We start from the raw sequence: 56,608 nt of genomic DNA on the forward strand, positions 1-56,608 counted from the left end.
CGAGTCAAAAAAGAGCAATATTAGCGTGTTAAAATCATTATTTTATAAAAGACAAGAAGTCTTTAAAATAGCTGCGTAATTTTAAAATTTAATGTAAATTAGAATCTTAATAGGTAGTTTTGAGACAGACTGCCGTTGTAGCCAATTAGAGAAACGAGATACTTATGAACAGAAAGAATAGCATTTTGACATTGATAAGTATTTTATGCTTACTATTTTCTATTCAATCTTGTAAAAAATTATCGAATGAAAATATCAGTATAATTTCTATTCCGAATGATAGTATCAAAGGTCATGCTTTTATTGGAGAAAGTAATAGTTCTGTCAAGTATTCACCAAAAGGGAACTTTATTCAAGTGATAAAACCTGATTCTGGAATGTGGAAAAATTTGATAATTGAGAAATCAAAACAAGAGATTAATTCCAAATTATTTTTTCACGACGACGATATAAACGTTAGTATTATTTATGACAGTTTGAGTTTTGGAGAATATAATTTAAAATTCGTTTCTGACTTAAAAGATACTATTTCGGAAAAACTCAATTTTGAAAAAAATGTTGAATTAAAATTTCCGAATAAACTCAAAGAATTTTATAAGGAAAAAGAAATTGAGGATTTGAACATTGAGAAACTGACAAAAATTGACACTTTACAAGTTCTTTATAAAAATTTCGGATGCTTTGGAGGCTCAGGAAAACTAATCGAATTCATTACTAACGAAAACAACGAAATTACTTTAAGAAAAAAAATCGACGGATTAAGATACGAAGACGAACCAGAAGACGAATGGATTTACTCAAAAAAGGAAAACGTAAAAGAAGAACTAAAGGAATTTGTATCTAACGTTAAGAAGTTGGACAAAAACGATAAAAATTACTGTTCTTTTCAAATTGAATATATATTTAGAATAAAAGGAAAGAATACAATTTATTGGGTAAAAGACAAACCCTGCAAGTATATGGACGAGCTTTCAGAATTGATAAAAACAAAATAACTGGCTACAACAACGTGTATAATTCATTACTAGTACAAGCTTACTTACGAAAATCCTCGCGGATTTTCTATTCGGTTTGTATTTGCTAAATTAGTTGCTGAAACACGCAACGAAATCATACACAAAACCGTTCTGCTTTATTATGATAAACTACTAACCACTAAATATATGAGCAAAAATATGGAATCGAGCAATATGAAGAACTCTGTACTAAAATATTTCGGACGAGTATTCCTAATTGTTTTTAGTGTCGTTTTAGGTTTGTATCTCAGCGAAAGAATTGAAGATAAGAAAAATGAAAGAAATGCTCGAGAGTTATTTTTAAAAAATTAATTCAGAGCTAAATACCAATAAACAGTTATTGGATTATTGGGTTCCTTATCACAAGGAAATCGTGACTAAACTTGATAGTCTTTCTAGTGATAATAATTTCATCGAGAATTTTATGAATGATAAATCAACAATTTATCAAGCATTCAGTAGAGGAACTATTATGAGCGATGTACCTTCCAACGATGCTTGGGATATTGCAAAATCTCACCCATTAATTGTAAATATGGATTATGATAAGTTACTCATCCTATCAAAAATATATAATCAACAAAAATTCACTTACGAATCTATTTCAGAAATTATTGAGCTGATGATATCACCTGAATTTAATTCTAAAGATCAAGCGAAACAAAATGTACAATTATTCCGAGATAAGTTGAATGAAGTATATGGTAGAGAGATACAATTGCTAAACTATTATGACCAAGCAGAAAAATTTCAAAATGATTAAAAAATGATCGAATGTATTAATTGAAATGCACTTATATTGCTAATCACAAAGAAAAATAACGAAATCACAACACCAAATATAATTAATTACTTGGTTCCGACTAATCTACCAAATGGGTTATCTTAACAAGTAACTCATTGAGCAAAATCTATTACAATAAAAACGAAATGCAGAAATTTTGGAAAATAAGAGATTCTAAATCCAATAAACTAATTTGCATAAAAGATAAAACAATTTATAAAGGGAATCCGAAACAAGAGGACTTGAATCAATTAAATGTTGAATCTTCTAACCTATCACTTTTAGAGAACTTATTTAGTATTCCTTATTCTTATATCAAACGTATTGAAAACCAGAGCGGAAAGCACGACATAAAAATATTTTATGGAAATAATTCTGAGGATGAACTAATTGTAAAAGATGCACATGTAAAACAAGAGATTTTTGACTTTCTGAAAGTTGATTTACCGAATTTCAATTATACAGCTAAACTTCCAAGTGTTTGGCATTATGGAAAGCCACAATTCTTTGCTTTACTCTTTATGTCAGGAATCTTTCTATGGTCTATTTATCTTGCCATTCAAATTGAGAATGGAGCGCAATACGAAATTATTGGAGGTGGTCGCAGTATAACTGGCATTGTTCTTTTTTTAGCTAACTTCGGAGTTCAAAAAAACTGTATTGGATATGCTGTAGTATTGACAATCATAATTCTATCTCTGACCAAAAAATTAAAATCAAGAAGTGAGATGGAAATATTAAACCGATAAGGTATTATTGTTTCTTAGCATTGAAATCATTTCTAAAAATCCATTCAAAAAAACTTTAAAACATAATGTATAAGAACAAATTTATAACCAGCATCATAACATACGTGCTTCTAATTCTTCTCAGTTGCAAAGACACTAAAAATACTAACCCAACCCAAAATACAAAAAAACAAAACCAAATAACCTGCACAAATAAAGCCTGCCAAGGCACGTACCAAGGCAAAGAATTCATCAACGGAGACGATATTGCACATCAATTCTCTAACCAAATGTCCGCAGCTGTTGGCGACCAACTAAAAGCACTCTACGCATCTGGAGACTACAGTAAAGTTGATTTTTCAAAAATAGAAATGAGTACCAAAGGCATGGGTTCTGGAGACGTCGTTTATACCTTAACTATTCCATTTATAACTGTTACAGAACCATGTGAAGCTTACACAGCTTTTGATCATGTAGGTGGTTGGAATCACGCTCCTGCCCTTTCGCAACGTAAAACACAGCTCACAAATGTATTGATGCCAAATCAGCAACTAGACATTAGCGATTTAAAAACCACACAAGAGGGTTTACAAGAATATTGGATACAATGGCAACATAAGGTTGTTCAGGCTGCCTGTGAGTAATAAAGATTTCGGTTTTGATAGTTTTTTGATAGTTCTCACCACACTTCGCTGACAGGTGATTACGGTATCAAAATAGAACTGACAGAACTTTTAAATCACACGAGATCTGCAATTTTTCTAATAAACTTAGGTCAACTATTCTAACATTTTCATTATCTTGAAGGCTATAGCATTCAAAGAATTTTACAGAATGGAAAAACCAGATAAAACGTTGTTTCAAGATTTATCTCAAATTATTGAGCAAGGCAAAAAACAAGCCGTTGCGCAAGTCAATAGCACACTTACACTAGTGTATTGGCAAGTAGGTCATAGAATTAATATAGAAACCTTAAATAATGAGCGTGCTGCTTATGGAAAAGAAATTATATCTAAAATAGCATCACAATTAGAAAGTGCTTACGGCAAATCATTTCAAGAAAAGAACCTACGCAGAATGATGCAATTTGCAACAGTATTTCCAGACTTTGAGATTGTCGCACCACTGGTACGACAATTGAGTTGGACGCATTTCACAATACTTATTCCAATAAAAAACGTTGAAAAACGGTTGTATTACACAACTAAAAGTATAGAGGAACGCTGGAGTAAAAGAGAACTTAACAGACAAATAGAACGTAAAGCTTTTGAGCGGAAAGAAATTGCCCAAATACAATTGTTAGATAATCCTGAGGCCGTTCAAAATACATTTAAAGATCCTTACTTTTTAGATTTTTTGGGCTTAAAAGAAGGCTATTTAGAAAATGACCTAGAAGGGGCAATACTTAAAGAGTTAGAACATTTTATATTAGAATTAGGCAAAGGCTTTGCTTTTGTAGAACGATAAAAACGATTGATACTTGATGGTGAAGATTACTATTTAGACCTTTTATTCTTTCACAGAAAATTAAAAAGATTAGTCGCCATAGAACTCAAACTAGGCAAATTTAAAGCCGCACACAAAGGACAAATGGAACTGTATCTCAAATGGCTCAATAAATACGAAAAACAAGCTGATGAAAACCCACCTATTGGTTTAATTCTTTGTGCCGAAAAAAGTAGCGAACAAATTGAACTCCTAGAAATGGGAAAAGACGGTATTATGGTAGCCGAATATTGGACAGAGTTACCTGCTAAAAGTTTATTAGAAGCTAAATTACATCAAGCACTTTTACAAGCAAAAGCGCAAATTGAAGAGAAAAAGCTTTTAGAGTAACAGCTTTTGTTAGTATCCTAATTGTCAATTCAATTGCCATGCAAAATATATGCTGTATTAAGAAGTGTCTCATTGAGTGCTCCTATGTTTCTGAAGTTTTAGGGTAATAAAAGTCGAAGTGTAATGTACTCATGCCCCGTAAATCAACCGAACTGACCGAACTATACTAAATGAATTAAAACACCATTTAAAGTCTAGTAATTCCTTTTTACAAAATGAAATAGCCACAGGTTTAGCCAAAAAAACCTTTATTATGTATTAAAAATACGGTGAAAAACAATTATTTGTAAGAATTTAAATATAAAATTTTGATTAAGTTTTTTATTTACATATGTTTGCTGCTGAATATTAAAAGTTTAACCCAAATTTTAACCTACAAATTATGAAATTAAAGTTACTATTACTGTTTACCATATGTTCTATGGTATCCATCGCACAATCGAAAACTGCAACTCCCGTTAGTTCTGACGGTCCTGCTTTATCAGCAGGTACAAGTGGAAGTTTGACCGTTGCAACTTTCAATGAACCCGTTAACTACGACGATCAAATAAAGATCTATCCAACAGTTACGGAAACGCTTGTTTATTTTAAAGCTGCTAACCCTAAATTGAAGTTTACAATTTCAGTTTATGATATTTATGGTAAACAACAAAATATACAGCAAGATAAAGAAGCTATTGACTTGAGTGACTTAAAGGCAGGTATTTACATCATTAAGTTTACGTTTAAAAATTTCAGTGTTACAAAAAACATCGTTAAAAAATAAAACGTACAATTAAATTGAAGCCCTAATTTAAATTGGCTTTACGATACGCTTAAAACCACCTTGTTCTACTTGGTGGTTTTATGTTTTAAATTGACATAGTTACAAATTTCAATTGTCAAAAAGAGAGACTTTACTTCGGCTCAAATAAACCTTAGAACACTCAAATTGAGGTTAGAGCTTCATTTAATAGTTTTAATTACACTACCTATTTAGACATCTTACATTATGAAACTAAAATCACCCTATTTCGTTGTATTTATGCTTACGCTTGCTTTATTAGCTTGTGCACCAGAGGAAAATAATTATACTCCAGAAGAACCAAATAACGAGTTTACCTTTAATGGCGAAACTTACAATCTAGAATCCCTTATCATTTATGACGAAAACACCTCCACTAATGAACCAGGTGTTATTAGATTGAGCTTGTTTAATAAAGAAAGTGCTGTAATTACCAGTAATGCAGATGTAAACGATGTGACTTATGTGTATTTTGAAATAAATGCCACAACCCTAGAAAATTCAACATACACTACTATTCAAGAGTATAATGTATCTATTAATAATTCTGTTGTGGATAGTGATTTTATAACTGGCACCACCTTACTCAATCATAGCGATCCAGCATCTGATCTCTTTGCACAATCTAGTGCTGTAAACATTACTAACTTTACAGCATTCAATATCGTTTTTACTTTTACATTTAACAGAGCCGATGGACAGGTTATTTCTGGTAGTTACGATGGTAATTATTTAGCACCAAATGGAATTAATTAAAACTAAAATTAGGACAAAACATCAATACTAACATCCATACAACCGAAACACATAGCGTCCCAAAACATCTTACATCTCCAATGCGTCTTCAAGAATACGGAGTAGGTATTTTTAAAGCGGCATTAACTAAATCCGCCTTAAAAAAAGTACTCAAAAAAAAGTATGTTACCGTTAATGACGTTGTTGCAACTTCGGCCACATTTATACATGGAGGCGAACTTATAAGTCTCTCTATTCCAAAACATGTAAGCCCAAGTAAAACGCTTATTTTACCACTTAAGGTTTTGTTTGAAGATGATTATTTGTCCGTAATACATAAACCTGCTGGTATCTTAGTCAGTGGTAATCGTTTTAAAACCATCGCCAATGCATTGCCTCAAAACCTTAACCGAAGTACATTACCAGATGTCACAAAACCTCAACCTGTACATCGTTTAGATTATGCCACCACTGGTTTGTTATTAATTGGTAAAACCAGCAGCAGTATCAGAGCTCTAAACCAACTTTTTGAAACTAAAACGATTACTAAAACCTATTATGCCGTGACTATTGGTGACATGGATAATGAAGGCATACTAACTTCTGATATTGATGGCAAATCGTCTGTAACCATTTATAAGGTATTGCATTCTATCGCTTCTGACCGTTTTGGACAACTTAATTTAGTAAAATTAGAACCTAAAACTGGACGACGCCATCAACTGCGTAAACATCTTGCTAGCCTCGGTAATCCTATCCTTGGAGATAAAGATTATGGCATACCTCATTTAATTCTGAATGGTAAAGGCTTGTATTTGCATGCCTATGCTTTAAGTTTTGAACATCCTTTTACAAATAAAACAATGGCTTTAAAAGATGAATTTCCAAAACGCTTCCTAAAGCTATTTCCTGAAACAATAAAAGCACTCATCGCTTAAAAGCGTGAAACAAATTTGAAGGCTTAGATGACATGTCAACCGTTAGCTTATTTTTTTAAAAAAAATGAGGGTTTTTATCAGTTCAGTTGTTTCATAATAAAAAGCAAACATTATGAAAAACTCAAACAAAAAACAGAAAACAGAACACAAAACAGCTACAAGTACACCCTTTTTTAGATTTAAGAAATTGTACCTCATTCTATTATTGCCATTAATTGTTGCTACCACTTGCGAAGATGATGACATTAATTCGGGTTTTGAAACAGAATATTTTATACAAAATGATTCTAGTATCGATCTTGTTTTATTTACAGAAGGTGGCGGACAACTACCAGTACCGAGCGAAGGAGAATTGCGCGTTTCAGGTGATCTTAACCAAGATGCGGAACCCATTTCACCATCCGAATCTTTTATATTTAGTAATATTAAACTTTATAAAATGGACAATGAAGATTTCGTTTTAGCCTATGAACAAAGTCCATTAGATGATGCCTTATGGATTTTCAGTGAAACGTCTGAAAATAGATTTGCCTATCGTTTAATAATTACAGATGCCTTGTTAGATTAATTTTGAATTATTGCTATTAATTCTCAAAAGCACAAACCGTTGTGTACACCATTACTTAAAGTGAAAAAGATCCTGATGTTAGCATCAGGATTTTTTTTAGTACCTTCCTAGCACTAACTAATTACAACAATCATGAAAAATGTACTAGCCACAATCGTGGGTTTTATTGTAGCATCCTTAACCGTCTATATTTTTGAATCGCTCATTGGGCAAAATGTATTTCCTTTACCTGAAGGAGCAAACCCGATGGATATGGAATGGCTAAAAAACAATTTGCATCAAATACCAATGGGTTCAAAAATATTTGTAATCATTGCGCATTTTGCAGGTATCATCGCTGGAATGTTTGTTGCAGCCAAGATTTCTAAACAAAGTATAATTCCTAGTTATAGTGTTGGAACTCTGATGCTTCTTGCCACACTTTTCAATATTATAATGTTACCAAAAGAATTATGGTTTTCAATCTCTGATGGTGGTTTGGCTCTCGCTGGATTTTTATTAGGAAAGGCTTTGGCGCAGAAGGAAATTTTAAAAAAATCCCTTCATAAAGCTTAGCGCATTTTATTTTAAATGAAGCAGCAAATTAGGATCAGGACAGTTGGTTTTATAAAACTCTAAATCAAGTCGATTGCAAACACCTGGATAATCTCCTTTGTAATTCTGAATATCTTTTATAATCTGAAAATGCAAATGAGGTGGATAATCACCATTGACTTCTGCAGTTCCTAAAGTCGCCATTTGTGTGCCTTGTGTCACTGCTACTCCAACTTTTAAATTCTTAATTGCATCTAAACTTAAATGACCATAAAGTGTATAAAACTCTAAATTGTCAATGTTATGTTTTAAGATGATGGTTGGTCCGTAATCACCATAATTGGTATTATTTCTAAAACTATGAATTGTACCATCTAAAGGGGCGAAAATTGCCGTATCAGCTTCAATCCAAAGATCCATACCTAGATGAATGTTGCGTTCCGTTTCAGGATTTTGTTCGTTAAAATGAGTGCTTCGTCTATAAATTCCACGAGGTTCTAAGTAACCTCCATAAGCGACTTTTGCGTTACGTGTTTTTAAGTATGTAAAGATGAAACGTTCTAAATCATGAGATGATGAGACATTCACTTTTTCTAATTCAGAATTATGAAGCGATAAATCGAGCGCTAAATAGTCTTCTTTCAAAATAGAAGGATGAATTAAGGGATGGGCTTTCAAAGATTTCAAAAAAGCAGCAAAAGAAGCTAAAGACATAAAAACAAAATTTCCATAAAAATAGGAAATCTATATTATGAAAAACAGAAATAAAAAGAAGAATAAAACGTACAGCTTATAACTAACTCTAAAAAAGTTTAATCAATAATCACACTACTAAATTTAGCATTTACGATAATATTTCGGTTAGAACTTTCACCTTCAGGATAATTACGAATCGTTTTTTGTGTTGTAGCCTTATTATTAAACTTAGAACGATTGCCCTTAAAATAAAGCGTATAATCCACATCTTTTGGTAAATTAATTAAAGCATCACTGTTTTCTAACACCAAGTTGAGATTTTTAAAGGTTTCTGCTAAATTAGAAATGGTTAAGTCTCCAAAACTACCATCAATAATAGCAGTATCGTTTAAGTTACCTAAAGTAATATTCGATGATTTAGAATTCAACACTAAATTCTGAGCTGTTTTAATCTGTGCCTTATCTACAAAATTAAGATTCAACGTGCCTAAATTCCAAGTATTGATCATAACAGGTGAGTAAGACACATTAATGGAAGTGTTAGTTCCATCAATGTGTTCTGCTACTAAAAACGAGTGCGAAATATCACCCTCCATATTATGTATTAGAGATGTTAGTTTTAATTCGCCATGTCTAATATTGGTTTTAAGTTTCGCCTTTTTAGGTATTTTAATTTTAATGACCTTACGCACTTTGTTGTTGTTTCCAATTTCGAAAAAACGATTCGACTGAGATGTGTTTTGATTTATTAAACGATCGCGTCTTTTCTCCAAAGCCATTTTTCGTTCTTCATTTTTTTTCATTACGGCTTCACTGCGTGCTGCTTTTCGGTTTTCTAAAGCCGCCATGCGTTTTAATCTTTCTTGATCGCGTTTATAAAAAGCTTGCTCTTTTTGATGTTCTTCCAAAAGATCACTTTTCAGTTCCATTTGCGCTTCAAATTCTTTTCCCCAAGCTTCCATTTTTTCAGCCCATTCTTTGCCAAATTCTTCTCCCCATTTTTCCAAATCTTTAGCATATTTTTCATCAAACTTCTCACCGAATTCTACTCCCCATTTCGCCATATCTTTTGCCCATTTGCCTTCAAAACGTTTGCCATATTCTTCTCCCCATTTGGTCATTTTTTCTTGATAACCAGATTCAGCAAATTTACGTGCCCAATCCTCCATGTTTTTCTGAAATTCTTTTCCACCTTTCTTTTCATACTTTTTACTCCACTCTTTTAAATACGCTTCACCCTCTTCTTTATATTGGTTATAATCAAAATCAATGGTGGTAACACCTTTTGGTAACTCTGGTAATTTTGGCATTACAGGCTTTTCCGGCATTTCAGGTAGCATTGGAAATTTTGACATATTAGGCATCATAGGTAATACCATAACATCTGGCATTCTTGGTACTTCTGGCAAATCGGCTAAATGATATTCTAAATCTTTTATAACTCCTGAAAAGTCATCACCAACAAAAAAACTACCATAGTCGCTGCCAACTGAAGAAATTGTAACCCTATCACTAGAACCATCTACCTTAAGATTCCAGTTGTCTAAGGCCTTTTTTAATTCCGCTTCTGATAATTTCTCACCTTCAATATACGCTTCAACCGACACTTCGTTTTTATTCCAGGTATCGATTTCTATTTCTACATAACTGGTGTTTAAATCCACAACGACATCTTTATTTACCTTAATCGATTGCGATGTTTTCGTCATTTTCTTCTGCGCATAACCCAATGTAGTTAGTAAACACAGCATTAAAATTTTAATTGTCTTCATGATTTTTTTTGATTTTTTGAGATACTCAGTACAGCTGAATATCACTTGTTCGCTTTTTGATTTTTGATTTTTGATTTTGTGTACCAAAGCTTTAGCGAAGGTGCGCTGATTGATTGATTGATTGATTCTAATTATATACTTTCTTGTTTAAATGCATCATCATTAAACTCCGAAAGCTTGTCTTTAAGACGCATGACCAATTTAAGTCGGTACTTTAAATTTTCAATAAGCGCATCTAATGTGGAGTCGTTAGGTCCGTTTTCATTTAGCTCTTGCGTTAGCGTTTTATATTCATCGTTAAGTTCTTTAAGTCGCTCAATATAACCATCAAACAATTCCTTATTTTCTGATGTTAATTCTACTTTAGACAATTCTAAATTGATACTTGCTAAATAATAATCCTCTACCTTTTTTAAATCTGGTGACACATCTCCTAATGTTTTCAATTCCGTTTTAGCCACTTCAATAGAATCATTGACTTCTGTAGGAACTTGAAAAAACTGATACGCTCCATAACTTAAACCTAGCAATACAATAACGCTAGCTGCCACATTCAAAAAACTAAATTTAGTCACTGATTTTTGTTGTTTGGGTAATTCGTTTTCGAGCTTTTGTAACAACCGTGCTTCGTGACCATCAGACATTTTTATATGCTGATCTTTCTGGTCTTCATCAAACAGATGTCTAAGATCTTGTGCCATTTTTCTTTAATTTTAATTCGTTTTTTAACTTTTCTTTCCCTCGCGATAATTGGGTTCTTGAGGCGACTTCAGAAATATTTAAAATCTCTGCTATTTCTTGGTGATCGTAACCTTCAACTAAATACAACATCACCACATACTTATATTTTTCTGGTAAACGTTCTATAGCGTCTTTTGCATCCTTAATTGTAATACTATCAGCTACTGACCAATCGTGGTCATCATCTGTATCAACCACACTAAGATGATGCGCTTCTAATTCTACTAAACGTTGACGTTTCGATTTTAAAACATCAATACAACTGTTAATGACGATTCGTTTTAACCATGCTCCAAAAGTGACTTCAGCTTTATATTGGTCTAATTTTGAAAATGCCTTTATAAATGATTCCTGAACAATATCTTCAGCCTCCATGGTATCTTTTACAAATCGAAGTGCCACAATGAGCATACCGTTGCAATATTGATTGTAGAGCTGCATCTGAGCTTGCCGATCATTCTGCTTACTTTTTTCAACGCTATGAGTTTGAAACGTATTGATTTTGGCTTGGTTTTTTTTTGATTGGTTACACTCTAAAGACGAAACAAAAACTGAAGTGTTGCAAAAACATCAAAATAAATTTCGATTTATAAGAAATACTTAAAATTCAACGTTTGAGGTTTATAAAGTTAGAGATTTAAATTATCTTTAAATTTGGAATGCATAAGTTTGCATCTATTACTTTCAATATCATTTTTAGAATAATAACTATGTTTAAACGCCTCATTATTATATTAATTATTTTAGCCTTAGGCTTACTTTTATATTCTGTGTTTGTAGAAAATATTTTCTCACCACGATTAAGTCCCAAAGATTCTGCCGAGATTACACTGAATGATTTAAAATTAAAAGTTGAATATAATCGACCGTCTAAACGCGATCGTGACGTGTTTGGTGCGCTAGTTCCTTTTGATAAGGTTTGGCGAACTGGTGCCAATGAAGCCACCACTTTTGAAACCAATAAAAATCTTACTATTGATGGTATTACTTTGAAGAAAGGAAAATATACCATTTGGACTGTTCCGATGAAAAGTTCATGGAAAGTGATGTTTAATTCACAGCAATATGAATGGGGAGTTAATGAAAAGATGGAACCGATGTGGGATCCTAATTATGATGCCTTATCACTCGAAGTACCAACGCAACAATTAGATGAAACGGCTGAAAAATTTACCATTGCTTTTGATAACAAAACAGGTAATCTAAAATTAACCCTAGCTTGGGATGGTACCTTTGTGGAAGTGCCAATTAAAGAAGCTTCAACACAACCCTAACCTTTTGGTAACGCGTGGCCAAAACTAAAAAAACATATAAATCTGCTTTACAAGAACAAGAAGGTGTTACTGCGCCAGATAGTTTAAGTGCCAGTGCCGCTAATATTATAAAAGCCAATCGTAAAAAAAACATCTCAGTTAAAGCGTTAGTTTCTGATATTATTTCAGGAAACATTACGGCTTTAAGTCGCGCTATTACCTTAGTAGAAAGCACCAATCCATTGCATTCTAAAAAAGCAAATGATATCATTACGCAATGTTTACCTTATGCTAATACGTCTATAAGATTAGGTATTACAGGTGTGCCAGGCGTCGGTAAAAGTACGTTTATTGAAGCCTTGGGCATGCACTTAACAGACTTAGGTAAAAAAGTCGCTGTACTTGCTGTTGACCCAAGTAGTAGTTTAAGCAGAGGCAGTATTTTGGGTGATAAAACCAGAATGGAAGACTTGGTTAAAAACAAACATGCTTTTATTAGACCTTCACCTTCTGGAAATTCATTAGGAGGTGTGGCCAGAAAAACACGCGAATCTATTATTTTATGCGAAGCTGCTGGTTTTGATACTATAATTATTGAAACTGTTGGTGTTGGCCAAAGTGAAACCGCAGTTCATAGCATGGTTGATTTCTTTTTACTATTGAAATTAGCTGGTGCTGGAGATGAATTACAAGGCATAAAACGTGGTATTATTGAAATGGCAGATGCCATCGTTATTAATAAAGCCGACGGAGACAATATTAAGGCTGCTAAACTTGCCAAAGTAGAATTTAATAGAGCCTTGCATCTTTATCCTCAAAAGGCATCAGATTGGTCTCCGAAAGTATCCTTATGCAGTGCGCTTAAACAAGAAGGTATTTCTGAAGTTTGGGAGATGATTGAAGCTTATAAGAAAACCACTTCAGACAATCATTATTTTGAAACGAATAGAAACAATCAGAATAAATTTTGGCTCTTGCAAACCATTGAAGACCGTTTAAAATCTAATTTCTATAATTCTCCCAAAATTAAAACCGAATTGGAAGCTCAAATTAAATTAGTTGAAGCTGGAAAAACGACACCTTTTGCTGCTGCTGAGTATTTACTTCAACTTCAGTAGGCAGTTTTCAGCAAGTCCTAATACTTATGAGGAAACCTTTACTTTAATCTTTAAATTATTAAAACGACTCATTAGTACATAAATGGCTTATAAATTCACCATTATCATTCCTGTTTATAACGAAGAAGACAATCTCGCTCGATTAGAATCAGAATTGTCTAAATATATCAACATCGCGTCAGTAACGACCGCTGTGCTTTTTGTTAATGATGGTTCTACAGATACTAGTGCAAATTTAATTGAAAGCATGTGTGAACTCCATACCGCTTTTAAATTCATTTCATTTAAAGAAAATCAAGGTTTAAGCACAGCTTTAAAGGCTGGCTTTGATGCTGTAGATTCTGAATGGGTTGGTTATATGGATGCTGATTTACAAACCACACCTAACGATTTTAATCGGCTTTTGGCTTTTAGAAATGATTATGAATTGGTAACAGGAGTGCGTACCAACAGAAAAGATGACTTTATTAAAAAGATATCCTCTAAAATCTCAAATGGTATTAGACGTGCTTTCACCAAAGATGGCATCAATGATACAGGTTGTCCGCTTAAAGTATTTAAAACTGATTATGCCAAACGCATTCCTATGTTTAAAGGGTTACATCGTTTTTTACCTGCCATGGTATTATTACAAAACGGATGTGTAAAGCAAGTTACAGTTCAGCATTTTCCAAGACTTGCAGGCACTTCAAAATTTGGAGTTTGGAATCGGGTATTCGGAACGCTAATAGATTGTTTCGCTTTTCTATGGATGAAACGAACGTATATTCATTACCATATTGATAAGTCTCATCTCTAAGTTTTTAAGAACCTAATCACATTTGATTTAACGTCGAATCAATTGATGTAACGTTTTAAAAGATAGGCATTCAATTTATAAAATAGAAAACCAGCAAAAGCTCCAAATGTTAAGCCGCAGATGATATCTAGTGGATAATGCACTCCAACGTAAATACGACTGTAAGCTACCACTAAACTCCAAATTAAAAGCACATAAATAAGATGCTTAAAATAAGGTCTTAGCAATAAACCTCCAAAAACAGCAGCTGCCATTGAGTTAGATGAGTGGCCAGAGAAAAAACCATACTTACCGCAACGTGGAGCAATAAACCGCGTAAAATCCATGACACCTTCTGCTCCGCATGGTCTTGGTCGTTCAAATGTTCTTTTAAACACATTGGTAATTTGATCTGTAAACGTAATCATCGCTGCGATCACAAAGACCATGATTAATAAAGATTTCCAACCAAACTTTTTATAAATAAAAAAAAGTAAAACGGCATATAACGGAATAAATGTGAGTTTATTAGTGATTAACAACCACAAGGTATCCCAAGTTTCAGATCCTAAATTATTGAGGTATAAAAAAAGTTCTTTATCGTATTGTATAAGTTGGTCTAGCATTAATCGTCGTATCGTGCCACTTCTCTATCGTAAAAGTCAGTAGCTTGCTGAATGTAGTTTTCCGTTTCAGTTTCTAACTCTTTTTCGTCATGCTGATCGAATTCTTCAAACCACTCCACCTCATCATTTTCAAGATTAATGATAAAACGTGGGAATTCTGTATGAATGATGAAAATAGCATCTGGATGATCGGTATTATCGCCTAGTATGAATTTTGGTAGTTCCATTTGTAAAGTTTGAAGTTTGAAGCACGAAGCTCAGAGTTCATTAATTATAAGTTACAAATATATTGATTTTGATTGAGCTCTTACACTTGTTCCAGATTTTGTAACTTTATTTCTTAAAACTAAAGACTCAGCAGTATTTGGCATACGCGATGTTGGGTGTAATTAAACCTCACAGTTAAAATCATTGCTAACTTGAATCGTGCGTATTATTTTATTATATTTGTACGTATAAAGACTTGTTATGGACACAAAATTAACTTTAAAACTTAATCAGAGGATTATTGAAAAAGCAAAAGAGTACGCTTCTAATAAAAAAATGAGCCTATCTCGAATTGTAGAAGCCTATTTACAATCCTTGACTTCTGAAAACGATACTTCTGAATTCGAGATTTCACCTTTCGTAAAAAGTATCTCAACTGGAACTGAAATTCCAGCTGATTTGGACTATAAAAAAGAATATTCTGATTATTTAATCGAGAAATATAAATGAGCAAAAGGATTTTTATAGACACAAATGTAATGTTGGACTTTTTAGGAGAGCGAAAACCATTTTACGAACCGATTGCTAAAATTGCAACATTAGCCGAAAAAGAAAAACTTACAATGGTTGTTTCGCCTATTTCTTTTACAACAGTAAACTACTTTATAGCAAAATTTGAGAACGGAAAAATTGCGAGAGAAAAACTTCGAAAATTTAAGATAATCTGTGAAATATGCTCTCTCGATGAACAAAAGATTGAAAAGGGACTTAATTCTTCGATAAAAGACTTTGAAGATGCATTGCAATATTTCAGTGCGACTGAATCAGAATGTAAAATTATAATAACAAGAAACGGAAAGGACTTTAAAAAATCATTATTACCTGTAATGACAGCAGATGAGTTTTTAAAATCTCTGAATAAACAATAACTACACCCAACAATGGCTATAAGTCATTGCTTGTTCTCGCCTACTTCTGAAAATTTGCTTACGCACAGTTCACGCTTCGTGCTCGTGTCTCGCGAGTTTTCAGTTTAGTGCCTACTTGTAAAGTTTAGTGCTAAACCATGCAAATACTCATAACTTTAAATACTCACAACTCTAAGTACTTTCAGAGATCAACGTCTTCGTCAGTCTATTAAACCGAATGAAAAGTAACACAGCAGCCACACTTAGCGCAGCAATAAGTCCCATCCAAATGCCTAAACTGCCATACCTATCTTCTTTCCCTAAGAAGTAACTCACAGGAAAACCAACCACCCAATACGAAATAAACGTAATGATTGTAGGGATCTTTACATCTTGAAGACCACGTAAGGCTCCAAGTGCAATAACTTGAAGACTATCACTAATCTGAAAAACAGCTGCTGCCAATAACAAGGTTGCTGCAATTTTGACCACCTCAGCTGTATCCACTGCATTTTCAGGGTCATCTAAATTGACATATAAATCTGGAAGGAATTGATGAAACACCACAAAGAATAATGCAAAAATAACTGCAAATATAAAACCGACTAAAAAGATAGATTCCGCAATACGCTTTAGGGCTTTAAAATCTTTTAATCCTTTTTGGTTGCCAACGCGAACCATTGCTGCTACACTTAAACCTGTGGCCACCATAAACGTCATGGAAGATAAATTTAATGCAATTTGATTGGCCGCTTGTGCATTAGCACCCAAAGTTCCACTTAACCAAATGGCAGCCGTAAAAATGCCAACTTCAAAAAACATTTGCATGGCACTTGGCAATCCTAAATTATTCAGCTTTTTAATTGGCTGTTGACTTAACTGAAAGAATTTAATGTTGGTGACATAGGCTTTAGATTTTTCGCGCTTAGCCAATAACCACCATAGATGTGCTACCATTACAAAACGCGAGACTAAAGTACCAACTGCTGCACCTACGATGCCCATTTCTGGAAAACCGAACTTTCCAAATATCAACACATAGTTAATAGCCACATTAAGCAAATTAGCTAAAATAGTAGCATACATTGGATATTTAGTAAGCGACAAGCCATCACTAAACTGTTTAAAAGCCTGAAAAATAATTAATGGCACTAAAGAAAATGCCACCAAATCTAAGTATGGAATTGCCAAGTCAACGACTTCTTCTGGCTGATCCATAATGTACATTAATGGCTTCGCAAACAAGAGCATTACAAACAGTGCCAGCCCTAAAACCGTACATAGAAAAAGCCCATGTTTAAAAATAGACTTCCCTTTAGCAAAATCATTTTCAGTATCGGCTTCTGCCACTAATGGTGTAATTGCTGTGGAAAACCCAATACCAATAGACATGGCTATAAATATAAAACTATTGCCTAGGGACACTGCTGCCAATTCCGCAGCACCCAATTGGCCTACCATAATATTGTCTACAAAGCTCACAAAAGTATGACCTAACATACCCAACATTACTGGAGATGCTAGTTTGAGATTGTATCTAAATTCTTTAGTGTAGTTGCTTAAAACCATGGCGCAAAAGTAGTGCTTAGGATTTTGTTGTGCGAATTAATTGATGTGCTTTGCTCAATTAGCAAATATAAAGGTTGTATCATTAAATTAGGCTCTCAAAATCATTTCTTCATAAATCTTGGCGTGTAGTACAGCATCATATCATCGAAAAAAATAGTTTTACACACTTTTAATAATGCACCATAATTAAACTCGTTGAATAGCAAATAAGTACTTTAAAATATTAAGAATAGCACTATAAATTGTGTTTATCTAATTTTCACAGAGCTTGTCGATTATATTTTTTTTAGACAAAACATGTTAATATCTTCACCAATGTAAAGTATTTATACCCAAATCTATACATTATGAAAAGTTTTAAACAAACTAACCTATACACTCAGGTTTTAAAAGAATTTAATTATTCTTTTGGAGATGTTTTTATCCTAAATAATATTGTAATTTCCGAAATTAAATCAGACATTGTGTTCACATGGGATAATCATGCAAAATTAATTATTAAGGACGTATGTGATTATCTAGATTCTGATGGATCTAATCTTATCTATATTTCGAATAGAATTAATTCTTATAATGTTATGCCAACAGATTGGCTTAAATTTTTCAAAAACAATAATGCGTTAAAAGAATATTATGTAGTTGGAGTTGAAAAATCTAGTTTTATAAATGCGGCTTTCGAAAATTTATTCTTTAATTCGAAAATTAAGAAATTTACAAAGATAGAAGCTGCTATAGAGACCGCATTACAATCTCAAATTGAAGTTTTAACAGCTTAAACAAATATGCTTTGCCTCCTTAATCTTTGTTAAATTTCGATTAACCTGTTTCGCTCGGGTAATGAAAAATAAACATTGAGAACCAACTGTAAAAGACATTACGGCTTCAAAAATCAGTTCTGCGTTAGTTTTTTTAATATTCAACTACAAAGTACTTAAGCTTAGCTTAGCCTCCTCAAACTCAGCAACCATCTCTTCCACAATCTCCTTTACTGATTTCACCTGATGAATCAATCCTGCAATCTGCCCAATTTCTAATTCGCCATCTTCTAAATCGCCTTCAAACATACCGCGTTTTGCTCTGGCTCTTCCTAATAATTCTTTAAGTTGCTCTGGTGTTGGTGCTGTTTTGTAGAGTTCTTGTAAGTCGTTATAAAATTTATTTTTAATCAATCTAACTGGTGCTAATTCTTTTAAAGTCAATTGGGTATCTCCTTCTTTGGCATCTACAACCACTTGCTTAAAGGCTTGGTGTGCAGAAGATTCTTCACTAGCCACAAATCGGCTACCAACTTGTACTCCATCGGCTCCCAAAACCATACACGCTAGCATGGCTTTTCCTGTGGCAATACCACCTGCCGCAATTAATGGAATTTGAAGTTGTTCTTTTACCATAGGAATCAAAGTTAAGGTCGTTGTTTCATCACGTCCATTGTGTCCTCCAGCTTCAAAACCTTCAGCAACGATAGCATCAACTCCTGCGTCTTGTGCTTTTAAGGCGAATTTTACACTACTCACCACATGTACAACCGTTATCCCTTTATCTTGTAACCATGTGGTCCAGGTCTTAGGATTTCCTGCTGATGTAAATACAATTTTTACGCCTTCTTCAACAATAATATCCATGATTTCGGTAATATTAGGATACAACATCGGTACGTTAACACCAAAGGGTTTATCGGTTGCTGCTTTGCATTTTTGAATGTGTTCACGCAGCACCTCAGGATACATAGAACCTGCGCCTATTAAACCTAAGATGCCTGAATTACTCGCGGCTGAAGCCAACCTCCAACCACTATTCCAAATCATGCCTGCTTGGATCATCGGATAGTCTATATTGAATAAAGATGTGATTCTATTTGTCATTTATTGTTTTATGAATTTGAAAGTTTTTGAATGGTTTTCAGTCGAAAGTGTCATGACATAAATTCCTGAATTAAGATCAGAAACATTTATAAGTTTTGAATTTTCCGTGACTATTTGGTTCAAGACGACCTGACCCATTTGATTGTAAATTGAAACTCGCAATTCATTTATAGTTGCAGGCATTTCAATATTTAAATGCGACGTTACAGGATTGGGATAAAAACTAAAGCTGTCTAAAGTCAATTTATCAACAGACAAGGCTAAAGCGCGTGCCAAATCTAAATCTGGAATGCCATAGCCTAATAAGTCATCAGGATTATTAAATTGTGAAGCCGATTGCCTTACCAATTGCATCACTTCGGTTGGTGATACCTCTGGAATAGCTTGCCATAATGAGGCAATACCTCCACAAACAATAGGTCCGCTAAATGACGTGCCATTATTTTGCGTAATTGTATTGCTCTCGCTCACTACAAAGGCAGTTCCGGCTCTTGCCACCACATCTGGCTTTTGATAACCCACTTGCGCTGCGCCACCTTGCGAACTGAAGGCTACATAATCTCCATTAGCATTAACTCCACCAATAGATAAGACGTCTGGTGAATCTGCAGGTGCTCCCACCGTTTGCCAATCTGTTGCACCAGCATTACCAGCACTGACGACCACTAAAATACCTTTTTCAACAGCAATAGAAGCTCCTTTAGAAATGAAGGCGACTTGTCCATTCATATCAGCTGGTGTGTAATTGTAACTCGCATTATCAAATACGCGATAACCTAAAGACGTATTAATCATGTCCACTCCTAAACTATCTGCACGTTCAGCCGCTTCAACCCAATAACTTTCTTCAATGGGATTTTCACTTCCCACATCTTCTGTTCTAAATACATAATAGGACGCGTCTGGTGCTGTACCTACATATTCATCTTGAACAAATCCTGCCATAGTACTCAACACACGTGTGCCATGACTGCTACCTGCAAAATCATAAACATTTGCTGTTCTGTCCACAAAATCATAACCTCCAAGCAAATCATTATTATCTCGCAAACGTTGAAATGCGCCCATGGTATTCACATTTGGAAAACCAGAATCCATTACTGCAATCGTAATACCTTCACCTGTAAAATCATCTAAATGCAAATTATCGACATTGATCATTTCAACTTGATTCTGCGTATCGCCATACGTGAAAGTCACAGCTTCATCTTCAGTATCTGTTTTATTTAAGTTCGAAGTGCTCCTCGATAACACATCTAAACTATTATTTGCAAAATCAATACTTTCCACAAAAGTCAAGTTCGTTAAAGCATTGATATCATTTTCAGTACCTCTAACATGCACTGCATTAAACCATTTCGATTTTGCTAAAACTGTGATGCCTGTTTGATTTTTTAAATCTGAAATATAAACTTCATTCACTGGCACATCGCGCTCATCTATAGTGATATTATGATTTTGCTTTCTATCAATGGCTTTTTGTGTGAGAATGGAAATTGGATTGGCTATGGCAGTCGCCACGTTTGGTTTGTCCGTAAAGTAAATCCATGCGTCTTCTTGGGCTTGGCTGTTTAAATAAAAACTTAAAAAGATGAATACAACGAACGTTTTTGCCATAGGGTTGTTTTTTGTTGTTTTTGAAATTTTAACTATCAATGTCTCCGAGACTTTTCGGGTTTTGAAAACCTGAAAGGTCTAAAAACCAAGTAACCGAGTACTCAATAACATATCTCAACTACTGCAATTTAAGAAATAACACCCAAACCTACCAAAAAAGAAAAAAGAAGTATTCTGAAATTTCTAATTATAGATTTTTTTAATTAAAATTTAAAATGAAGATGCTGCCAAGATCTTTCAGATTTTCAAAACCTGAAAGGTCTGTAATCATAAAAACTCAAAACACGATTTAAGAAATAACTCCCGAACCTACCAATTCGTCTTTTAAATACCAAGCTACAAACTGCCCTTCGGTAATGGCAGATTGTTTATTTTCAAATGCTACAAATAAGCCAGAAGCAACCTTATGAAGTGTGGCTTTTTCAAGCGTTTGTCTGTATCGTATTCTTGCCATAACTGACATCGTTTCATGTTCAGCTAATGCCAAGTCTTCTCGTACCCAATGCAATTCTTCGTTGGTAACAAATAACACATGTCTGTATAAACCAGGATGCTGTTTCCCTTGACCTGTATAAATAATGTTCTCCTTAACGTCTGTGTCAATAACAAATAAAGGCTCTATAGTACCACCAACTCCCAAACCTTTACGCTGTCCTTTAGTGAAATAATGTGCGCCTTGATGTTTACCTACGACCTTTCCATCTGTTAGCGTGTACACTGGTTTTTTAGCCAAAAATTCTAGTTCTTGTACTTTAGAATCGAATTGAGGAAGCGTTTGCTTATAAATGTTATGCGTATCTGCAATTTCAACAATCACTCCTTCTTTGGGTTTGAGTTGTTGTTGTAAAAATTCAGGCAATCGCACTTTGCCTATAAAACATAAGCCTTGGGAATCTTTCTTTTCGGCAGTAATTAAATTTTGAGCTTTGGCAATTTCCCTGACTTCAGGTTTTAATAATTCGCCAATAGGAAATAAAGCTTTTGCTAATTGCTTTTGGGATAGTTGACATAAAAAATAAGACTGATCTTTGTTGGGATCTGCTCCTGCTAATAACTGATGTATTTGTTTACCATCTTTTTCAATCGTGGCTTTACGACAGTAATGACCTGTAGCCACATAATCGGCACCCAATTCTAAAGCGATATCCATAAAGACATCGAACTTTATTTCGCGATTGCATAGCACATCAGGATTTGGAGTACGTCCTTTTTCGTATTCATTGAACATGTAATCAACGATACGCTCTTTATATTGAACGCTTAAATCGACAGTTTGAAAAGGAATACCCAACTTATCGGCTACCAAAATGGCATCGTTACTATCTTCTAGCCACGGACATTCGTCTGAAATCGTAACAGAATCGTCGTGCCAGTTTTTCATAAATAAGCCGATAACGTCATAGCCTTGCTCCTTTAAAAGGTAAGCTGTAACGCTTGAATCTACTCCTCCTGAAAGTCCTACAATTACTCGTTTCATAATGCATCCTGTAAAAACAGGCATTTCTTTATAGTTAATACATCTTCGTCTCAAATACCAAGGCAAAATTACAAAATAAAAAAGGCAATCTTATGTAGATTGCCATTCTGAAATACTATATACTTTATAGATTAAAACTATTCCTGTTTTGAAATTACTTCTTGTTTGGTATGGTCGATCTCTTTAGCGAGTTTACCTTGTTTATAATATTTCCAAATCCCTTTCTTTTGGCTTTTAATGTAATTCCCTTCGGATGTGATATTACCATTAGTATCATAGTTAGTCGTTTTACCTTCTAAATGATCGTCTTTATAATGTGTATGTCTTAGAACTGTTCCTTTTTTTGAAAACCATTTAGATTCGCCATCTAGTTTGCCGTTTTTATAGTTGGCACTTTCGGCTATAGTCCCATCTTTAAAGTAAACAAAACGTTCACCTTCTAATTGTCCTGCATCATTATAATGTTCCTCAATCATTTTAACGGTTGCGTTTTTATGATAATAAATCCATTGACCAATATAGCGCTTGCCATTCATTTGACCTTCACTAATTACTTTTTTAGTAGATGCTAAAAATGTAACCTTAGCAATACTATCGTTTTCATTAAACACCTTTAAAGCACTCAACACACTTTTACCAGAAGATAAGGTGTAATATTTAAACGTGTCGATTTCTTTACCATGTTTAAAAACACCTTGATACCGTTTTTGATTTGTGTTATGATAGTCTTTTGTCCATATACCGTGACGTTCACCGTTATTATCGAACTGATTAACCACGTTTTGAGCATTAAGACTTGTTAAACTTATTATAAAAATCAAAAGCAGATAAACTTTTTGTTGAGCCATCACGTATATTTGTTAAACAAACCACGAAGGTTTGCCATGTTGAACAATTAAAAACTCAAAAAAATGAAAATTATTTCAAAAAACTTCAAATTACTTGCAGTATTTCTATTGGTGATAGGTGTAACTGCATGCGGTGATGATGACGACAACAATGTAATTGGTATTCCATCAACAACCGTTGTGGATGTAGCAATTGCAAACGGATTTTCTTCGTTAGCTACAGCTTTAACTGTGACTGGCTTAGTAGATGACTTACAAGGTACAGGACCATTTACGGTTTTTGCTCCAACCAATGATGCATTTGACGATTTATTAGATGCTACTGGATTAGACTTAAATAATTTAACGACGGATCAAGAAGCATTAGTGAGAAACATTTTATTGAATCATGTTATTGTTGGTAGCACTATTACATCTGCTGATTTAGGAACATTAGGTTCTGGATATGTCAACACTATGGCTACAGGTCCAAATGCCGCTAACTTAAGTTTATATTTTAATACAGCAGATGGTGTCGTTTTAAACGGACAGTCTAATGTGGACTTAGAAAATGTTGATCTTGAAGCGACGAATGGTATTGTGCATGTTGTAAATGACGTGATTGCCTTACCTACAATTGCTTCTTTTGCAACTTCTAATGGTGCATTATCTAGTTTAGTTGCTGCGATACAATCCGCTGATAATTCAAACTTACCTGAAGGAACTTGGTTAGGAACAGTTTCAGGCACTGATAATACGACGTTAGCACCTTTTACAGTTTTTGCACCTACTAATGACGCTTTCGCGGCTTTATTATTAGAATTGGATCCTACGGGAAATACTGGTCTTGGAGATGTAGCACCTGCAACAGTTGACGCTATTTTAACTTATCACGTTGTAGCAGGAAGTAACGTACAATCCTCAGGTTTAGCTGCACTAAATGGCGTAATTCCAACTTTAGGCGGAGATTTAACTTTAGACGGAACAACTATTACAGATTCTAATGGTCGTGATAGTGCAATTTTAGCGCCACAAGGCTTAGTTAATATCCAAGCGATCAATGGTGTTGTTCATGCAATAGATACGGTAATTTTACCACCACAGTAAAAAAGAAAAGACGAGGAGTGATTACCTCTTTTTTATATTGATTGATTTAGTTAGTGAAAAGCTCAAACCTCTGGTTTGGGCTTTTCTTATTTAGTAACTCTCCCTAAATGACAACAACAAAACCATACTGCATTTATGTTATTTAGGTAGGAGTTCAACTAGGTCAAAACTATAATATTATTTGAGATTCAAAAGATACATAAGGCTTAGAGGTTTTAAAATCACTCTAGTTCGTCTTGCTATGCGTTTAATTAGATTATAGACTTCTTTGTTATTATAAAAAGGATCTCTTTCCTTCTAAAATACGATACTTCAAAGGTTCAAAAAGACCATGTAGAAACTAAAATAATCGTTTGAGTCGTATTTTAAGTGTATCTAGTTATTCATGCATCTTACATTGCATCTTGAATACAAAACCAATAACAAAAAAAAGAGCCTCAACATATTAATGCTGAGGCTATAATTATAGTATCTGCTTCTACACCCCTAAAGTCCCATCAAGGGGACAATCCTATAATTAAGCTTGGTTTATTTATATTCTTGATGTTTATAAGAGATAGAATTTATTCTTTTTAACAATTAATGAAAGTAGCTTCTGGCGACCTGTTTTTTTAAACGTTTTTGAACTTTTACAATTTATTTCAAATTTATTACACGCAAAAGTCATTGCATTTCACACTAAAACAAATTGTCTTATGGTGATTTGATAGATAACAAATGCCATGCGCATAGCACCATACAAAAACAGAACTTTAAATCTTGAACTCAAAACTTAAAACTCTCAACTCTGAATTCTGAACTCTAAACTCTGAACTCTGAACTTATAAACTACTTCTTCTTCCCTTTTGCTTGGGCTTGTTTTTGTGCTTCGGCTTGCTCCATCATTTCAGCCATTTTCTTTTGAAACTTGTTTTGTTTCTTAGGCTTTGTTTTACTGACTTCAATCTTCGCTAACACTTTTTCTTCATCGATGATGTAGTTTTTAATCACTAACATAATACCAATACTAATTAAGTTAGAAATAAAGTAATACAAACTTAGTCCTGAAGCGTAATTATTAAAGAATACCAACATCAGTAATGGTGAGAAGTAAATCATGTACTTCATCATCTTGGCCATATCTGGCATGCCTTCTTGCGTTGGTTGTGTTGCCATTTGCTGACCTGTCGTCATTTTCATGTAAAAGAAAATAGCTATTGCTGCCAATATTGGAAACAAACTCACATGGTCTCCGTACAATGGAATACTAAAACCATCTGGAAAATCATAAATTGAATCAAAAGAACTTAAATCATCCGCCCATAAAAATCCTTTCTGTCTAAGCTCAAAAGCTGTTGGAAAAAACATAAACAAGGCATAAAACACAGGGATTTGCATTAAACCAGGTAAACAACCACTCAACGGACTGGCACCTGCTCTACTTTGAATAGCCATTGTTTCTTGCTGCGCCTTCATTTTATTATCCTTGTACTTTGCTCTAACAGCATCTAATTCTGGTTTTAAGATTTTCATCTTAGCCTGAGATAAGAACTGCTTGTACTGTACAAATGACAATACGATTTTCACCAAAATAGTCATAACGATAATAGCAATACCATATGGTAAAAAGCCACTAAGCAAACCGAATAATGGTATAAAAATCATTTTATTAATCCAGCCAAAAATTCCCCAACCAAAAGGGATACTTTCTTCTAAACCTTTTTCATATTGCTTTAAGGTAGTGTTATCGGTTGGACCATAATAGAGTCCCAAATTTTTAGTTAGTTCTCCACCATTAAAAGCCAATGGCATTTTAGACGTGTACAACTTTGTAAATAACGTATCGATTTCTTCATCTTCTACTAAATCTTCAGAAGTTAGCGTTGCACTTTTAAACGGACTATCATTAGACACTAGAATAGAACTAAAGAAATGCTGTCTGTAAGATAACCACTCTACGTCGTTTGCTAATTCATCATCTTCACCAGCTTGCGATAATTTATCAACTTTACCGTCATCATACATATAGGTTAAACGTGTGTAGCGATTTTCGTAACTTATACTTTTTGAATGGCGAATACCTTTTTGTTTCCAATCGAGTTCAATAGGTTGCGACGTATTAAAAACACCACTTAGCCCTTGGGATTTGATTGAAAAATCGATCATGTAATCTTTCGGCTTCAACTCGTAGCGATATTCCAAAAATGCAGTTTCTGAAACTTTTAATTTCATAGAAACCACCGTGTTTTCACCACTTTTAGAAACACTTGGTTCAAAAGGAAAATCTTGTGTATTTAATGTTCTATTATCCGAGGTACCAAAAGTGATGTTAAACGCACTATTGTTATTCTTAACCATGTAAATCGGCACTGAATCATAATCGACAAAATTCCTCAATTTTACTTCGGCCAAGTGACCACCTTTGTTATTGAACTTCAACTCAAAAACATCAGTTTCAACCGTAGTTTGCTTGTCTGTCGCAGATGGTAAGGTTAAGGCATATGCAAAAGAACCCACTTTATTTTGAAGTGCCACTTTTTGGGTAGAATCTAAAGCCTGTGTATTGGTTGTAAAATCTTGAGATGTAGTCACCAAGGTTTCGTTCTGCTTACTGACTTTCTTTTCAGTTTCAACCTGCTCTTGTTCTGCTAGTTTTTGCGCCTCAAGCTCTTCTGGCGTTGGCTGATTTTGATACATGATATATAATAAAATACCAAAAATCAGCACAAAACCTATAATCGTGTTAACGTCAAATTTCTTTTCTTCCATTTTATTTTTCAATTATAGACCTGTAAGGTTTTTTGCTGAACTTGATTCAGTATTTCACCTGACAGGTCTCTAGTCGCATTTGAGAGAACTCAAATAGTTATCCAAAAATCAAATTGCGCCAAAGTGGCACAACTTTTTTTAATCTGTTCTTATTTTTTCTTTGTTTTATATTTTAAAGCCGCTGCCACAAATGCAATAAAAAGTGGATGCGGATTTTGAACTGTACTCTTATATTCAGGATGATACTGCACACCTACAAACCAATCATTTTCAGGGATTTCTACAATTTCCACTAAACCTGTTTCCGGATTTAACCCTGTGGCTTTCATACCTGCTTCGTCTAATTGTGCTTTGTAATCGTTGTTAAATTCAAAACGGTGTCTGTGTCTTTCGGTAATTGTTTCAGATTTATAGACCTTAAACGCCATACTATCTGGCTTAATATTACAGTCCCAAGTCCCTAAACGCATTGTGCCACCTTTATTAACGACATCTTTTTGAGATTCCATTAAGTTAATGACAGGATCTGGAGTTTGCTCATCCATTTCAACCGAATTAGCAGCCTTTAGGTTAAGTACATTTCTGGCATATTCAATCACTGCCATTTGCATCCCTAGACATATGCCTAAAAATGGAATATTCTGCTCGCGAACAAAACGCACGGCATCAATTTTACCTTCAATACCACGTTCACCAAAACCTGGTGCTACTAAAACACCATCTAAATGGCCCAATTTGAATTCTATATTTTTTTCTGATAAGTATTCGGAATGAATCGGTTCTACATTTACCTTAACTTCATTTTCTGCTCCTGCATGTATAAAGGCTTCGAGAATGGACTTGTAAGAATCTTGAAGTTCTACGTATTTCCCGATTAAACCAATAGTGACTTCACTTTTAGGGTTTTTGTGTCGCTTTAAAAATTCATTCCAACGTTTTAAATCTGGAACATCACTTTTTAGTTGTAGTTGATTTAATACGACTTTATCTAAACCTTCTTCGAGCATTAAATTCGGCACATCATAAATAGTAGAGGCATCGATAGATTCTATAACCGCTTCCTTTTTTACATTACAAAAACGCGCTAGTTTGGTTTTAATGCCATCGTTTAATTTGTGCTCTGTTCTGCACACCAAAACGTCGGCTTGCACTCCACTTTCCATTAAGGTTTTTACGCTGTGTTGGGTTGGCTTGGTTTTTAATTCGCCTGCAGCAGACAAGTACGGCACTAATGTTAGGTGAATGACACAGGTATTATGCTCGCCCAAATCCCACTCCAATTGCCTAACCGCTTCAATATAAGGCAAAGACTCAATATCACCAACCGTACCTCCAATTTCAGTAATGACAATATCATAATCGCCCGAGTTTCCTAAAATTTGAATTCTACGTTTAATTTCGTCTGTAATATGTGGAATAACTTGAACGGTTTTCCCTAAAAACTCACCACGACGTTCCATATCAATGACACTTTGGTAAATACGACCCGTAGTGACGTTATTAGCCTGAGAGGTTGGTACATTTAAAAAACGCTCGTAATGACCGAGATCTAAATCGGTCTCTGCACCATCATCCGTAACGTAACATTCGCCATGTTCGTAAGGATTTAAAGTTCCTGGATCGATGTTAATATAAGGATCTAATTTCTGGATGGTGGCTCTGTAACCTTGTGCTTGTAGGAGTTTCGCCAAAGATGCAGCGATAATGCCTTTTCCGAGAGAAGAAGACACGCCTCCAGTTACAAATATATATTTAGGGTTTGTGGTCATGATGCGCTGTTAAACGCATGCAAAATTACAAAATAAAACCAGTATTACGTGAATTGTTTATGCTTTGTTAATATGTTATTATTTCTATCCATTTTTATTAAAAAATAGCGATCTTAGTTGATGATACGCAAAGTGTTGTAAATGAAATTAAAATCTAAAGATGCGCTTAGCTTCCGTTTAAAAAAAGAAGGCCTTGAGTCGTGGGATGCACTGACTACTGCCATTAAAAACTTACCTTACGGTAGAAATACCAACCGAACTGATGTCTCTTTAGTTTTTAAAGAACAAAAAGGCACCTGCAGTTCTAAACACGCTTTTTTAAAACATGTGGCTGATTTAAATGGTTTTACCAACATTAAACTACTCCTTGGCATTTATAAAATGCACCACAAAAACACTCCCAACATCGGAAACGTACTTCTTGAAAACAACATCGATTTTCTGCCAGAAGCACATTGTTATTTATCTGTTGATGGTGAACGCTTAGATTATACATCACGTCATTCTGATTTTAATCGTATTAAAAATGAAATTCTTTTAGAACAGGAGATTGCACCTTTTCAAGTATCTGAATTTAAGGTTGATTTTCATAAGGAATTTATTCGAAATTGGATCGTAACTGATGCTATTCAGTTTAGTTTTGATGTGATTTGGGCGCTGCGAGAACAATGTATTGCCAACTTGACGGTTTGAAATTAAGAGATTCAAAAAATCACTTCTCAAAATCCCTACGAATCGTATAAATTAAGTCTTCTAGACCATTGATTTTGATATCGCACATTTGCGTCATCATATTGCCTAACTTCCCTTTTGGAAATCCTTTTTGTTGGTACCAAATGTAATAGGGTTCTGGAATATCAATAAGGTAGCTCCCTTTATATTTTCCGAAAGGCATTTTATAATGTGCTAACTCAATTAAAACGGTGCCGTCTAATTCCATAAGATTAATATACTATAGGTTTTACAAAGAAGAAGAAAAGGAAGAAGAGCAGAAAATCAATCAGTTTTTAAGAGCTAAACTTTTCTAAACTGAGAAGTTCTTTTTCAATAAAAGCTTCCCATTCCTTTTGCTTTTGAATGTTCATAGAATGCTTGGTTTGAGAATCGTATCGTCGCTGTGTTTCTTTAACCGCTTCATTAATGGAAGTATGTAATCTGTCCATTTGTGCTTTCACATTTTGGTTCACCTGAAGTTTGGTTAGTTGCTGTCTAAACGTACGTGCGTAAAGTTCCGTTATATCAAAATGCAACTGCTCGTGCCTAAGAATATGGTTGTTAGCCTTATCTTTTACGTACCAAGATTTGTTTGGGTAAAAATGTGATTCAACCGTTGTAGAAAAATCGATAATGCGATCTCCATCGGTTTTTACAGAATAACCGAAGGTAATGCCAGAAGCCGTTAAAGCTACTGCATCTGATTCTGCATCTGGTGTTCCCTTAAAATCTGCCCAAGTAAGTTTGCTTGTTTCTTTCCAAGACATGGTTTCTTCGTTAGATATATTTCCAACAAAAAGTAGTGTTAATAGTAGAAGTAAATTTTTCAATAGCGCTAATTTCAACTTAAAAGTAATATCTTTTTTTATACTTAGATATAAAATGGGATATAAGACCAAAAAACAACTTTAAATGACTCTTTTAAACCTACTCATTCGCATTTACGATTCTTAAATCATCAAACTTTACAACATAAACTGCTTGATTCATATAACCGCCAAATAGGTCTTTATTGTACCTGAATTTATTTTCAATGTACTCCGTTTCAATAGTATCTGAAGCGGCATCAAATAAAGTCTCTGCTGATGCCAAACGCATTAAAAGATCTAAAGTAATATCAAAGCCACGAGAAACATATTTACTTGGTGATACTCCGTATTCCTTTTTGTATGCATCTACAAAGCCTTTCGTTTTTGTTTCGTCAAAGTCTTTATTAATAGACGGATAATGAAATTGAAGGTTAGACAAATTATTATTGTCAATATCCTTGCCTTCAAACCCTCTGTTTTTATCTGTTGTTGCTAAAATAATTTCTGTTCTGTTGACCAACAAGCCATTTAACATGCTTACAACACTTGATATCATTGCATTGTTATTCGTTTCTAAAAACACATAGGATTTACCCGAAGAAAACAGATTTTGTAAATCGGCTTGATACACCACATAATCATCTTTGGTTTTGTTCTTTTTATTTTTTCTTGAAAATATAAGCTCCGAATCTGGAAAGGCTTTCTGTAACGCTTCACTTGAGGTGCGGTTCGCATGATCCGAAATAATCACCACTTTGGTTTTTAAACTATCTGCTTTTACAAAATCGATCATGGCTTTACGCAACAATTTATCTTCGGGAACAGTTTGAAAGACATTACTGTAAACCTGTCTCGGTTTGGTCATTGCAGCAAGAACAGGAATTCTGTCATTTTTTAAAGCTATAGCTACACGATCAAAACTTTTTTCTTCCATTGGACCTATAACCGCATCGTAATCTGAAAAATCATTTTCATCTAACAACTTTCCAGTCGTTGCCACATGATAGCGTGTATCTAAAACCTTAGCATCTGTAGAGATGCCTAATTGTTTTGCTGAATCTAAGGCCATCATAAAACCGATATGAAAATCTAACACTGCGGATAAGCGCTTGCTATTTTTGATTCTATCTTTAGCCTCTTCCACAGAATCCACATCAATTCTATGCAATTGATACGGCATCATTAAAGCTATTTTTTTAGTCTTAAAATTGGATAAACTCCTTTTTAAATTCGTGGTTTCAACCATTTTTAAACCTGAAATCGCGTTTGCTGTTTCTGGAACTTTAAGCACCATACCTGCTTTTAAACCAGAAGCTTTTAAATCTGGGTTAAGTTGCTCTAGCTGCTCTTGTGTTAAATTTAATTTCCCCTTTAAACTATAAAATGTTTCTTTTGGTAATACTTCATAAAATCCGAATGTTGGTGCTACAGTCTTTTCTTCTTGCGCTTTAATATTTGGCATATTAAGAATATCACCAGGCTGAATCACCTCGTTCATATTTGGGTTTAAAGCTTCTAACTCTGCTACTGTAATTCCGAATTTATAAGCAATTCCCCATTTCCCTTCTTTAGGTAAAACCGTATATTTTTTTACGGTATTGTTTAAGGTTTGTTTAGAGGTAACGATTCTGAATCTTGGAATTTTAATGCGATCTCCTTTTTTAAGATTTTCAGAATATAAAAAACGATTGGCTTTTTTTATGTCTTCTTCCGAAACGTTATACTTTTTAGATAAGCCATATAAGGTCTCTTTGCGTTTTACTTTATGATTCCTATAATCAATGAGTTCTTTTTTGTCTTGAACGATAGGCTCATTCTTGATTTTCGACTTCGGAATTATTAAAATTGTATTGGGTGAAAATTTACGCTTGGCATCAGGATTTAGTGCGTAAATATCGAAAGGTGTTACCAAATATTCTTTAGCAATACTCTCAATAGTTTCGCCTGATTTCACAGTATGTTCCACATAATTTTGTGCACTCAGCCCAATAGTAAAAGCAATTAAGATGATGGTTAAAATGTTTTTCATGTATTATTTTATTCTAATGATAGGCACTTCGCTTTTGCTCAGTAACCCATTTCACTTTTTACTCTTTAATTCCCACTTCATACTTCCCACTTCTTACTTTATACTTTGTACTTTGTACTTCATACGACCTTACTCCTTTCACTCCCATTCAATCGTGGCAGGTGGTTTAGAACTGATATCGTACACCACTCTATTCACACCTTTTACTTTATTTATAATTTCATTTGAGGTTTTTTGCAAAAACTCATATGGTAAATTTACCCAATCTGCCGTCATTCCGTCCGTACTTTCTACAGCACGTAAAGCTACGCATTTTTCGTAAGTACGCTCATCTCCCATTACGCCTACACTATTCACAGGCAATAACATAGCTCCTGCTTGCCATACTTTATCGTACAAATTCCAAGAACGTAGGTTATTGATAAAAATAGCATCGACCTCTTGTAATATACGCACTTTCTCTTCCGTTAGATCTCCTAAAATCCGAATGGCTAGTCCTGGACCAGGAAAAGGATGACGACCCAATAACTCTTTATCCATATTCATAGAAGCACCAACACGTCTTACCTCATCTTTAAATAACGCTCTTAATGGCTCTACAATTTTCAACTTCATATAATCTGGCAAACCACCAACATTATGATGACTCTTTATTGTAGCACTTGGTCCACCTGTTGCTGAAACACTTTCTATCACATCTGGATAAATGGTACCTTGTGCCAACCATTTCACATCTTTTATTAAATGTGCTTCATCATCAAAAACTTCAATAAAAGCGTTACCAATGGCTTTTCTTTTCAACTCAGGATCACTCAATCCTTTCAAAGCACCCAAAAAGCGTGCCGAAGCATCTACACCTTTAACGTTTAATCCCATGCCTTCGTATTGATGCAACACATCTTCGAACTCATTTTTTCGAAGTAAACCATTATTTACAAAAATGCAATACAGGTTTTTACCAATCGCTTTATGCAATAGCATCGCTGCCACAGAAGAATCTACACCACCTGACAAACCAAGAACAACTTTATCGTCACCGAGTTTTTCTTTTAGGTCTTCGACGGTTTCTTCTACAAACGCATTTGGTGTCCAATCTTGTTCCACCTGTGCAATTTTCACCAAGAAATTTTGTAGTAATTGATGACCATCAGTTGTGTGATAGACTTCAGGATGAAATTGAATGGCATACGTTTGTTCGCCTTCAATTTTATAGGCTGCGTTTTTTACGTCGCTTGTGCTGGCGAGTAAAACACCATGTGTTGGCAACTCTTTTATGGTATCACTATGGCTCATCCAAACTTGGCTGCCTTCGCGTATGTTTTCGAAAAAATCTTCATCTGCTTTTATGAAATCTAAATGCGCTCTTCCGTATTCTCTCGTGTTAGATTCTGCCACTTCGCCACCAGAAAAATGGGCTAAATATTGCGCTCCATAACATACTGCTAATAATGGTTTCTTGCCTCTAATACCATCTAAATCAGGATGAAGTACGGCTTCTCCACGAACAGAGTTTGGGCTACCAGATAAAACGACCGCTTTAAAACTATCGGAATCTGTTGGAATTTTATTGAATGGGTGAATTTCGCAATAGATGTTTAACTCTCTAACGCGACGCGCAATAAGCTGTGTGTATTGCGATCCGAAATCTAATATGAGGACTTTGTTGTGTTGCATGTGCAAAAATAGTAATTGATTTCAGATTAACGATTGACGATTTTAGATTTTTTGAATAGTTTTTAACATGAAGTTGAAGACGAAGATGAAGGTGAAGATGAAGGTGAAGTTGAATAGACTCGTTAAATTGGCAAGACTGCTATTTCTCGCTTAAAAAAATTTTATTCTTATTTTTTTAAATCTTATATTTATATCATTATGAAATACTTAGGTTTTTTAGCGCTATTTATGTTTTCAGTTGTTGTGAATGCACAAAACACAGCACTTATTGACAGTTTAAAACTTGAACTTAACACTAGAAAAACAGACGATTCCCTAAAGGTTAAAATTTTATCTCAACTGCATGAAAAACTCATGTTTTCACAACCTGAAGCAGCTAGGTCTTACGCTTTAGAAGAATTAAAAATTTCAAGAAAAATAGGTTATAAAAAAGGTATTGCTACTGGACACATGCACATTGGTGATTATTATGGCAACCGAAGTGAAAATGATTCGGCACTCTACTATTATTCCAAGGCCAAGCAATATTTCAAAGACATTAATAGCATTAGAGGCCTTATCTTCATCAACCACTCTTTAGCTGGTATTGAGGAAACTACTGGTAATTTGGATGAAGCCATCGCTATTGCTAAAGAAACACTACAACTTATTGAAGACCATGAAGAAGAAGGTGATTTAAAAACCAAATTTATTGGTGCACAACACAACGCGCTTGCTAACAGATATATTGAAAAAGGCAGCTATAGAATGGCACTGATTGAAGCACTTAAAGCCTTAGCATGCTTCGAGAAAATAAACCATCAATCTCGAAAAGCCGATGTTATCAAACAAATTGGTGATATTGAATCTGGTTTAGAAAATCACAAAAAGGCCATTACCTATTATAAACAAGCCATTGATATCTATACAACTTTAGATGAAAAAATGTATTTGGCTTACGCTTACAATTCTTTGGGCATTTCCTATCTGAATTTAAAAGATTATACCAATGCAAAAATATCTTATAACCTCGCTATTGAAAATTCTAGAGCGGTTGAAGATAAGTTGTCACTGACAAACGTGATGCACAATTTGGCTGAATTAGAACTAATTAATAAAAACTACGACCAAGCGAAAGTATTATTATTAGATGCTAAAGCACTAGCCGAAGAGCAACAACTACAATTAAGTTTAGCAAATGCGTTTGATGGCTTATCTAAAGTTGATTATGAATCTGATAACTTCCTTGGTGCTTTAAACAAAAATATGCGAGCCATAACACTTGCAAAATCCAATGGTGCCCTACCTCAATTGCAAAGTTTGTACAATTATCGGTCTAAGATTTTAGAAATGCTCAACCAAGATAAAGAGGCGATTAGTTATTTAAAAGCTTCTCAAAGCATCAAGGACAGTCTATTTTCTACTAAAAAATCACAACAAATAGAAGAGTTAAAAGCCATCTATGAAACCGAAAAAAAGGAACAACAAATCAAAAATCAAAAAAATGAAATTGAGCTTTTAAACATTAAAAGTGATGTTAATAATTTACAACGTTTACTTTTAGCTTTAGGATTGGTGCTCGCTCTAATTGCTGCTTATGCTTTTTACCAAAGGAATAAACGCAATAAATTAGACAAAGAAAAAGCAGAAGCCAACTTAGAATTTAAAACCAAAGAGCTTACCACGCACGCCTTGCATTTAGCAAAAAAGAATGAAGTGCTAAATGATTTAAAACAAAAAGCAGAAGCCTTAAAAGGCGATGTGAATTCAAATCGTGGTTACCAAACCCTTATACAGATGATTAATTTCGATTTACAAGACGATGATAACTGGGAAAATTTCAGTAAATACTTTGAAGAAGTCCACAAAGATTTTAGTACCAAAGCGCAACAACAATTTCCGAATATTACCACTAATGATTTGCGTTTAATGGCATTGATGAAGATGAACTTATCCTCTAAAGAGATTGCTAATATTCTCAATATTTCAAACGATGGCATAAAAAAAGCACGTTACCGACTTCGTAAGAAACTCAACCTAGAAACTAAAGATTCTTTACAAGAATTTATATTAACGTTGACTTAATTTTGAAGGTTAGTTTTAGTTTAGGCTTGTCTGTTTTGCTTGATAACCTAATACTGAGACCTTTTATTACAAATAAGTGTGCCAAAGGTTACTAAAAAAAGTAATTCAATTTGTTGAAAAACACCCCTAAAACACTCTCAAGGGGACAATCCTATAATTAAACTTTAGCGGTAGAAGAAGCATCCTTTAATCCAACACTCTAAACTGATGCACTCCAGAATCTGAAGTATTACCAGCAGCATCAGTTGTAACCACATTCCAAAAATAAATTGTACCAGAAGTTACAGCAACGGCCCATTGGTTTTCGGTAATGGCACTTGTGTTTATGCTTGGCGGATTATTGGTTCCGAAATAGACATCGTAAGCAACGATATCATTATCAACATCACTTCCTAACCATTCTAAAGTCACTGAATTTGTTGTAGCCAACGATTCTGCCATGGTTGGTGAAATGATTTCGGCAGGAAATGGTGCATACGTCTGCACTCCTTCGCCTGCATTATAAAAATTCCACTGTGCACTTTCTTTTATTTCATCTTGAAGATTATACGATACAAGCCATCTAAATGGTGTGGCTCGTGCTATAGTTACAGCAACTATAAAGTCTGTAGTTTCAAATTCCGATACTGCATTAGTGTTTAAATTTTCGATAGTCAAGGTGTATGTTTCGGCATTGTCATTGGGTTGCCATTCAAAGAAAACAGTACTTTCAGTTGGTGTCATATCTGTTCCTTCGTTACATAAAGCATCTTCTTGCGGAAATATCAATTGCACTCCAACAGGCTCATCTTGTGCGCCTCCACCGCCATTATTGCCATTGTCCGTGGTATCACTGCATCCGAACATCATAACGACGCAACATAATATGTAGCTTATTTTTTTCATTCTTTTATCATTTTATGAACGGATGACATCGACTTTGATTTTACGGAAATAAGATACATGCCTGCTGCTAATGGACTCGTATCTACTTCCATCACACGTCCATGATTATTTATAGTTTTGGATAAAACCAATGGCCCAAAAACGGAATAAATTTCTAACTCAACCGCTTCTGCTTCGCTACCGTTGTAAATATGTATCTGGTTACGAAAAGGATTTGGGTACACTAAAAAATCATCTGACAGTAGTATCTTTTCTTCATAAATACCTTGACATTCTAAATCTGTACTGACTTTTAAAGTATTCAGTCCCTGTTGCAATGGTAATGTCATCGTTGAATTATGCGTTGTTAATGTGTCTCCATTAAATTCAATATGATAAATAGTGCTTCCTGCTAAATCTAAATTGAGGTCGTTGCCTAATGCAGGTCGGCTTGCAAATACAAGCAATGGGTCGGGTTGGGTAATAACAACCGTATAACAAATTTCGTAATCTGGCCATTCTTCTATCGTAATGCACATGCGATAGGTGTCTGCTAATAGGTTGAAAATATCGACATCATTTGTAAAATTGTATTCTTGATAAAACACCTCACCAGTACTTTCCATAATAATGGTGCCTGTTAACGTTGCTGTATAGCTATAAATTTCTTGAGCTGTAATGGTGATTTTACCATTATTACTATTTAAACAGGTTTCGCCTGTAATTAAAACCGTAAAATTATCATTTGGTAAATTAACAGTGGCGCAACCATTAAAATCTACAACAGCTCCAAAATCGGTATTTGGACAAAGGTCGTCCTCGTTTGGCACGCCATCGTTATCCACATCGTCGCAGATAACTTGATACGTTGCTGAATCGTCTTTAAGCCAATTATCGAAAATACCCTCTGTATTTGAAATGACAGCCACTGGGTCGTCTACCAAAATACAGCCTAAATCAGGATTATTTGTAGCGTTAAACACTTGTAAGTTTTCATTATTTCCATTTTGAATATTGAGTTGGTCTGCAATTAACAGATTCGACTGACAAAACAATAATCTTAGATTTGGGTTTTGAGTGACATTTAAACTGCTCAACTGATTTGCCGCACAGTTTAAATCTTCTAAATCTGGCAACATGGCTACCTCTAAATTTGTTAATAGATTGTTTGAAACATCTATATCTGACAGCAACAGATTCGCTTCAAAATTGAGTGCTACAAACTCATTATTAGATACATCCAAGTTCACTAAATTGCTTAGTAGCGATAGGTCTAAATTTAAAAGTAAATTACCTGAAGCATCCAAATTCACCAATAATAAATTCGCACTTAAATCTACTGCTGTAATGGTATTGTCTTCAAAATTAAGATTGGTTAAGTTGATGAAATCTTCAATACCTGTGAGGTCTGAAATTTCGCGTGCATTAAGATTTAAAAAAGTAACATCCTCTATATTTTCGGTAAATACATAATCGTCTAAAGGGCCAGCATCATAACCAAAATCAATTAAGGCTTGTTCAAAATTATCGTCTGGTACAAAGGTTTGTCCGAAAAAACAATCAATTGCAAATTGTGCCGTTACATCGATTGTCCATGTGGCATTTGAAGGTACTGTTCCGTTGTCAGTTTCTACACATAATAAATCAGGATTACTTACAGCATTCAAATTCGTTAAAATGGCATTTTGTCCGTTTTTAATGTTGAGCGTTTCCAATGCATTAAATTGGCAACTGATACTGGTTAGAAACTGATTTTGCTGAAAATCGAGCGAAACAATAGCATTATTATCGCTATTAAACACTTGAAGTGCTGGCACATCGCTTGGTAAAAAACTGGTAAATGTGTTTTCTGAAATGTTTAAGTCCGACAGGTTGGTCGTTGTACTAAAATCGAGACTACTTATGGTGTTATTGGAACAATCAAGACGTTCTAAAAACGTGTGAGTTGCAAGGTCTAAATCAGTTAATAGATTATTGGAACAATCTAAAATTACGAGATTGGTATTTTTGCTAATATCTATTGTATTCAGAAGGTTATTAGATACATTTAAATTTGTTAATGCGGTAAAATCTTCAATTCCTGTTAAGTCTGCTATGGCACTACCACTCACATCCAAATTGGTTAAAACTTCAATCGTTGCGGTAAGTACATAATCGTTGAGTGGCCCAACGTCGTAACCTAAATCTATTAAGGCTTGTTCAAAATTATCATCTGGTACGAAGGTTTCTCCAAAGTTACAATCCTCGTTATAATCGGTAGCCTCATCTTTAATCCAACTGGTACCAACTGTATTGACATCATCTACTTGAATACACTCTAAATTTGGATTTCCGGTAGCATTAAAATTGGCAATCTGTGTATTGATACCGTTTTGAATATTTACAAAACTCAACAAATTGTTAGACAGATTTATGGCAATCGTTTCTGGACAAAATTCGGTTTGATTCTGTTGAAAAACACAAGCAGCAAGAGCCATTGTGGTTAAATCTAAATCGCCTTCGAGTTGGTTGTTACTGACATTAATTTGTTTTAAGGTTCCTAAATTAGGGTTCAAAATTAAACTCGACAATTGATTTGAGCTCACATTAACTTCGATGAGATTAGCATTATTACTAACATCTAAAATGGTTAGTTGGTTATTTGAAGTTGCCAGAAATTCAAGGACTGCATTTGAATTTAAATCGAGTTCCGTAAGGTTATTAAAATCAACATTCAATCGTTCTAAAACAGTATTTGCAGCTACATCGAGTTGTGCTAAATTATTTTGAGATGCCAAAACAGCTACCAAATTAGCGTTGTTGGAAAGGTCGATGTTTATAAGTTCATTATTGGAAACCGATAGCGTACTTAAATTACTATTAGAGGTCACATTAAGTTGCGTAAGATCATTGGCTGAAGCGTTTAAATTCGTTAAGGCTTCATAATTGGCAACCAATAAATTTGGAAGGTCGTTATTGGCGCAACTTAAATGCGTTAACGTCGTATTATTCGTAGCTAGAGTTATGACCTCCGTAAGTTGATTACTATCGCTATTAACCGTTTCTAAACTTGGATTACTGCTGATGTCTAAACTCATTAAACCATTATTAGAACAGTTGAGTATTCTTAAAAAGGCATTGTTATTGATGGTTAATTCAGACAAATTATTATCTGCACAATCCAACACTTCGAGGTTTGTGTTTTGCGACGTATCGAGATTATTCAAATTATTATTAGCACAGAATAATGCTTTTAAGGCCGTTGTACCTGTGGTATTCAATAACCCATTGGCATCATTAATATCATTAGTCATTAAAAAATTAGAACTGCAATTCAGCCGTTCTAAAAACGCCATGTTACTAACATCTAGGGTTTCTAAATAATTGCCACTACAATCGAGTTCTATTAAGGATTTAAAATCTTGAATTCCTGTTAAGTCTGAAATGCCTTCGTTGTTGACATTTAAATTGAGAATATGTTCAATATTAGCGGTTAATACTTGGTTATCGATGACGTCATCGTAACCTAAATCAATCAAAGCTTGTTCAAAAAAAGCATCTGGTATGGCTGTAAAACGCGTATTCTCACAATCGCCATTATAATTTGCGACCTCATCCTTTTGCCAAGCTGCAGGAGTATTTCCAACAATGGCATCGTCTATGTTAATACAGAATAAATTCGGATTATTTGTAGCATCAAAAAACGTTAATAAATTGTTGTTTCCATTTTCGATATTAAGCGTTAATAAGGCATTTGTATGACAACGTAAGGTCGTTAAAGCTGTGTTAGCAGTGAGGTCTAAATTGGTGATCTCGTTGTTTGACATGTCTAAAATTTGTAAAGCCAAATTGAAACTAAAATCTACACTGGTGAGATTATTATTAGAACCATTTAAATTTTGTAAAGCCGTAAAATCTTCAATTCCTGTGAAATCTGAAATGCCAAGACCTGAAATATCTAGAGTTAGAAGCGCATTAATATCTGCAGTTGGCACAAAATTATTAAGCGTATTGTCTGAATCAATACCGAAATCAATTAAGGCTTGTTCAAAATTATCATCGGGAATATAAGTGCCACAGGTGACGTTGTAATCAGCAATATTATCTTTTTGCCAACCAGCCGCTGCATTTGAAAAAGCCACATCATCGACTTGAATACAAAATAAATTGGTATTATTAGTAGCGTTAAACGTGGTCATTAAATTATTTGAACCATTATTACTGTTTAATGCAAACAAATTATTATTGTTAGATAACAAGCTTACTAACCATGTGTTATTAGTAATATCCAAACTTTCAAGACCATTAAAAGAGGTATCTAAATCGGTTAATTGAACATTACTTGTAACGTCTAAAGCGGTTAATGTATTGTTAGAACAATTGAGTTGTATTAAGCTGGTATTGTTACTTAAATCAATCGTCTCTAAAAAATTACTAGCACAGTAAAAAGTGGTTAGCGCTGTGTTTTCCGAAACGTCTAATGTGGTTAAATCGTTATTTGTAATATCGATTTGCTGCAAGGCTGTATTTTCTCTAAGGTCTAAATCTGAAATACTATTGGTGCTGCAATCTAAATTTTCTAAAGCTAAAAAATCTTCGATTCCGACGAGGCTAGAAATGCCAGCATTGGAAACATTTAAATCCGTCAACATATTAATATTGGCTGTGAGCACCAAATTATCCAAAATAGTGTCAATGCCTAAGTTGATCAGGGCTTGTTCAAAATTATCATCAGGTACATAGGTGTAAATATCAACACAAGCATTTTCGCTGTAGTAAGTCCAATCATCTTTGAGCCATGTTGTTGGAGTAAAGCCAGCATCAATCTGAATGCAGAATAAATCTGGGTTTTCAGTGGCATTTAATGATGAAAATAAATCGTTAAAACCGTTGGTTACGACTAAAGATGTGAGTTGATTTCTAGACACATTAACAGAACCCAAACCTTGACAAACCGTCACTGGGTCTGTTTGTGGGTCTGGACACAATACTGAATTAACAGTGGTTAAATCTAAAGTGGTTAGAGCATTGTTAGACGCGTCGATGTTTTTCAAAACCGTATTTGCGGCTAAGTTTAAAGTTGTAATTTGGTTTGATGCACAAAACAAACTTTCTAGATTCGGATTGTTGTTCAGTACTAACTCACCTGTAATTCTGTTATTAGAAACACTTAATAAGGCTAAATCTGGGTGATTTGAAACGTCGATAGCAGTTAACTGATTGCCTGAAGCTGTTAAGTTTTTCAATAATAAATTATTGGAAATATCTAAATTTTGAATTTGGTTATCAGCACAATTTAAGGTTTCTAAATTGGCATTGTTACTAAGGTCTAAAGCTGCAAGACTATTAGAACCGCAGAGTAATGACACAACATTTATATTACTGGTAATGTTTAATGATTCTATGTTATTATCACTACAAAATAGGTTTTCGAGGGCTAAAAAATCTTCAATTCCTGTAAGATCTGAAATACCTAAACCACTAACATCCAAAAGTAATACGTCGGTTATGTTTTCGGTTAGCACCAAACTATTGTTAGCAATACCATCTCCCATACTAGCTGCATCTCCAACAGTCACTACTGCTCCATCTGCCGAGTGTGTTTCTAAATAATTTTCAAAATTGGCATCTGGAATTATAGTGGTCTGCCCTTCTAAAAAGCACATTGAAAATAGAAATAGTACTACTGATAATAAAACTTTATTAGCCATTGGTATTCAGTTTAAGCTATGAAATCTTAGTGTCTTCCTTTTTTGTCAATTTCTTGATGAAAATGAATTTGTTTCTCAAGTCCCTGTTGAAGTTCATTAAAGAACTTGGTCTTGTAAGCTGCGTCTGTTTTTAACTTGTTTAACGCTTCGACCAGCTTTTCGTTTTCTCCATTTTTGTTGGAATTCAATATCATTTCTTCGGCTAACAGCAATCCTTTTTCAAAATCGTCTCTAGTAATTTTATGATAAATAACATCGGTTTCTGTAGATGCGATAACTTCGTATTCTGAATGGCTTTCTTTTTCATTAGAATTTGTATTTAAAGCTAATTGTTCTCCTGTTACTCCATTTTCAATAGCATTGATTTTCGATAAGATAGTTTCAATTTGATTTTTTAAATCTGTAATTTCTTCAGCTTGCGATTCAACCTTAGTTTCTAATCGTTCTATAATTAAACTGCTATCGTTTTTATTGACACCAACCGCAGCATTAATTAAACTAAAATTAGTTGATCCTACATTACTAGACCAAGCGATACCAACAATATCTTTTAGTTGATTTGCTTTTAATTCCTCTGGTTTAATAGCAATACCAATACCATCGTTTTTACCGCTAGGAATAATATAATCTCCAATAGCAACCTTGCCATAAACCTTTACAGGCACTTGTCCCATAAAAGCCACTTTCTCGTACTCAGTTTCTCGATTAGGTTGTGGCATATTTCCCAGAACTATTGGTTTATAAGACACTACCATCAATTGCTCTGCACCTGCAAGGTTCTTAGAAATTTTTCCACCTTTTACACCAACGATATCTCCATAGACCATTTTTTCGTTACCATTTTCTCTTAGTAAGTATTCCGCATAGTCACCAGAACCAGAAGCGTAAGTAACACCTTGTAACATGGTTTTGTATTCTTCGTAATAATCTAGATTAGATTGTGTTATACCAACACCAACAGCAGCTACAACAATTTGCAAACCAGCTACAATAGATTGTGCTGTACTACCTATAATCCAAGACGGAATTGGTGCCGTAACACAAGCACCTATGCCAACACAGCCTGTAGAAGATGTAGAAGCAATACCTATTTCGCCAAAAGATTTCGCAAATTCGTATGCCGCAACACCTGTATCAAAAATAGCATCGTAAGAATCGTATTCTAAAGTGTCATAACCAAATTCATAATCCAGATTATTTTCAAATTCATCTGCGCGTTCACCTTCGATTCTTCCCCAAGATTCTTCTCTTAATTCATCAAAAAATGTGATAAAATTTGTATTATTATCTCTTCCGTTTTGAACTTTAATAGCTAAACCTTGTCGGCCTCCTTCGATAAGCATCACATGGTCGTCAATATTGGTGTCAATTTGAAAGTTGTTATTAAAAAGTCTATTAACACGCACTTGTGCTCGCGTATTAATATTTAATGAACCTTCTAAAGTTGTAGAGTCCGTAACTTTCAAATTCGTTGCTTCTAAATCACCAAAACTAGCTTCACCATTAACCGTTAAATCTTCTAAAAAGGTATCGCCTGACACATTTAAATTACCGATCAATTGGGTGTTAATACCTACAGTTAAATCACCTGTTAAGCTTGTTGTACTTTGTCCGCTTACCGTTAAATCACCAGATAAGTTTGTTGGATTGTTGCCATTAACATTAAGTACAGCATTAATATTTGTCTCGCCACCAACGGTTAAACTTCCTGTAAGATTCGTTGCATTCTGGTTAATTACATCCAAGGTACTTTCTAAAGTGGTTGGACCTTCCACTTCTAATTCTCCGTTTAAAAATGTTCTATCATCAACGGTTAAAGTTCCTGTAGCTGTAATGTTTCTGTGATAAGCATAAGGTAAAAAAGTCAATGGTTCTCTGCTCATAAATACAAAATTACTACCAGCATCAAAATCTATTTCAACCTGTAGATCTTTTGGTGTGCCATTCCAATTCATTTCTTTAAAATAGTCATGATTTCCTTCACCAATTAAAAGATTTATACGTCCAAAACCATCGGTAATAGTGTTTTGTATTTCTTGAAATTCCAACTGATTATTCTCATCGAATATGGTAAAACGAATAGCGATGGCTTCTTCTACAAGATAATTACCTACGGAATTAACTCCTGGTAATTCTAATGCATCTGGATCAATAATTACAGCTTGATACGTAAGACCATCGGTTTGTGCAAAGGCTTGTAACATAGTACAAAAAAAGAAGGCGAAGGTTAGGATTTTTTTCATGATTTGTGTTTTTATAAGTATGCGTTTTAGTTTTAAATTTTTATCAATTTTGTAGTGAAGCGTTTTTTACCTGAAACCACATCCAAAAAGTAAGTGCCACCCGAAATGGTGCTTAACATTACATTAATGTGTTGAGCTGGCAAAAATTGTTGTTTATGTATCACTTTTCCATTAATATCGTATAAGATTATTTCAATGTCTTGTTTTAATACCGAGCTAAATTTGATGGCTATTTCTTGGTCAAATGGATTGGGATATACTTTGGCTTTTAGTTCATAGTCAAAGGTGTTTACATCAATTTTACCAGTCAAAGGTTGTTGATAGCCTTGCCTTAGCACATAACCATTAACAGAATGTGTGCCGATAACACTGGCTTGACCAATGCTTTGGCTTATGTTGTAAATGCCTTTAGTAGTTTCAATACTATGCGAAGCACCACTACTTCCAACATTTGAGCTGATAATGCGATATGGTGCATTTTCTTGCGCCTGAAACTGTTGCATAACACAAATTAGTGCTGCAAATACAACTAACTTCATAGTATAATTCTGATTTTTCATCGGTTTTAAATCATTCATAATTTTCAATTTATAATTAAATCACCATAACTCATAGCGTTTTGCCTTATGTCCACCTTTTGTCCACTGGCACAACAATTATCTAATAACTACAGTAGCATTTTGGTAGGTTTATTATAAAACCCAAACCAAATTGATGCGCATTAAATCTTAGAGTTTCACCGATATCTGGTGTGTTTATTAGAATGGATTGTCCGTAATTGTAACCCACAAAAATGGCTGTACTTCTAGAAATTGGATACTGCATTTCTACACCAGCCCTCAGAAAAAAAATAGTCTTATTAAAAGCCTGTTCTCCAACAAGATTAAACACATCATTATTTATGGTTTGATTGCCTCTTATTAAAAATTCTGAAGCCATAGATACATTTGCAAAAAAACTAAGGTCTCTTAATTCAAAGAGCTTTAGGCCTAATGCAGCTTTTAGACCTAAGTAACCCACATCCCATTCAAAAAAATTATCAACACTGGCTTCACTGCCAATGGCTCCATAGTTGTTATAGCTTGCTCCTAAGGATAAAAACACTGTTTTTCTATGGTTAATAGCTTGTCTATAACCCATCCCGTAATACGATTTTGAAGTTGAAAGCAAATTATTAAGAGGTCTGCCTTGAGAATTTTCATAACTAAAGGCTGTTACACTTGTGCCAAAATCAAAGTAAAGTTGTTGACAGAAACTTGAAAAACTCATCAGTAAAACAACAGTTAGGATGGTGTAATTTTTAAACATGAAATCAGTTTTGTTCTAACAATATTAGAGAAAATAACCCCTCATTTTACGTAAAACTGTCCATGTCCACCTTTTGTCCACCACTAAAAAATGAGCTTTTTTAGAATTTTAATGATCTTTATTATTAGTAGACAACACTATTTTATAAAAATACAAATAATTGATATTCAGTATTTTAAAACAAAACAAGTAAGCGTGTTTACTTAAATCATCTAATCCTTACAAACCATGAATCCTTCTAAAACATCCGTCATTGTCCCTTTTGCTGAAAAACTTATAGAGACTTGCCTTAAGGTGGACAAATTATGTCCACCCCTTATTTTGATTTTTATATTTAGCTTTCAAATAGGACTTGCCCAAAATCAAAAACGTGTAGATAGTTTACTTCAATTAGCAGCGACACAAACAGACACCACACAAATTATTACGTATGCCAAATTGTGGGCAGATTATATTTATGTAGATCCTTTAGCTTCTAAACCATATTTAGATAGCACTATCGTCTTAGCAAAACGATTAAACCACAAAGAGTTTATAGCCAGAACCACAAACTATTTGGGTGTTTATCATAACATGACCTCTCAATACAAAAAAGCAGATTCACTCTTTGATATTGTCATAGATATGTACACGGAACTTAATAATATGGAGCAAGTGTCTTATGCTTTAAATAATAAAGCACTTGTATTAAGCAGCATGGGACGTTTTAAAGACTGTTTAGAAACACACATGAAAAGTCTCAAACTAAAAGAAAAAATCGGAGATACTGAAGAAAGCATCGCAGCGAGCTATTGGAATATAGGTAACATCCATGGAGATATTGGAAATTACGATATCTCTAATCAGTACTATGAAAAAGCTAAAGCGATTTACGAAAAATTAAATCTTAACCATGATTTAGAATCCGTCAAAAACAATATTGCCATCAACAAAAATAACCTTGGCAACTATGAAGAAGCGATACCCTTATTTTTAGAAAAAATTAAATATGCTAAAGCGAATAACTTCAACAACGATTTGGCAGGAGCGTATGATAATTTAGGATGGGCTTACTTACAATTAGATAGTTTAGCTATCGCCGAAGATTATTTTAAAAAATCATTAGTTATAAGCAAGCAATATGGAGAAACCTCACTAATCGGTTTAAATCTAAGACATCTAGGAGAGGTTTACAATAAAAAAGGAGACTACAGAAACGCATTAAAGCACTTAAAAGAAGCCATAACAATAGCCGATGAAACAGGGACGCGTAAAAAGAAAATTGGAGACTTGTTAGAACTCTCAAAAGCGTATGCTGGTTTAGGACGTTATAAAAAAGCGTATGAATTCCATACCGATTATCACAAGCTGCATGATGAGATTTTAAGTAAAGAAAATATTGAACGTATGAATGAGTTGGAAGTTCAATACCAATCCGAAAAAAAAGAAAAAGAGCTCATCATTAAAACAAATGACATTAAACTTTTAGAAGAACGAAAACAAAAAGCTGAAAATGAAAAACTTTTTCTCCTAATTTCACTTATTGGTGCTTTGGCCTTAGCTTTTGCGATCGTTTATGGCTTACGTGAAAAAATGAAACGAAATAAAATTGAACGCGAAAAACTAGATAACGATTTAGCATTTAAAGAAAAAGAACTCACCACACATGCCTTACACTTGGCACATAAGAATGAAGTGCTTTTAGATTTAAAATCGCAATTAAAAGCACTAAAATCTAGCAGTCCGAATGCTAGAAACTACCAAAAAGTCATTAATACCATAAACCTAGACATTCACAATGATAATAATTGGGAACAGTTTAGAAGCTATTTTGAAGATGTCCACAAAGACTTTAATGCAAAGGTAATGCGAAATTATCCTGAAGTGAGTAATAACGATCTGCGATTAATGTCGCTTTTAAAGATGAACCTCTCTAGTAAAGAAATTGCCAACATCCTAAACATTTCAACTGAAGGTGTAAAGAAAGCACGTTATCGACTACGAAAAAAGCTCAACTTAACTACTGAAGACTCGTTACAAGAATTGGTTATTGAACTTTAAACTTGTATGCTTAGCTGCCAAATGTCGTACGCTCTAAATGGTAATCATTGTGAATTCACCTTTTAAAGGCTCTAAAGATGTCATCAATTCAGGAATTAACTCATCACCAAATTCCAAATACAATTCCGAAAAATTAGTATTGCGTTCTTGTAAACTTTTATTTGGAAAGAGTTGCTCTTGCAGTTCTGTACAACGCTCTATTTGATCTTTCAATTTTCGCTTTTGGGCTGTTAATAAGCGTCTTTCCAAATGCTTCAACCCTTTTATTTGTTTCACTTCTTGAGCTTTAACTGCACCAACAAAAGAAGCATCGGTTTGTGCTGCTAATTCATATAAATTTTTGAATTGCCCTTCTAAATGTTCAATTTGTTCTGAGAAATCGATGTCTATATTCGATATTTTTCTCACTTTTTTATTGATGAAGGCATTGCGGTTTAAAAATAAATCGTGATTAGAAATGTTGAGATTTTCAAGTTTTTCGGCTTGCTTTTGAGTTTTTACTACAGCCGAATTTCGCAATAATAACATCGGAAAAATGACACCTTGCGCTTCAAAATTAGATTTTAGTTGCAACCAATAAATAAGTTCTCCACCTCCACCAATGTAACAGAGGTTGGGCAAAATCACTTCTTGATACAACGGTCTCATAATGACGTTGGGTGAAAAGCGTTCTGGGAATTCTTCGAGGTGTTGCAATATTTCCGACGCGTTCCATTTAATATCTGTATTTACGACGGAAAATATTCTATTTTCTTCAACAATCCGCTCGCGCAAACCATTATAAATATAAAATAGATTGATTTCTCTTGGATTCACTTGAATTTTTAAATCTAAGTTTTCTAGCTTTTTATTGGTTTCAGAAACGCTTTTAAAAGCCTTTTGTTCAATCAATTCCTTTTTAAGATTCGGAATAAACAAACGTTTCAAATCTTTATCATCAGCATCTAAAATCACCAAACCATGCGCACCAAATAATTCATTGGCCAAATAACGTGTGGCATCGGCTAAATTATCATGATTGAGATACGCTTCTTTAAACCATATTTTTAATTGTTCTGCATTTTTGCCTTCGCCAAATTCTGCCGAAATCACTTCAAAAACAGCCTCTAAACCTTCGGTGTTAAAATGACCGACGGCACCTGTTTGTTTGCTATTCCACTGTATTTTTTTTCCTCTAAAATTGAAATAATTGATTTCTTCAAAATCATGATCTTCAGACGCCATCCAATAGATTGGTACAAAATTATAGCTGGGATAAGTGGCTTTTAACTGCTTCGTAAGATTTATGGTTGAAATGATCTTGTACAAAAAATAAAGTGGTCCTGTAAATAAATTGAGTTGGTGACCTGTGGTAATGGTGAAGGTGTTAGCTTCTTTTAAAATTTCAATATGGTTTAATGTTGCTTCAGACGTGTTTAAGTTTTTGTATTGCTTTTTTAGGCTGTCAACTAAAATCGTTCTCGACTGGGCTCGAACAGACAAACTTTTTTCTTCAATCTGCGCTTCAAAATTATCCACATTCGGAAACCTATGATAAAAGTCTTTTAACTCTACTTTTTCATTAAGATAATCGCAAATAAAATCTGAGAAATAATGAGTTTCTCTAAACGGAATATAGTCGGTTGGCATTATTGAACTTATTTATGGGCTAAATATAAGGCTCTTCAATATTTTAATTACTAATTTTTAGTTAATTCACCTTAGCAATGTATCTTTACTAGCATCAAAATAAAATCAACTTCAATGCAAAAATTAGGTATTTCTCTTCTTGTTCTTTTTAGTTTCCAAGTGTCAGTAATTGCACAAAACATCTCGTCACCAAGCAGCTTTTTAGGTTACGATATTGGCACACAATTTAGTCGTCACCACCAAGTCGTCGATTATTTTAAAACGATAGAAAAGCAAGCACCAAACCAAGTAAAGCTTGAAAAATATGGCGAAACTAATGAACGTCGCGGTTTATATGTGGCTTATGTTTCTAGTGAATCCAATATTAAGAATTTAGAAACCATACGTCAAAATAATTTAAAACATGTAGGTTTAATCGATGGTACACCAAGCGGTACAGATGTTGCTATTGTTTGGTTGAGTTATAATGTGCATGGCAACGAAGCATCGAGTACAGAAGCTGCCATGTTAACGTTTTACCAACTGTTAACGGAACAAAAAGACTTACTTAAAAATACGGTAGTGATTATTGACCCAAGTATCAATCCTGATGGTCGTGATCGTTATGTCAATTGGTATAACGAAACGGCTAACCAACCTTATAATATCGATCCACAAGCTAGTGAACACAAGGAACCTTGGCCAGGCGGACGACCAAACCACTATCTTTTTGACCTCAACAGAGATTGGGCTTGGGCAACGCAAGTTGAAACCCAACAACGCCTAGAAATTTACAATAAATGGATGCCACATGTGCATGTCGATTTTCATGAGCAAGGCATCAATGAACCGTATTATTTTGCTCCCGCTGCTGAACCATTTCATGAAATTATAACGGATTGGCAACGCGATTTTCAAACACAAATCGGTAAAAATCACGCGAAGTATTTTGATGCGGAAGGTTGGTTATTTTTTACCAGAGAACGTTTCGATTTATTTTATCCAAGTTACGGAGATACCTACCCAACGTATATGGGAGCTATGGGAATGACTTACGAGCAAGGTGGACACGGCATGGCTGGCTTAGGCATTTTGAATGACGAAGGCCATGTTTTAACTTTGGTAGAACGGTTAACACACCATACCACAACAGGAATTTCAACCGTTGAAATGGCCTCTAAGAATGCTACTAAACTAAATACCGAATTTGCTAAATTCTTTAATAATGATGATTTAAAATATAAAAGTTACGTCGTTAAAGGCAACGAAGACAAATTGAAAAATTTGAAAGTCCTTTTAAGTAAACACGATATTCAATTTGAAAACCCAACAGGCACTAAAGTTTCTGGTTTTAAATACAGTACAGGTGCACAAGGCAGTTTAAATTTAGGTGCTAGCGATCTGGTTGTGCATACCAGCCAACCCAAAGGTAAAATGGTAAAAGTATTGTTTGAGCCTAATGCTAAACTGTCAGATTCGTTAACTTACGATATTACAGCGTGGTCCGTACCTTACGCGTATGGATTAGAAGCTATTGCAAGCACAAGCAAAGTACCAAGCGCCTTGCTTCTTGGTAAAAAAACGCTTCAAACTTTAAATGATGCTTATGGTTATGTGAGTAAATGGGATGCTATGGATGATGCGCAGTTTTTGGCAGACCTATTAAAACACAATTTTAAAGTCCGTTTTACCGAAAAGCCATTTTCATCAAAAAACAAAACATTTAAACGTGGTTCTCTCATTATTACCAAAGGAGATAATAAACATATTGAAAAAATGGTCACGATTTTAAATACCATTGCTCAAAAACACGGACAAGCCTTGACTGAAATTAATACAGGGTTTTCGCAAACCACACCAGACATTGGCTCACCAGATATTAAATTAGTAAACAAACAAAACGTTGCAGTACTTTCTGGTAAAGGCACCAATTCTTTAAGCTATGGAGAAATTTGGCATTTCTTTGAAACACAACTGAACTACCCACTCACTTCAATTAATACAGATCACTTAGGAAGTACAAACTTAGACAAGTACAATGTGCTCATAATCCCAAATGGTTACTACGGAAGCGTATTAAATGAGGCTAACCTTACCAAATTAAAAACATGGGTCAATAAAGGTGGAAAAGTTATTGCTATTGACGGAGCACTGCGCAGTTTTGCAGGTAAAGATGGGTTTAGCTTAGCCTATAAAGATACAGCTACAGAAGAGGACGACGACAACAACTTAACCGCTTATGCAGATCGTGAGCGTGCGTATAGCAACAATCTTATTACAGGAGCAATTTTTAATACAGCTGTAGATAACACGCATCCTATGGCTTTTGGTTACGACGCTAATTATTTTACTTTAAAATTAGGCAGTACAGCTTATAGTTTGCTCGATAGTGGTTATAACGTGGCGTACTTAAAAGACACTAAAGTCTATTCTGGTTTCGCAGGCAAAAAGGCCTTAAAGCAACTAGATGAGACCTTAGTTTTTGGTGAAGAGCGTATGGGTAACGGAAGTTTTATTTATATGGTAGATAATACAATGTTTAGAAGCTTTTGGGAAAATGGAAAACTGTTTTTAGTGAATGCTATTTTCTTTGTGAATAACAATGCTTATGAATTGTAATTGAAAGTAAAACCTATACTGCGTTGCTTTTAGACATGCGCCTATAGACTCATTGTAACTATCTGATAATCATAATATTTACATGTAACAAGTGAAAATGACAATACTATGCTCACAGCCAGTCATCCAAAATTACCAATGCGAAATAAAGCCATTACCAAAGATTACTACATAAATAAATTAGGCTTTAAACCGTTTGGCACTAAAGATTATGAGGGTTATTTAATGCTAGAAAAAGATAGTATTCAAATTCATTTTTTTGAGTTTAAAGATTTAGATCCTAAAGAAAATTACGGACAGGTTTACATCAGAACAAATGATATTGAAACCTTATATCTAGCTTATATAAAAGCCAATGTTGAAATTCATCCTAACGGACACTTAGAATTAAAACCTTGGCAACAAAAAGAATTTGCTTTGCTCGATCCTGATTCTAATTTATTGACTTTTGGCGATACTATTTAGTTTATAAATTACCTTTTTATTATTTTTATATAAAATGTAAAGATGAAGATTCATTACAAAAAAAACACCAACGTACTAACCTCATTCTGGGTTGTGTTTGGCTTTTTAATGGAATTATACAAGTGGCAATGGCAGACAACCAAAGCTGGTTTAACTACATCTGGTTTTTATTAGCGGCAATCTATCTTGCTATGTATTATCAAGGCAACAAAGCGAAATACCTTAGTATCGACAACGGAATTATTAAAGAAAATTGGCTTTTTGGTAAGTCTTTAGTTTTAGAAGATATTCAAGTTGTTAACCATTTTGCAGGTGAATACATTCTTAAAACAGATGATAAAAGCCTCACAATTGAAATTTCTGCAATAGAAAATGATTCGCTTTTAAAATTACATGAACGATTAAAGCAGCTTGAGGGAGAATGGAAATCATAGCGACGTTCTAGTATAAATCTAAAAAGCAAAATGCCAAACCAATACACTGAACAGTGTGTAAAAGGATAATAAAACAATTTGCATTCTGTTGTGTCGTACTGGATTTCTCATAATAAGGGATTTACTAATAAGACACCTATTTAAAGAAAACGTCACATTTAATAATGCTATTTGTTTGGTTTTGTGATTAGTAACTCTAAAGTAGTTCAGTTAAAAATTAATATAAACTAGCTCTAGTAATTTTTGAAATCTTATTCTTTTTAAATTTTCTCGACTCGATTTCTAAACTTTCAACAAGACATATTGTTAGGTTTAATAATTTTATCCCACTAAACGCTTTTAAGCATAACAATGACATAAAAATAGGCGTTTTAAAGAGACCATTACCCAAATGCAAATTTGATTCTCAATCCACTAAAAATACATCAAAATCCATGAAAACTCGTTTTATCATTTTGGCTTTATGTTTTAGTCTTACTGCGCTTTCTCAAAGCCCATGGACCAAAGAACAAGGTCAGTTTTATACACAATTAACCTATACCACAATACCAAATTATAATACCTTTTTTGGTAATCCGGATTTTGAGGTCCCAGCTGAGATTTCTGATAACACCCTTCAACTTTATGGAGATTATGGCCTTTCTAACAAAACCACTTTAATTGTTAATCTTCCGCTTAAGCTTATTACAGTAAACGATTTTGAAGATCCTCGCATTGATTGTGGTGGAGACTGTTCGCAAGATTTTAATGAAACCGCTTTTGGTAACGTGGAAATTGGTCTCAAACACAATTTTTACAATAAAGACTGGCTAATTTCTGGACAATTTACAGTAGAGGCCAACACAGGAATTTACGATGAACGTTCTGGAATTAGAACAGGTTACGATGCCTACACGTTTACACCTCTTTTAACGGCAGGACGTAGTTTTGGTAAAACGTATGTACAAAGTTTTATTGGTGCTAATATTAGAACGAATGATTATAGCTCTAACTTCAAAATTGGTGGAGAAGTCGGTCGTAAAATCACCAAGCGCATTTGGCTGATTGCTTTTGTAGATGTTGTAAAATCATTTTACAACGGTACCATTGTATTGCCTGTACAAAATAGTTTTACAGGCTTATATATTAACGACCAAGATTTTGGTGCTTACGGTCTAAAAGCGATTGGAGAACTTACCGATAAGTTTGGAATTACCACTGGTTTTGGTGGTGCTTTTTTTGGTAATAATGTAGCCAAACAAGCCGCTTTTAATTTTGGTCTTTATCATAAGTTTTAGTGGGTGATGTAAAGTGACTCTTATTTAGTTGATTGCAACTAGAGTATTTAATTCTTGTATTAATAGGGAAAAAGTATCATCTAATCGCTTTAGAATTATCATTAACAAACTAGTCTTTCATTAGACCTCACAGGTTTTTAAAACTTGTGAGCTCTTCAATATTTTAGAAACAGTAAGCATACCTTAGTATAATCCTAATTTTTATTTTCGAATTGTAAGAAACTGTTAACAAAATTCCTTAACTAAAGTAGCAGATAGGTTTTATCTTTACATTTCAATAGTTTCGATTTTATATGCCACAAACTACGGTAATTTCATTTTTTAAGTATGAAGGGTTCAAGTCCAAATGGCAAGCTTTTGCTAATATGGGTAGATCGCCTTTACTAGGGCAAGCCATTGATGGCCTAACCTTTTGGAAACCGTTAGGCAGTGGCAGTGGCAATGGGTTTTCCATTTGGCCAGATTTTTCAACCTTTGGCTTACTTACCGTGTTTGATACCGAAGCCCAAGCCAAGCAATTTTTAACGTCGGATGTTATTGCTGAGTACAGCAAAACGGCATCAAACTTTAGTCATGTTTTAATGCATTCCATAAAAGCGCATGGTCAGTGGAGTCAACAAGAACCTTTTATAGCTTCAGCAAGTTATGACGAAAACCAACCTATTGCCGTAATTACAAGAGCCACCATTAAACCGAAATTAGCGTATAAATTTTGGAAATATGTACCATCCGTTTCAAAATCTATGATTGGTCATCAAGGACTGCGCTTTTCTAAAGGTATTGGCGAATGGCCTATATTGATGCAAGCCACATTTTCACTTTGGGACACTGGTATTGACATGATGAGCTATGCGTATAAAAATGAAAAACATGCGGATATGGTTAAAAAAACACGAGAACTGGGTTGGTATTCTGAAGAGTTATTTTCACGTTTTCATCCGTTTGAAATTCGTGGTGATTTAATATCGTCTTCTTTATAATTTAAAGAGGTTGTTTGACCAACTGCTGCGTCCAATTTTTTTCAATTGCGCTTCAATAGATTTAAAATCGATTTTATCAATAGGATTAGAGTACTAGTCCATCATCTTTTTAACTTCCAAGTAGAGTGCTTTAGCTTTTTCTAAACCACAGTTATAATTAGTCGGACTTTAACAACATCACAATCCCTTAATTGTCAACTAATTATGTTAAGAAATTCGATTAAATCAATGATTTAAATTATAAGGAAAAGTATATTTTACACTCAAAACCTTGTAATATGATTAGAAAAAATTCACTTTTAACTCACTTATTTTTTAGCCCTTGACTTTATCTTCTTTTTCAACTAGCTTGTTATGAAGCTTGATAAAAAATAATATAATCATTGTTTTCAGAGCTTATTGTAGCCAATTAAAATCCATCTTCGAATTAAACCTTTTAGAAAGAAGAAAGTCCAAGTACCAAATAAATCAATTATGACCTACAAAAATTATTTCAAAACAACGAGCATTTGCTTGTTTGTAACTTTGTTTACAATTATAAGCTGTAATAAATCAGATGATGCAAACGAAATTATCGACGATACTTTTCCTGAAACTGTTGACCTCACTAGTTTGCCTTTTGGTGGTGTAGGAGAAACGCAAATCTTGATACGAAATCAAGGCGACCCTTTACCTGATTTTCTTTCATTATGGTTATGCGGACTTCCTTCTAATGGAGCGGGTGCAAATAATGCAAGTGATTGGACGAATCCAGATGGAACTTGGGATTATACAAGAAAACCTCAAGTAGAA

General features: G+C 34.2%; 48 protein-coding genes and 1 pseudogene. 26 read left to right on the forward strand and 23 right to left on the reverse strand.

Annotated features, from left to right (window positions below; genetic code table 11):
• Positions 1 to 164 precede the first annotated feature (164 nt).
• The 10 genes and pseudogenes from AB8B52_RS09620 to AB8B52_RS09665 all read left to right on the forward strand — a co-directional run bounded on the left by AB8B52_RS09620 (position 165) and on the right by AB8B52_RS09665 (position 7,944).
• Positions 165 to 995 (forward strand): hypothetical protein, encoded by an 831-nt coding sequence (locus AB8B52_RS09620; RefSeq protein WP_406027518.1) that lies wholly within the window; start codon positions 165 to 167, stop codon positions 993 to 995.
• 493 nt (positions 996 to 1,488) lie between these two features.
• Entirely contained in the window at positions 1,489 to 1,779 is a 291-nt protein-coding gene (locus AB8B52_RS09625; protein WP_406027520.1) for a hypothetical protein, read from the forward strand.
• Positions 1,780 to 1,916: 137 nt separating this feature from the next.
• Complete coding sequence (locus AB8B52_RS09630; RefSeq protein WP_406027522.1) at positions 1,917 to 2,549, forward strand: hypothetical protein; 633 nt, start codon at positions 1,917 to 1,919, stop codon at positions 2,547 to 2,549.
• Positions 2,550 to 2,614: 65 nt separating this feature from the next.
• Positions 2,615 to 3,172, forward strand: coding sequence for a hypothetical protein (locus AB8B52_RS09635; protein WP_406027524.1), 558 nt, complete (start codon positions 2,615 to 2,617; stop codon positions 3,170 to 3,172).
• 190 nt (positions 3,173 to 3,362) lie between these two features.
• Positions 3,363 to 4,364 (forward strand): annotated as a pseudogene (locus AB8B52_RS09640) (YhcG family protein).
• A gap of 382 nt (positions 4,365 to 4,746) precedes the next feature.
• Positions 4,747 to 5,130: a T9SS type A sorting domain-containing protein gene (locus AB8B52_RS09645; RefSeq protein WP_406027526.1), complete on the forward strand. Its 384-nt coding sequence runs from the start codon at positions 4,747 to 4,749 to the stop codon at positions 5,128 to 5,130.
• Between the two features lie 225 nt (positions 5,131 to 5,355).
• Entirely contained in the window at positions 5,356 to 5,904 is a 549-nt protein-coding gene (locus AB8B52_RS09650) for a hypothetical protein (protein ID WP_406027528.1), read from the forward strand.
• An 80-nt stretch (positions 5,905 to 5,984) separates the two neighbouring features.
• A complete protein-coding gene (locus AB8B52_RS09655; RefSeq protein WP_406027530.1) occupies positions 5,985 to 6,821 on the forward strand; it encodes an RluA family pseudouridine synthase in 837 nt (278 codons plus the stop codon).
• A 112-nt stretch (positions 6,822 to 6,933) separates the two neighbouring features.
• Positions 6,934 to 7,389 (forward strand): hypothetical protein, encoded by a 456-nt coding sequence (locus AB8B52_RS09660; RefSeq protein ID WP_406027532.1) that lies wholly within the window; start codon positions 6,934 to 6,936, stop codon positions 7,387 to 7,389.
• 132 nt (positions 7,390 to 7,521) lie between these two features.
• Positions 7,522 to 7,944 (forward strand): hypothetical protein, encoded by a 423-nt coding sequence (locus AB8B52_RS09665; RefSeq protein ID WP_406027534.1) that lies wholly within the window; start codon positions 7,522 to 7,524, stop codon positions 7,942 to 7,944.
• A 6-nt stretch (positions 7,945 to 7,950) separates the two neighbouring features.
• On the opposite strand, the gene AB8B52_RS09670 is transcribed toward AB8B52_RS09665, so the two are convergent.
• The 4 genes from AB8B52_RS09670 to AB8B52_RS09685 form a co-directional block, all read right to left on the reverse strand.
• Positions 7,951 to 8,637 (reverse strand): peptidoglycan DD-metalloendopeptidase family protein, encoded by a 687-nt coding sequence (locus AB8B52_RS09670; protein ID WP_406027536.1) that lies wholly within the window; start codon positions 8,635 to 8,637, stop codon positions 7,951 to 7,953.
• Positions 8,638 to 8,735: 98 nt separating this feature from the next.
• Positions 8,736 to 10,391, reverse strand: a complete 1,656-nt coding sequence (locus AB8B52_RS09675) for a hypothetical protein (protein ID WP_406027537.1) — start codon at positions 10,389 to 10,391, stop codon at positions 8,736 to 8,738.
• 131 nt (positions 10,392 to 10,522) lie between these two features.
• Positions 10,523 to 11,092: a hypothetical protein gene (locus AB8B52_RS09680; RefSeq protein WP_406027539.1), complete on the reverse strand. Its 570-nt coding sequence runs from the start codon at positions 11,090 to 11,092 to the stop codon at positions 10,523 to 10,525.
• Positions 11,076 to 11,573: an RNA polymerase sigma factor gene (locus AB8B52_RS09685; protein ID WP_406027541.1), complete on the reverse strand. Its 498-nt coding sequence runs from the start codon at positions 11,571 to 11,573 to the stop codon at positions 11,076 to 11,078. The genes AB8B52_RS09680 and AB8B52_RS09685 overlap by 17 nt, the downstream gene beginning before the upstream one ends.
• Before the next feature lie 269 nt (positions 11,574 to 11,842).
• Between AB8B52_RS09685 and AB8B52_RS09690 the strand changes: the two genes are divergently transcribed.
• From AB8B52_RS09690 to AB8B52_RS09700, 3 genes are all read left to right on the forward strand, one after another.
• Positions 11,843 to 12,406: a DUF2911 domain-containing protein gene (locus AB8B52_RS09690; protein ID WP_406027543.1), complete on the forward strand. Its 564-nt coding sequence runs from the start codon at positions 11,843 to 11,845 to the stop codon at positions 12,404 to 12,406.
• 14 nt (positions 12,407 to 12,420) lie between these two features.
• Complete coding sequence (gene meaB / locus AB8B52_RS09695; RefSeq protein WP_406027544.1) at positions 12,421 to 13,503, forward strand: methylmalonyl Co-A mutase-associated GTPase MeaB; 1,083 nt, start codon at positions 12,421 to 12,423, stop codon at positions 13,501 to 13,503.
• 82 nt (positions 13,504 to 13,585) lie between these two features.
• Entirely contained in the window at positions 13,586 to 14,302 is a 717-nt protein-coding gene (locus AB8B52_RS09700; RefSeq protein WP_406027546.1) for a glycosyltransferase family 2 protein, read from the forward strand.
• A gap of 38 nt (positions 14,303 to 14,340) precedes the next feature.
• Here AB8B52_RS09700 and AB8B52_RS09705 read toward each other — a convergent pair whose 3' ends face one another.
• Together AB8B52_RS09705 and AB8B52_RS09710 are read right to left on the reverse strand one after the other, a co-directional pair.
• On the reverse strand, positions 14,341 to 14,907 hold the full coding sequence (locus tag AB8B52_RS09705) for a phosphatase PAP2 family protein (RefSeq protein WP_406027548.1): 567 nt from the start codon (positions 14,905 to 14,907) through the stop codon (positions 14,341 to 14,343).
• Positions 14,907 to 15,134 (reverse strand): hypothetical protein, encoded by a 228-nt coding sequence (locus AB8B52_RS09710; RefSeq protein WP_406027550.1) that lies wholly within the window; start codon positions 15,132 to 15,134, stop codon positions 14,907 to 14,909. Before AB8B52_RS09710 ends, AB8B52_RS09705 begins: the two co-directional genes overlap by 1 nt.
• A gap of 241 nt (positions 15,135 to 15,375) precedes the next feature.
• Here AB8B52_RS09710 and AB8B52_RS09715 point away from each other — a divergent pair, with 241 nt between their 5' ends.
• Both AB8B52_RS09715 and AB8B52_RS09720 read left to right on the forward strand, forming a co-directional pair.
• Positions 15,376 to 15,624, forward strand: coding sequence for a DUF6364 family protein (locus AB8B52_RS09715; protein ID WP_076614653.1), 249 nt, complete (start codon positions 15,376 to 15,378; stop codon positions 15,622 to 15,624).
• Positions 15,621 to 16,043: a type II toxin-antitoxin system VapC family toxin gene (locus AB8B52_RS09720; protein ID WP_406027553.1), complete on the forward strand. Its 423-nt coding sequence runs from the start codon at positions 15,621 to 15,623 to the stop codon at positions 16,041 to 16,043. The genes AB8B52_RS09715 and AB8B52_RS09720 overlap by 4 nt, the downstream gene beginning before the upstream one ends.
• A 171-nt stretch (positions 16,044 to 16,214) precedes the next feature.
• Here the strand turns inward: AB8B52_RS09720 and AB8B52_RS09725 are convergent, their stop codons facing one another.
• Positions 16,215 to 17,591, reverse strand: coding sequence for an MATE family efflux transporter (locus AB8B52_RS09725; protein ID WP_406027555.1), 1,377 nt, complete (start codon positions 17,589 to 17,591; stop codon positions 16,215 to 16,217).
• A gap of 347 nt (positions 17,592 to 17,938) precedes the next feature.
• Here AB8B52_RS09725 and AB8B52_RS09730 point away from each other — a divergent pair, with 347 nt between their 5' ends.
• Positions 17,939 to 18,367 (forward strand): hypothetical protein, encoded by a 429-nt coding sequence (locus tag AB8B52_RS09730; protein ID WP_406027557.1) that lies wholly within the window; start codon positions 17,939 to 17,941, stop codon positions 18,365 to 18,367.
• Between the two features lie 144 nt (positions 18,368 to 18,511).
• Here the strand turns inward: AB8B52_RS09730 and AB8B52_RS09735 are convergent, their stop codons facing one another.
• The 4 genes from AB8B52_RS09735 to AB8B52_RS09750 all read right to left on the reverse strand — a co-directional run bounded on the left by AB8B52_RS09735 (position 18,512) and on the right by AB8B52_RS09750 (position 23,368).
• Entirely contained in the window at positions 18,512 to 19,453 is a 942-nt protein-coding gene (locus AB8B52_RS09735) for an NAD(P)H-dependent flavin oxidoreductase (protein ID WP_406027559.1), read from the reverse strand.
• A complete protein-coding gene (locus AB8B52_RS09740) occupies positions 19,454 to 21,070 on the reverse strand; it encodes a S8 family serine peptidase (protein WP_406027561.1) in 1,617 nt (538 codons plus the stop codon).
• 289 nt (positions 21,071 to 21,359) lie between these two features.
• Entirely contained in the window at positions 21,360 to 22,547 is a 1,188-nt protein-coding gene (gene mnmA, locus AB8B52_RS09745; RefSeq protein WP_406027563.1) for a tRNA 2-thiouridine(34) synthase MnmA, read from the reverse strand.
• A gap of 137 nt (positions 22,548 to 22,684) precedes the next feature.
• Positions 22,685 to 23,368 (reverse strand): toxin-antitoxin system YwqK family antitoxin, encoded by a 684-nt coding sequence (locus tag AB8B52_RS09750; protein ID WP_406027564.1) that lies wholly within the window; start codon positions 23,366 to 23,368, stop codon positions 22,685 to 22,687.
• Between the two features lie 90 nt (positions 23,369 to 23,458).
• Here AB8B52_RS09750 and AB8B52_RS09755 point away from each other — a divergent pair, with 90 nt between their 5' ends.
• Positions 23,459 to 24,481, forward strand: coding sequence for a fasciclin domain-containing protein (locus tag AB8B52_RS09755; RefSeq protein ID WP_406027566.1), 1,023 nt, complete (start codon positions 23,459 to 23,461; stop codon positions 24,479 to 24,481).
• Between the two features lie 828 nt (positions 24,482 to 25,309).
• Here AB8B52_RS09755 and yidC read toward each other — a convergent pair.
• Together yidC and AB8B52_RS09765 are read right to left on the reverse strand one after the other, a co-directional pair.
• Positions 25,310 to 27,229 carry a membrane protein insertase YidC gene (gene yidC, locus AB8B52_RS09760; RefSeq protein ID WP_406027568.1) on the reverse strand — a complete coding sequence of 640 codons (1,920 nt, stop codon included), beginning with the start codon at positions 27,227 to 27,229 and terminating at the stop codon, positions 25,310 to 25,312.
• A gap of 149 nt (positions 27,230 to 27,378) precedes the next feature.
• The gene (locus AB8B52_RS09765; protein WP_406027570.1) at positions 27,379 to 28,998 is read right to left on the reverse strand and encodes a CTP synthase; all 1,620 of its coding nucleotides are present in this window, start codon (positions 28,996 to 28,998) and stop codon (positions 27,379 to 27,381) included.
• A gap of 141 nt (positions 28,999 to 29,139) precedes the next feature.
• Between AB8B52_RS09765 and AB8B52_RS09770 the strand changes: the two genes are divergently transcribed.
• Complete coding sequence (locus AB8B52_RS09770) at positions 29,140 to 29,691, forward strand: hypothetical protein (RefSeq protein ID WP_406027572.1); 552 nt, start codon at positions 29,140 to 29,142, stop codon at positions 29,689 to 29,691.
• A gap of 19 nt (positions 29,692 to 29,710) precedes the next feature.
• Here the strand turns inward: AB8B52_RS09770 and AB8B52_RS09775 are convergent, their stop codons facing one another.
• From AB8B52_RS09775 to guaA, 4 genes are all read right to left on the reverse strand, one after another.
• A complete protein-coding gene (locus AB8B52_RS09775) occupies positions 29,711 to 29,938 on the reverse strand; it encodes a DUF3820 family protein (protein WP_406027573.1) in 228 nt (75 codons plus the stop codon).
• Positions 29,939 to 30,005: 67 nt separating this feature from the next.
• Positions 30,006 to 30,542, reverse strand: coding sequence for a DUF922 domain-containing protein (locus tag AB8B52_RS09780; RefSeq protein WP_406027575.1), 537 nt, complete (start codon positions 30,540 to 30,542; stop codon positions 30,006 to 30,008).
• Positions 30,543 to 30,639: 97 nt separating this feature from the next.
• Entirely contained in the window at positions 30,640 to 32,550 is a 1,911-nt protein-coding gene (locus tag AB8B52_RS09785; RefSeq protein WP_406027577.1) for a LysM peptidoglycan-binding domain-containing protein, read from the reverse strand.
• 138 nt (positions 32,551 to 32,688) lie between these two features.
• A complete protein-coding gene (guaA, locus tag AB8B52_RS09790) occupies positions 32,689 to 34,224 on the reverse strand; it encodes a glutamine-hydrolyzing GMP synthase (protein ID WP_406027579.1) in 1,536 nt (511 codons plus the stop codon).
• Positions 34,225 to 34,422: 198 nt separating this feature from the next.
• Between guaA and AB8B52_RS09795 the strand changes: the two genes are divergently transcribed.
• Positions 34,423 to 36,288: a hypothetical protein gene (locus AB8B52_RS09795; protein ID WP_406027581.1), complete on the forward strand. Its 1,866-nt coding sequence runs from the start codon at positions 34,423 to 34,425 to the stop codon at positions 36,286 to 36,288.
• 186 nt (positions 36,289 to 36,474) lie between these two features.
• Here AB8B52_RS09795 and AB8B52_RS09800 read toward each other — a convergent pair whose 3' ends face one another.
• The 5 genes from AB8B52_RS09800 to AB8B52_RS09820 all read right to left on the reverse strand — a co-directional run bounded on the left by AB8B52_RS09800 (position 36,475) and on the right by AB8B52_RS09820 (position 46,393).
• Complete coding sequence (locus tag AB8B52_RS09800; protein ID WP_406027583.1) at positions 36,475 to 37,173, reverse strand: hypothetical protein; 699 nt, start codon at positions 37,171 to 37,173, stop codon at positions 36,475 to 36,477.
• Entirely contained in the window at positions 37,170 to 42,842 is a 5,673-nt protein-coding gene (locus AB8B52_RS09805) for a T9SS type A sorting domain-containing protein (protein WP_406027585.1), read from the reverse strand. The genes AB8B52_RS09800 and AB8B52_RS09805 overlap by 4 nt, the downstream gene beginning before the upstream one ends.
• Positions 42,843 to 42,868: 26 nt before the next feature.
• The gene (locus AB8B52_RS09810; protein WP_406027587.1) at positions 42,869 to 45,085 is read right to left on the reverse strand and encodes a hypothetical protein; all 2,217 of its coding nucleotides are present in this window, start codon (positions 45,083 to 45,085) and stop codon (positions 42,869 to 42,871) included.
• A gap of 32 nt (positions 45,086 to 45,117) precedes the next feature.
• Entirely contained in the window at positions 45,118 to 45,663 is a 546-nt protein-coding gene (locus tag AB8B52_RS09815; RefSeq protein ID WP_406027589.1) for a T9SS type A sorting domain-containing protein, read from the reverse strand.
• An 82-nt stretch (positions 45,664 to 45,745) separates the two neighbouring features.
• The gene (locus tag AB8B52_RS09820) at positions 45,746 to 46,393 is read right to left on the reverse strand and encodes a hypothetical protein (protein WP_406027591.1); all 648 of its coding nucleotides are present in this window, start codon (positions 46,391 to 46,393) and stop codon (positions 45,746 to 45,748) included.
• A gap of 228 nt (positions 46,394 to 46,621) precedes the next feature.
• On the opposite strand from AB8B52_RS09820, the gene AB8B52_RS09825 reads away from it, so the two are divergent.
• Positions 46,622 to 48,433, forward strand: coding sequence for a tetratricopeptide repeat protein (locus tag AB8B52_RS09825; protein ID WP_406027593.1), 1,812 nt, complete (start codon positions 46,622 to 46,624; stop codon positions 48,431 to 48,433).
• A gap of 33 nt (positions 48,434 to 48,466) precedes the next feature.
• Here AB8B52_RS09825 and bshC read toward each other — a convergent pair whose 3' ends face one another.
• Positions 48,467 to 50,062, reverse strand: coding sequence for a bacillithiol biosynthesis cysteine-adding enzyme BshC (gene bshC / locus AB8B52_RS09830; protein ID WP_406027595.1), 1,596 nt, complete (start codon positions 50,060 to 50,062; stop codon positions 48,467 to 48,469).
• Positions 50,063 to 50,176: 114 nt separating this feature from the next.
• Here bshC and AB8B52_RS09835 point away from each other — a divergent pair, with 114 nt between their 5' ends.
• From AB8B52_RS09835 to AB8B52_RS09860, 6 genes are all read left to right on the forward strand, one after another.
• Positions 50,177 to 52,660, forward strand: coding sequence for a M14 metallopeptidase family protein (locus AB8B52_RS09835; protein ID WP_406027597.1), 2,484 nt, complete (start codon positions 50,177 to 50,179; stop codon positions 52,658 to 52,660).
• Between the two features lie 108 nt (positions 52,661 to 52,768).
• Entirely contained in the window at positions 52,769 to 53,125 is a 357-nt protein-coding gene (locus tag AB8B52_RS09840) for a bleomycin resistance protein (protein WP_406027599.1), read from the forward strand.
• A gap of 128 nt (positions 53,126 to 53,253) precedes the next feature.
• Positions 53,254 to 53,559, forward strand: coding sequence for a hypothetical protein (locus AB8B52_RS09845; protein WP_406027601.1), 306 nt, complete (start codon positions 53,254 to 53,256; stop codon positions 53,557 to 53,559).
• Positions 53,560 to 53,993: 434 nt separating this feature from the next.
• Positions 53,994 to 54,836 carry a hypothetical protein gene (locus AB8B52_RS09850; protein ID WP_406027603.1) on the forward strand — a complete coding sequence of 281 codons (843 nt, stop codon included), beginning with the start codon at positions 53,994 to 53,996 and terminating at the stop codon, positions 54,834 to 54,836.
• A 293-nt stretch (positions 54,837 to 55,129) separates the two neighbouring features.
• Positions 55,130 to 55,816: a hypothetical protein gene (locus tag AB8B52_RS09855; RefSeq protein WP_406027605.1), complete on the forward strand. Its 687-nt coding sequence runs from the start codon at positions 55,130 to 55,132 to the stop codon at positions 55,814 to 55,816.
• Between the two features lie 474 nt (positions 55,817 to 56,290).
• Positions 56,291 to 56,608: hypothetical protein (locus tag AB8B52_RS09860; protein WP_406027607.1), on the forward strand; the 318-nt coding region annotated here is incomplete at its 3' end.

Source organism: Winogradskyella sp. (assembly GCF_045105575.1).
In the GTDB taxonomy this organism is placed as follows: Bacteria; Bacteroidota; Bacteroidia; order Flavobacteriales; family Flavobacteriaceae; genus Winogradskyella.

Bases quoted from the DNA above. Each gene is read 5' to 3' on its own strand.
- AB8B52_RS09700 (WP_406027546.1), top strand. From the start codon at position 13,586: ATGGCTTATAAATTCACCATTATCATTCCTGTTTATAACGAAGAAGAC.
- AB8B52_RS09680 (WP_406027539.1), bottom strand. From the start codon at position 11,092: ATGGCACAAGATCTTAGACATCTGTTTGATGAAGACCAGAAAGATCAG.
- AB8B52_RS09770 (WP_406027572.1), top strand. From the start codon at position 29,140: ATGAAATTAAAATCTAAAGATGCGCTTAGCTTCCGTTTAAAAAAAGAA.
- AB8B52_RS09725 (WP_406027555.1), bottom strand. From the start codon at position 17,591: ATGGTTTTAAGCAACTACACTAAAGAATTTAGATACAATCTCAAACTA.
- AB8B52_RS09635 (WP_406027524.1), top strand. From the start codon at position 2,615: ATGTATAAGAACAAATTTATAACCAGCATCATAACATACGTGCTTCTA.
- AB8B52_RS09835 (WP_406027597.1), top strand. From the start codon at position 50,177: ATGCAAAAATTAGGTATTTCTCTTCTTGTTCTTTTTAGTTTCCAAGTG.
- AB8B52_RS09720 (WP_406027553.1), top strand. From the start codon at position 15,621: ATGAGCAAAAGGATTTTTATAGACACAAATGTAATGTTGGACTTTTTA.
- AB8B52_RS09710 (WP_406027550.1), bottom strand. From the start codon at position 15,134: ATGGAACTACCAAAATTCATACTAGGCGATAATACCGATCATCCAGAT.
- AB8B52_RS09670 (WP_406027536.1), bottom strand. From the start codon at position 8,637: ATGTCTTTAGCTTCTTTTGCTGCTTTTTTGAAATCTTTGAAAGCCCAT.
- bshC (WP_406027595.1), bottom strand. From the start codon at position 50,062: ATGCCAACCGACTATATTCCGTTTAGAGAAACTCATTATTTCTCAGAT.
- AB8B52_RS09765 (WP_406027570.1), bottom strand. From the start codon at position 28,998: ATGACCACAAACCCTAAATATATATTTGTAACTGGAGGCGTGTCTTCT.
- AB8B52_RS09690 (WP_406027543.1), top strand. From the start codon at position 11,843: ATGTTTAAACGCCTCATTATTATATTAATTATTTTAGCCTTAGGCTTA.
- AB8B52_RS09795 (WP_406027581.1), top strand. From the start codon at position 34,423: ATGAAATACTTAGGTTTTTTAGCGCTATTTATGTTTTCAGTTGTTGTG.
- AB8B52_RS09825 (WP_406027593.1), top strand. From the start codon at position 46,622: ATGAATCCTTCTAAAACATCCGTCATTGTCCCTTTTGCTGAAAAACTT.
- AB8B52_RS09715 (WP_076614653.1), top strand. From the start codon at position 15,376: ATGGACACAAAATTAACTTTAAAACTTAATCAGAGGATTATTGAAAAA.
- AB8B52_RS09810 (WP_406027587.1), bottom strand. From the start codon at position 45,085: ATGAAAAAAATCCTAACCTTCGCCTTCTTTTTTTGTACTATGTTACAA.
- guaA (WP_406027579.1), bottom strand. From the start codon at position 34,224: ATGCAACACAACAAAGTCCTCATATTAGATTTCGGATCGCAATACACA.
- mnmA (WP_406027563.1), bottom strand. From the start codon at position 22,547: ATGAAACGAGTAATTGTAGGACTTTCAGGAGGAGTAGATTCAAGCGTT.
- AB8B52_RS09755 (WP_406027566.1), top strand. From the start codon at position 23,459: ATGAAAATTATTTCAAAAAACTTCAAATTACTTGCAGTATTTCTATTG.
- AB8B52_RS09675 (WP_406027537.1), bottom strand. From the start codon at position 10,391: ATGAAGACAATTAAAATTTTAATGCTGTGTTTACTAACTACATTGGGT.
- AB8B52_RS09805 (WP_406027585.1), bottom strand. From the start codon at position 42,842: ATGGCTAATAAAGTTTTATTATCAGTAGTACTATTTCTATTTTCAATG.
- AB8B52_RS09815 (WP_406027589.1), bottom strand. From the start codon at position 45,663: ATGAATGATTTAAAACCGATGAAAAATCAGAATTATACTATGAAGTTA.
- AB8B52_RS09645 (WP_406027526.1), top strand. From the start codon at position 4,747: ATGAAATTAAAGTTACTATTACTGTTTACCATATGTTCTATGGTATCC.
- AB8B52_RS09665 (WP_406027534.1), top strand. From the start codon at position 7,522: ATGAAAAATGTACTAGCCACAATCGTGGGTTTTATTGTAGCATCCTTA.
- AB8B52_RS09650 (WP_406027528.1), top strand. From the start codon at position 5,356: ATGAAACTAAAATCACCCTATTTCGTTGTATTTATGCTTACGCTTGCT.
- AB8B52_RS09850 (WP_406027603.1), top strand. From the start codon at position 53,994: ATGAAAACTCGTTTTATCATTTTGGCTTTATGTTTTAGTCTTACTGCG.
- AB8B52_RS09800 (WP_406027583.1), bottom strand. From the start codon at position 37,173: ATGAAAAAAATAAGCTACATATTATGTTGCGTCGTTATGATGTTCGGA.
- AB8B52_RS09685 (WP_406027541.1), bottom strand. From the start codon at position 11,573: ATGCAGCTCTACAATCAATATTGCAACGGTATGCTCATTGTGGCACTT.
- AB8B52_RS09625 (WP_406027520.1), top strand. From the start codon at position 1,489: ATGAGCGATGTACCTTCCAACGATGCTTGGGATATTGCAAAATCTCAC.
- AB8B52_RS09845 (WP_406027601.1), top strand. From the start codon at position 53,254: ATGGCAGACAACCAAAGCTGGTTTAACTACATCTGGTTTTTATTAGCG.
- yidC (WP_406027568.1), bottom strand. From the start codon at position 27,229: ATGGAAGAAAAGAAATTTGACGTTAACACGATTATAGGTTTTGTGCTG.
- AB8B52_RS09775 (WP_406027573.1), bottom strand. From the start codon at position 29,938: ATGGAATTAGACGGCACCGTTTTAATTGAGTTAGCACATTATAAAATG.
- AB8B52_RS09660 (WP_406027532.1), top strand. From the start codon at position 6,934: ATGAAAAACTCAAACAAAAAACAGAAAACAGAACACAAAACAGCTACA.
- AB8B52_RS09785 (WP_406027577.1), bottom strand. From the start codon at position 32,550: ATGAAAAACATTTTAACCATCATCTTAATTGCTTTTACTATTGGGCTG.
- AB8B52_RS09705 (WP_406027548.1), bottom strand. From the start codon at position 14,907: ATGCTAGACCAACTTATACAATACGATAAAGAACTTTTTTTATACCTC.
- AB8B52_RS09840 (WP_406027599.1), top strand. From the start codon at position 52,769: ATGCTCACAGCCAGTCATCCAAAATTACCAATGCGAAATAAAGCCATT.
- AB8B52_RS09855 (WP_406027605.1), top strand. From the start codon at position 55,130: ATGCCACAAACTACGGTAATTTCATTTTTTAAGTATGAAGGGTTCAAG.
- AB8B52_RS09655 (WP_406027530.1), top strand. From the start codon at position 5,985: ATGCGTCTTCAAGAATACGGAGTAGGTATTTTTAAAGCGGCATTAACT.
- AB8B52_RS09740 (WP_406027561.1), bottom strand. From the start codon at position 21,070: ATGGCAAAAACGTTCGTTGTATTCATCTTTTTAAGTTTTTATTTAAAC.
- AB8B52_RS09730 (WP_406027557.1), top strand. From the start codon at position 17,939: ATGAAAAGTTTTAAACAAACTAACCTATACACTCAGGTTTTAAAAGAA.
- AB8B52_RS09820 (WP_406027591.1), bottom strand. From the start codon at position 46,393: ATGTTTAAAAATTACACCATCCTAACTGTTGTTTTACTGATGAGTTTT.
- AB8B52_RS09620 (WP_406027518.1), top strand. From the start codon at position 165: ATGAACAGAAAGAATAGCATTTTGACATTGATAAGTATTTTATGCTTA.
- AB8B52_RS09735 (WP_406027559.1), bottom strand. From the start codon at position 19,453: ATGACAAATAGAATCACATCTTTATTCAATATAGACTATCCGATGATC.